The organism is Streptomyces montanus, assembly GCF_005786655.1.
GTDB classification, from domain to species: domain Bacteria; phylum Actinomycetota; class Actinomycetes; order Streptomycetales; family Streptomycetaceae; genus Streptomyces; species Streptomyces sporangiiformans.
On sequence record NZ_VBZC01000044.1, the window covers coordinates 1 to 56,472 of the forward strand.

At 70.2% G+C, this 56,472-nt stretch carries 52 protein-coding genes and 1 tRNA gene; 31 read left to right on the forward strand and 22 right to left on the reverse strand.

Features of this window, described 5'->3' with window-relative positions:
- Nucleotides 1-499, reverse strand: a 499-nt coding sequence (locus FE633_RS32045) for a DUF3662 domain-containing protein (RefSeq protein ID WP_138048683.1), incomplete at its 3' end; no start/stop codon positions are given.
- A gap of 491 nt (nt 500-990) precedes the next feature.
- Between FE633_RS32045 and FE633_RS32050 the strand changes: the two genes are divergently transcribed.
- Nucleotides 991-1,077: transfer RNA gene (locus tag FE633_RS32050), tRNA-Leu, on the forward strand.
- A gap of 84 nt (nt 1,078-1,161) precedes the next feature.
- On the opposite strand, the gene FE633_RS48780 is transcribed toward FE633_RS32050, so the two are convergent.
- Nucleotides 1,162-1,473 carry a hypothetical protein gene (locus FE633_RS48780; protein ID WP_246113930.1) on the reverse strand — a complete coding sequence of 104 codons (312 nt, stop codon included), beginning with the start codon at nt 1,471-1,473 and terminating at the stop codon, nt 1,162-1,164.
- Between the two features lie 113 nt (nt 1,474-1,586).
- Nucleotides 1,587-2,198, reverse strand: coding sequence for a TetR/AcrR family transcriptional regulator (locus FE633_RS32060; RefSeq protein WP_212747307.1), 612 nt, complete (start codon nt 2,196-2,198; stop codon nt 1,587-1,589).
- A 48-nt stretch (nt 2,199-2,246) separates the two neighbouring features.
- Between FE633_RS32060 and FE633_RS32065 the strand changes: the two genes are divergently transcribed.
- Both FE633_RS32065 and FE633_RS32070 read left to right on the forward strand, forming a co-directional pair.
- Nucleotides 2,247-3,791, forward strand: a complete 1,545-nt coding sequence (locus FE633_RS32065; protein ID WP_246113937.1) for an APC family permease — start codon at nt 2,247-2,249, stop codon at nt 3,789-3,791.
- On the forward strand, nt 3,788-5,401 hold the full coding sequence (locus FE633_RS32070; RefSeq protein WP_212747308.1) for an amidohydrolase: 1,614 nt from the start codon (nt 3,788-3,790) through the stop codon (nt 5,399-5,401). Before FE633_RS32065 ends, FE633_RS32070 begins: the two co-directional genes overlap by 4 nt.
- Nucleotides 5,402-5,752: 351 nt before the next feature.
- Here the strand turns inward: FE633_RS32070 and FE633_RS32075 are convergent, their stop codons facing one another.
- Complete coding sequence (locus FE633_RS32075) at nt 5,753-8,776, reverse strand: aminotransferase (RefSeq protein WP_138048685.1); 3,024 nt, start codon at nt 8,774-8,776, stop codon at nt 5,753-5,755.
- A 97-nt stretch (nt 8,777-8,873) separates the two neighbouring features.
- Nucleotides 8,874-9,470 carry a TetR/AcrR family transcriptional regulator gene (locus FE633_RS32080; protein WP_138048686.1) on the reverse strand — a complete coding sequence of 199 codons (597 nt, stop codon included), beginning with the start codon at nt 9,468-9,470 and terminating at the stop codon, nt 8,874-8,876.
- 328 nt (nt 9,471-9,798) lie between these two features.
- On the opposite strand from FE633_RS32080, the gene FE633_RS32085 reads away from it, so the two are divergent.
- The 5 genes from FE633_RS32085 to FE633_RS32105 all read left to right on the forward strand — a co-directional run bounded on the left by FE633_RS32085 (nt 9,799) and on the right by FE633_RS32105 (nt 14,091).
- Nucleotides 9,799-10,185 (forward strand): hypothetical protein, encoded by a 387-nt coding sequence (locus FE633_RS32085; RefSeq protein ID WP_138048687.1) that lies wholly within the window; start codon nt 9,799-9,801, stop codon nt 10,183-10,185.
- 128 nt (nt 10,186-10,313) lie between these two features.
- Complete coding sequence (locus FE633_RS32090) at nt 10,314-10,523, forward strand: DUF2180 family protein (RefSeq protein WP_138048688.1); 210 nt, start codon at nt 10,314-10,316, stop codon at nt 10,521-10,523.
- A gap of 562 nt (nt 10,524-11,085) precedes the next feature.
- Nucleotides 11,086-12,510, forward strand: a complete 1,425-nt coding sequence (locus FE633_RS32095; RefSeq protein WP_138048689.1) for a DUF2252 domain-containing protein — start codon at nt 11,086-11,088, stop codon at nt 12,508-12,510.
- Between the two features lie 467 nt (nt 12,511-12,977).
- Nucleotides 12,978-13,733 carry a J domain-containing protein gene (locus FE633_RS32100; protein WP_171060200.1) on the forward strand — a complete coding sequence of 252 codons (756 nt, stop codon included), beginning with the start codon at nt 12,978-12,980 and terminating at the stop codon, nt 13,731-13,733.
- 28 nt (nt 13,734-13,761) lie between these two features.
- Nucleotides 13,762-14,091 (forward strand): rhodanese-like domain-containing protein, encoded by a 330-nt coding sequence (locus FE633_RS32105; protein ID WP_138048750.1) that lies wholly within the window; start codon nt 13,762-13,764, stop codon nt 14,089-14,091.
- A gap of 79 nt (nt 14,092-14,170) precedes the next feature.
- Here the strand turns inward: FE633_RS32105 and FE633_RS32110 are convergent, their stop codons facing one another.
- The 6 genes from FE633_RS32110 to paaA form a co-directional block, all read right to left on the reverse strand.
- Complete coding sequence (locus FE633_RS32110) at nt 14,171-15,307, reverse strand: acyl-CoA dehydrogenase family protein (RefSeq protein ID WP_138048691.1); 1,137 nt, start codon at nt 15,305-15,307, stop codon at nt 14,171-14,173.
- Between the two features lie 182 nt (nt 15,308-15,489).
- A complete protein-coding gene (locus FE633_RS32115) occupies nt 15,490-16,563 on the reverse strand; it encodes a 2Fe-2S iron-sulfur cluster-binding protein (protein WP_138048692.1) in 1,074 nt (357 codons plus the stop codon).
- On the reverse strand, nt 16,563-17,150 hold the full coding sequence (gene paaD / locus FE633_RS32120) for a 1,2-phenylacetyl-CoA epoxidase subunit PaaD (RefSeq protein WP_138048693.1): 588 nt from the start codon (nt 17,148-17,150) through the stop codon (nt 16,563-16,565). The genes FE633_RS32115 and paaD overlap by 1 nt, the downstream gene beginning before the upstream one ends.
- The gene (paaC, locus tag FE633_RS32125; RefSeq protein ID WP_138048694.1) at nt 17,144-17,863 is read right to left on the reverse strand and encodes a 1,2-phenylacetyl-CoA epoxidase subunit PaaC; all 720 of its coding nucleotides are present in this window, start codon (nt 17,861-17,863) and stop codon (nt 17,144-17,146) included. The genes paaD and paaC overlap by 7 nt, the downstream gene beginning before the upstream one ends.
- On the reverse strand, nt 17,860-18,147 hold the full coding sequence (paaB, locus tag FE633_RS32130; RefSeq protein ID WP_138048695.1) for a 1,2-phenylacetyl-CoA epoxidase subunit PaaB: 288 nt from the start codon (nt 18,145-18,147) through the stop codon (nt 17,860-17,862). Before paaB ends, paaC begins: the two co-directional genes overlap by 4 nt.
- A complete protein-coding gene (gene paaA / locus FE633_RS32135) occupies nt 18,144-19,151 on the reverse strand; it encodes a 1,2-phenylacetyl-CoA epoxidase subunit PaaA (protein ID WP_138048696.1) in 1,008 nt (335 codons plus the stop codon). The genes paaB and paaA overlap by 4 nt, the downstream gene beginning before the upstream one ends.
- Nucleotides 19,152-19,403: 252 nt before the next feature.
- Between paaA and FE633_RS32140 the strand changes: the two genes are divergently transcribed.
- Genes FE633_RS32140 through FE633_RS32150 form a run of 3 tightly spaced genes read left to right on the forward strand, consistent with a single transcriptional unit; the run spans nt 19,404 to nt 22,470 of the window.
- Entirely contained in the window at nt 19,404-20,411 is a 1,008-nt protein-coding gene (locus FE633_RS32140; protein ID WP_138048697.1) for a DUF5819 family protein, read from the forward strand.
- Entirely contained in the window at nt 20,408-21,709 is a 1,302-nt protein-coding gene (locus FE633_RS32145; protein WP_138048698.1) for an HTTM domain-containing protein, read from the forward strand. The genes FE633_RS32140 and FE633_RS32145 overlap by 4 nt, the downstream gene beginning before the upstream one ends.
- On the forward strand, nt 21,706-22,470 hold the full coding sequence (locus FE633_RS32150) for a TrmH family RNA methyltransferase (RefSeq protein WP_138048699.1): 765 nt from the start codon (nt 21,706-21,708) through the stop codon (nt 22,468-22,470). The genes FE633_RS32145 and FE633_RS32150 overlap by 4 nt, the downstream gene beginning before the upstream one ends.
- Before the next feature lie 61 nt (nt 22,471-22,531).
- On the opposite strand, the gene paaN is transcribed toward FE633_RS32150, so the two are convergent.
- A complete protein-coding gene (gene paaN / locus FE633_RS32155) occupies nt 22,532-24,241 on the reverse strand; it encodes a phenylacetic acid degradation protein PaaN (protein WP_138048700.1) in 1,710 nt (569 codons plus the stop codon).
- A 169-nt stretch (nt 24,242-24,410) separates the two neighbouring features.
- Between paaN and FE633_RS32160 the strand changes: the two genes are divergently transcribed.
- Nucleotides 24,411-25,925, forward strand: coding sequence for a 3-hydroxyacyl-CoA dehydrogenase (locus FE633_RS32160; RefSeq protein ID WP_138048701.1), 1,515 nt, complete (start codon nt 24,411-24,413; stop codon nt 25,923-25,925).
- A complete protein-coding gene (locus FE633_RS32165) occupies nt 25,922-26,512 on the forward strand; it encodes a TetR/AcrR family transcriptional regulator (RefSeq protein WP_138048702.1) in 591 nt (196 codons plus the stop codon). Before FE633_RS32160 ends, FE633_RS32165 begins: the two co-directional genes overlap by 4 nt.
- A 94-nt stretch (nt 26,513-26,606) precedes the next feature.
- Here the strand turns inward: FE633_RS32165 and FE633_RS32170 are convergent, their stop codons facing one another.
- Nucleotides 26,607-27,107, reverse strand: coding sequence for an Lrp/AsnC family transcriptional regulator (locus FE633_RS32170; RefSeq protein WP_171060197.1), 501 nt, complete (start codon nt 27,105-27,107; stop codon nt 26,607-26,609).
- Nucleotides 27,108-27,280: 173 nt separating this feature from the next.
- Between FE633_RS32170 and pdhA (FE633_RS32175) the strand changes: the two genes are divergently transcribed.
- Genes pdhA (FE633_RS32175) through FE633_RS32205 form a run of 7 tightly spaced genes read left to right on the forward strand, consistent with a single transcriptional unit; the run spans nt 27,281 to nt 35,417 of the window.
- Nucleotides 27,281-28,432 (forward strand): pyruvate dehydrogenase (acetyl-transferring) E1 component subunit alpha, encoded by a 1,152-nt coding sequence (pdhA, locus tag FE633_RS32175; RefSeq protein ID WP_138048703.1) that lies wholly within the window; start codon nt 27,281-27,283, stop codon nt 28,430-28,432.
- On the forward strand, nt 28,429-29,433 hold the full coding sequence (locus FE633_RS32180; protein WP_138048704.1) for an alpha-ketoacid dehydrogenase subunit beta: 1,005 nt from the start codon (nt 28,429-28,431) through the stop codon (nt 29,431-29,433). Before pdhA (FE633_RS32175) ends, FE633_RS32180 begins: the two co-directional genes overlap by 4 nt.
- On the forward strand, nt 29,433-30,905 hold the full coding sequence (locus tag FE633_RS32185) for a dihydrolipoamide acetyltransferase family protein (protein ID WP_138048705.1): 1,473 nt from the start codon (nt 29,433-29,435) through the stop codon (nt 30,903-30,905). Before FE633_RS32180 ends, FE633_RS32185 begins: the two co-directional genes overlap by 1 nt.
- 25 nt (nt 30,906-30,930) lie before the next feature.
- Complete coding sequence (locus FE633_RS32190; protein WP_138048706.1) at nt 30,931-31,896, forward strand: NTP transferase domain-containing protein; 966 nt, start codon at nt 30,931-30,933, stop codon at nt 31,894-31,896.
- Nucleotides 31,893-33,275 carry a molybdopterin molybdotransferase MoeA gene (locus FE633_RS32195; RefSeq protein WP_138048707.1) on the forward strand — a complete coding sequence of 461 codons (1,383 nt, stop codon included), beginning with the start codon at nt 31,893-31,895 and terminating at the stop codon, nt 33,273-33,275. Before FE633_RS32190 ends, FE633_RS32195 begins: the two co-directional genes overlap by 4 nt.
- A 13-nt stretch (nt 33,276-33,288) precedes the next feature.
- Nucleotides 33,289-34,398 carry a potassium channel family protein gene (locus tag FE633_RS32200; protein ID WP_171060198.1) on the forward strand — a complete coding sequence of 370 codons (1,110 nt, stop codon included), beginning with the start codon at nt 33,289-33,291 and terminating at the stop codon, nt 34,396-34,398.
- 38 nt (nt 34,399-34,436) lie between these two features.
- A complete protein-coding gene (locus FE633_RS32205; protein ID WP_138048709.1) occupies nt 34,437-35,417 on the forward strand; it encodes an NAD(P)H-quinone oxidoreductase in 981 nt (326 codons plus the stop codon).
- 59 nt (nt 35,418-35,476) lie between these two features.
- On the opposite strand, the gene FE633_RS32210 is transcribed toward FE633_RS32205, so the two are convergent.
- The gene (locus FE633_RS32210) at nt 35,477-35,992 is read right to left on the reverse strand and encodes a hypothetical protein (RefSeq protein WP_138048710.1); all 516 of its coding nucleotides are present in this window, start codon (nt 35,990-35,992) and stop codon (nt 35,477-35,479) included.
- Between the two features lie 153 nt (nt 35,993-36,145).
- Here FE633_RS32210 and FE633_RS32215 point away from each other — a divergent pair, with 153 nt between their 5' ends.
- Together FE633_RS32215 and FE633_RS32220 are read left to right on the forward strand one after the other, a co-directional pair.
- Nucleotides 36,146-36,706 (forward strand): PadR family transcriptional regulator, encoded by a 561-nt coding sequence (locus tag FE633_RS32215; RefSeq protein ID WP_138048711.1) that lies wholly within the window; start codon nt 36,146-36,148, stop codon nt 36,704-36,706.
- A gap of 32 nt (nt 36,707-36,738) precedes the next feature.
- Nucleotides 36,739-37,278, forward strand: coding sequence for a bacterial proteasome activator family protein (locus tag FE633_RS32220; RefSeq protein WP_138048712.1), 540 nt, complete (start codon nt 36,739-36,741; stop codon nt 37,276-37,278).
- A gap of 128 nt (nt 37,279-37,406) precedes the next feature.
- On the opposite strand, the gene FE633_RS32225 is transcribed toward FE633_RS32220, so the two are convergent.
- Nucleotides 37,407-39,038 carry a protein kinase domain-containing protein gene (locus FE633_RS32225; RefSeq protein ID WP_138048713.1) on the reverse strand — a complete coding sequence of 544 codons (1,632 nt, stop codon included), beginning with the start codon at nt 39,036-39,038 and terminating at the stop codon, nt 37,407-37,409.
- A 325-nt stretch (nt 39,039-39,363) separates the two neighbouring features.
- Between FE633_RS32225 and FE633_RS32230 the strand changes: the two genes are divergently transcribed.
- Nucleotides 39,364-40,905, forward strand: a complete 1,542-nt coding sequence (locus FE633_RS32230) for a protein kinase domain-containing protein (RefSeq protein ID WP_425473254.1) — start codon at nt 39,364-39,366, stop codon at nt 40,903-40,905.
- A 93-nt stretch (nt 40,906-40,998) separates the two neighbouring features.
- Here the strand turns inward: FE633_RS32230 and FE633_RS32235 are convergent, their stop codons facing one another.
- On the reverse strand, nt 40,999-42,024 hold the full coding sequence (locus FE633_RS32235) for a phosphotransferase (protein ID WP_138048715.1): 1,026 nt from the start codon (nt 42,022-42,024) through the stop codon (nt 40,999-41,001).
- A gap of 453 nt (nt 42,025-42,477) precedes the next feature.
- Here FE633_RS32235 and pdhA (FE633_RS32240) point away from each other — a divergent pair, with 453 nt between their 5' ends.
- From pdhA (FE633_RS32240) to FE633_RS32250, 3 genes are read left to right on the forward strand one after another with little or no spacing between them, the layout of a single operon-like run.
- On the forward strand, nt 42,478-43,653 hold the full coding sequence (gene pdhA, locus FE633_RS32240) for a pyruvate dehydrogenase (acetyl-transferring) E1 component subunit alpha (RefSeq protein WP_138048716.1): 1,176 nt from the start codon (nt 42,478-42,480) through the stop codon (nt 43,651-43,653).
- 2 nt (nt 43,654-43,655) lie between these two features.
- Complete coding sequence (locus FE633_RS32245; protein ID WP_138048717.1) at nt 43,656-44,636, forward strand: alpha-ketoacid dehydrogenase subunit beta; 981 nt, start codon at nt 43,656-43,658, stop codon at nt 44,634-44,636.
- 10 nt (nt 44,637-44,646) lie between these two features.
- Nucleotides 44,647-46,083, forward strand: a complete 1,437-nt coding sequence (locus tag FE633_RS32250) for a dihydrolipoamide acetyltransferase family protein (RefSeq protein ID WP_138048718.1) — start codon at nt 44,647-44,649, stop codon at nt 46,081-46,083.
- 106 nt (nt 46,084-46,189) lie between these two features.
- On the opposite strand, the gene FE633_RS32255 is transcribed toward FE633_RS32250, so the two are convergent.
- Both FE633_RS32255 and FE633_RS32260 read right to left on the reverse strand, forming a co-directional pair.
- Nucleotides 46,190-47,188, reverse strand: coding sequence for a BRO-N domain-containing protein (locus FE633_RS32255; protein ID WP_138048719.1), 999 nt, complete (start codon nt 47,186-47,188; stop codon nt 46,190-46,192).
- A gap of 124 nt (nt 47,189-47,312) precedes the next feature.
- Nucleotides 47,313-48,572, reverse strand: coding sequence for an MFS transporter (locus FE633_RS32260; protein ID WP_138048720.1), 1,260 nt, complete (start codon nt 48,570-48,572; stop codon nt 47,313-47,315).
- A gap of 73 nt (nt 48,573-48,645) precedes the next feature.
- Between FE633_RS32260 and FE633_RS32265 the strand changes: the two genes are divergently transcribed.
- Complete coding sequence (locus FE633_RS32265) at nt 48,646-49,134, forward strand: helix-turn-helix domain-containing protein (RefSeq protein WP_281291301.1); 489 nt, start codon at nt 48,646-48,648, stop codon at nt 49,132-49,134.
- 76 nt (nt 49,135-49,210) lie between these two features.
- On the opposite strand, the gene FE633_RS32270 is transcribed toward FE633_RS32265, so the two are convergent.
- Nucleotides 49,211-50,110, reverse strand: a complete 900-nt coding sequence (locus FE633_RS32270; RefSeq protein ID WP_138048722.1) for a D-alanyl-D-alanine carboxypeptidase family protein — start codon at nt 50,108-50,110, stop codon at nt 49,211-49,213.
- Between the two features lie 197 nt (nt 50,111-50,307).
- Here FE633_RS32270 and FE633_RS32275 point away from each other — a divergent pair, with 197 nt between their 5' ends.
- Together FE633_RS32275 and FE633_RS32280 are read left to right on the forward strand one after the other, a co-directional pair.
- Nucleotides 50,308-51,027, forward strand: a complete 720-nt coding sequence (locus FE633_RS32275) for a GntR family transcriptional regulator (RefSeq protein WP_246113932.1) — start codon at nt 50,308-50,310, stop codon at nt 51,025-51,027.
- On the forward strand, nt 51,024-52,316 hold the full coding sequence (locus FE633_RS32280; RefSeq protein ID WP_138048724.1) for an MFS transporter: 1,293 nt from the start codon (nt 51,024-51,026) through the stop codon (nt 52,314-52,316). The genes FE633_RS32275 and FE633_RS32280 overlap by 4 nt, the downstream gene beginning before the upstream one ends.
- Nucleotides 52,317-52,380: 64 nt before the next feature.
- On the opposite strand, the gene FE633_RS32285 is transcribed toward FE633_RS32280, so the two are convergent.
- Nucleotides 52,381-53,205, reverse strand: a complete 825-nt coding sequence (locus FE633_RS32285) for a maleylpyruvate isomerase family mycothiol-dependent enzyme (RefSeq protein WP_138048725.1) — start codon at nt 53,203-53,205, stop codon at nt 52,381-52,383.
- A 139-nt stretch (nt 53,206-53,344) separates the two neighbouring features.
- Here FE633_RS32285 and FE633_RS32290 point away from each other — a divergent pair, with 139 nt between their 5' ends.
- On the forward strand, nt 53,345-54,139 hold the full coding sequence (locus FE633_RS32290) for a carbon-nitrogen family hydrolase (RefSeq protein ID WP_138048726.1): 795 nt from the start codon (nt 53,345-53,347) through the stop codon (nt 54,137-54,139).
- 59 nt (nt 54,140-54,198) lie between these two features.
- Here the strand turns inward: FE633_RS32290 and FE633_RS32295 are convergent, their stop codons facing one another.
- Nucleotides 54,199-54,693, reverse strand: a complete 495-nt coding sequence (locus tag FE633_RS32295) for an LURP-one-related/scramblase family protein (RefSeq protein WP_138048727.1) — start codon at nt 54,691-54,693, stop codon at nt 54,199-54,201.
- A gap of 217 nt (nt 54,694-54,910) precedes the next feature.
- Here FE633_RS32295 and FE633_RS32300 point away from each other — a divergent pair, with 217 nt between their 5' ends.
- Nucleotides 54,911-56,200, forward strand: a complete 1,290-nt coding sequence (locus FE633_RS32300) for an RNA-guided endonuclease InsQ/TnpB family protein (protein WP_138048728.1) — start codon at nt 54,911-54,913, stop codon at nt 56,198-56,200.
- Here the strand turns inward: FE633_RS32300 and FE633_RS32305 are convergent.
- The gene (locus FE633_RS32305; RefSeq protein WP_138048729.1) at nt 56,164-56,418 is read right to left on the reverse strand and encodes a DUF6458 family protein; all 255 of its coding nucleotides are present in this window, start codon (nt 56,416-56,418) and stop codon (nt 56,164-56,166) included. The genes FE633_RS32300 and FE633_RS32305 overlap by 37 nt on opposite strands.
- Nucleotides 56,419-56,472 lie beyond the last annotated feature (54 nt).

A 56,472-nucleotide genomic window follows, 5' to 3' on the forward strand; every position in this document is an offset into this window, starting at 1 on the left:
CGGGCGGCGGCGCGGCCGGCATGGGGGGCGCGCCCGACGGCTGGGCCGCGGGCGGGTACCCGTAGCCTCCGGGGCGGCCGGCCGGGCCTCCCGCGGGAGCGCGCTGCGGAGCCTGCTGGTCGGAGGACGAGGCGAGCGTACGGCTGCGGACCCGGTACAGACCGGTGTCGAGGTCGTCCGCCTTCTCCAGGTGGACCTTGATGGGGCCCATGAAGGTGTAGCGCTGCTGCTTCGCGTAGTCGCGCACCATGCTCGCGAGTTCGTCGCCGAGCTGGCCGGAGTAGGGGCTGAGGCGCTCGAAGTCCGGCGTGCTCAGCTCCACGATGAAGTCGTTGGGGACGACGGTCCGGTCACGGTTCCAGATCGTCGCGTTGTTGTCGCACTCCCGCTGGAGTGCTCCTGCGATCTCGACGGGCTGGACCTCGGACTTGAACACCTTGGCGAAGGTGCCGTTGACCAGGCCTTCGAGACGTTGCTCGAACTTCTTCAGGACTCCCATGGGGCACCTCCTCCTTCGTCATCGTCCTGGTACTGCTTACTGATCGTATCCACGCGCAGGGAAATCGGCTGGTTCCCCCTGTCGGCCCGGTCGACAGGTGTCGAGGCCCACTGAAGTCCCCTCCCGAAGTTCCCTTCGGAGCTGCTCTTCGAACTCCTCCTGCGCACTCCCATGAGAAGGATCGTAGAGGCGGCTTCACCACAGTGTCCCGCACCTGACTGTGGACCTTGTCCGCCTCCTGGGGAGATGGCCGGGACCGGTACGAGGTTGATACGTGAACAGGTTCTGGCCGATACGTGCGGGGTGGGATCTGCGGGGCCCGAGGTGCCGTCCGGGGCGGCTGCGCAGGTGATGCCGGGGGTCGGCCGTCGTGCCGGTGCCCGGTGTCCCGCCCCGGAAAGGGATGTGAATCCACCCTTCGCAGCGTGCTAATCTTCTGGATGTCGGCAGGCGCTCGCACCCCTTGGGGAGAGACGGACGACACACCCAATGCGCGGGTGGCGGAATAGGCAGACGCGCTGGATTCAGGTTCCAGTGCCCGCAAGGGCGTGGGGGTTCAACTCCCCCCTCGCGCACCAGGAGAAACCGACGGAACGGGTCTCTGCAGGTGACGGAAGTCATCGCAGGGGCCCGTTTCTCGTTCCCATGATCGTTGTGAGGCATTACACAGCCTGGTCAGGGCGCCCAACAGGCCCCGACGCGTGAGCTATCTCACGGGTGGGGCCTGTCTTCGTTGTGCTTCGGTGGCCGGGAGTGGATTGATCTATGCCGTTGGCGTAGCCGTTGTAGCCCTCGACGCTGTTGCGGAGCCGGAAGTAGACCTTCTGCCCTTCCGGGCTGCCGTAGTCCAGGGCTTGCCACTGCTTGGGGCCGACTTCGGGGCTGACGGTGATCGTGCGCTCGCGGCAGACCTTGAGTGGACCGGCCGGGCTGGGTTCCGGGGCGATGAGGGGCAGGTGGATGCCGCGACCCATGGTGTAGGGCTTGATGAACCGCCCGGGAGTGCCCGGAGTTGCTCTGCGCCTTCGGGGGCTCACGGCGCTGGCAGGCCTATGTCGCCAACAACGCGCCTGGGCTGCGGCAGGGGCTAGCCCTCATCGGCCAAGTTCGCGATGCCCGCGATGAGGATGTCCAGGGCGAGGTCGAACGCCCGGTCGGACCGTTGGCGTCCGGAGCCGGCCTGCTGGATCGCCGCAATCAGCGCGGGGCTGCGGGCCTGGTCCACTGCCCAGACCTCGGCGGGCGCTGCGAGGTCGAGGGCAGCACCGAGGACGACGCTGTCGCACATTGTGATCACGTCGAGCAGCTGCCCGTTCTGCACGCCGGCGGCGCTCAAGGTCTCGGCGAGCTCCTCGTACATGCCCATGACTTCCGGCGACGATACGGTGTACGCGGTCACCAGCGGAATGAGGCGCGGGTGGCGGGCGAAGCACTCGCGATACCGGCGGAGCAGCGCGCGCACGGTCTGGTCCCACGTCCCCGAGTCGCCGGCCTCGAAGCCCCCCTCGCGGAACACGAAGGAGCGCATCGCCTCGACGATCTCGTCCTTGCTGGAGAGGTGGTTGTACAGCGACGACGGTCGCACTCCGAGCGCGGCCGCGACCTGGGCGATCGTGAACCCGCCCGTGCGGTCGACCAGGTGGAGCGCGGCCATCGCGATGGCGTCCCTGGACAGCAACGGCGTACTGGGCCTACCCACGATTTCCTCTCTTGCCCGACGAATCTTCGACGGATCCCTTGCCATGTGATGCAGATCGCAACGATATTAAAACGAATCGCATTCGTTTACCTCATCGAGGTCGCCATGTCTGCACTCCCTGCCAGCTCCACCTCCTCGGTCCCGGAACCATCCTCGTCCACGTCGGTCTCGACGACGCTCCGCCCGGACTCCATCGGTACCGTCGGCGTGACAGCGACGGTCATCTCGGCGGCCGCGCCCCTCACGGTCATGGCCGGCGTCGCCCCGATCGCGCTGGCCATCGGCGGTGTCGGCGTGCCGGGCGCCTACCTGCTGGCCGGCGCAGTGCTGGCCGTCTTCGCGATCGGCTTCACCGCGATGGCGGCGCAGATCAGGCGGACCGGCGGGTTCTTCGTCTACATCGGGCACGCGTTCGGCGGCACCGCCGGGTTCGCCGCCGCCGTGCTCGCGATCGTGTCCTACAACCTGCTCCAGATCGGGGTCTACGGTCTTTTCGGGATCCAGACTCGCGCGGCGCTCGACGACCTCTTCGGTGTGACCGCTCCGTGGTGGGTGATCTCGGCAATCGCGGTCGTGGTCGTGTTCATCCTGGGAGCGCTCGGGATCGATGTCGGTGCGAAGGTGCTCGTCGTGCTGATCACCCTCGAGTCCGCGATCCTGGCGATCATGGGTATTGCCATCGTCGTCCAGGGTGGCGCTGAGGGGCTCGGGGCCGCGTCGTTCGACCCGAGCAACGTCTTCCAGAGCGGCGTGCTGGCGGTCCTCGGGATCTGCTTCGCCGCGTTCATGGGCTTCGAGTCGACGGCGTTGTACCGTGCGGAGGCGCGCGACCCCGCGCGCACGATCCCGCGGGCGACGTACGCCGCGGTCGGGTTCATGGCGCTGTTCTACTGCTTCATCACCTGGACCGTGGTGCAGGCGCTCGGAGAGGCCGGCGTCCAGGGCGGCGCGGGGAAGCAGGGAGCGGCTCTCTTCTTCGCCACCATCCATCAGTACGTCGGCGCCTGGGCCGAGCACGCGATGTACGTCCTCATCGTGACCAGCGTCTACGCCTCGCAGCTTGCCTTCCACAACGCGATCAACCGCTACGTCTTCGGGATGGCGGAGAGCGGCGCGCTGCCGCGCGTGTTCGCCCGCACCAACCGCGCCGGCAGCCCGGCGTTCGCGGGTGCGGTGCAGAGCCTGCTCGCCATCACCGTCGTGCTCGTCTTCGGACTGGCGGGCCTCGACCCGTTCCAGGACCTGGTCATCAAGGTGAACACCCCCGGCGTCATCGGCGTCATCCTGTTGCAGGCGCTCGTCGCAGCCGCGGCGGTGGCGTTCTTCCTGCGCCGACGCGGCATGCCCCGACGGGTGTTCCTCACCTCGAGCTCGGTGGTCGCGGCCGGCCTGATGGCGTGGGTCATCTATGTCGTGGTCAAGCACATCGAGGTGCTCACGGGCGCGCCCAAGGCAATCAACGACGTACTGGTCGCGATCGTCCCCGCCACGCTCCTCCTCGGTGTCGTCGGTGGCCTCGTGCTGCGGCGCGTCCGCCCGGAGACCATTGCGTTGCTCGCCCGCGACGATGCCGGAACGGAGCTGCCCGAATGATGGACCTCGTCGTCACCGCCGACCGGGTCAGGACCCTGGCCGACGCCGACAACGGCGTGACCGCAGTGGCGATCCGCGCAGGCCGGATCGCCGCCGTCGGCACCCGTGACGACGTGGCCGCGTGGCGTGGACCTGCGACCCGCGTCATCGACCTTGGCGCAGCGACGGTCACGCCGGGTTTCATCGACGCGCATGTCCACCCCGTGCTGGGCGCCCAGCTAACCCGGGGAGTCGGGCTCCTCGGCCTCGACCTCGAGGGCGTACGCCGGGCGCTGGCGGCGCACGCCGCCACCCTCGAACCGGGCGCGTGGGTGCTCGGCTGGGGTCTCGACCCGAACGTGGTGCACGGCCGGAGCCTGACCGCCGCGGACATCGACGACGTCCTCGGTGGGCGGCCCGCTCTCGTCAGGCTCTTCGATGGCCACTCGGCGCTCGCGTCCAGTGGAGCGCTCCGGGTCACGGGTGTCGACGGTCCTGTGGCGTTCGACCAGCGGTCGGAGGTCGTGTGCGAGGCCGACGGCACGCCGACCGGGCTGCTGCTGGAGGCGGCCGCGATCGCGCTCGTGGACAGCGCGGTCCCCACGCCCACGGTCGAGGAGCTCGCGGTACGCACCCACGAGGCGCTGTCCCGGATGGCCGCGCTCGGGATCACTGCGGCCCACGCGCTCGAGCACGCGCCGCAGGCGTCCGCGGTCTACGACCTCATCGAGGCCGAGCACGAGCTGCCGGTGCGGTTGCGCTGCTCGCCCTGGGTCCAACCCGGCACCACCGAGCGTGACTGGGCGGCGGTCGCAGCGCTGCAGGCAACCGGTGGCCGGCGCTGGCAGGTGCGGGGCGCGAAGCTGTTCATCGACGGCACGGTCGACAACGGCACCGCATGGCTCGCCGACCCGGACAGTCTGGGGCAGTCGACGTCGCCGTACTGGCCCGATCCGGCGGAGTACTCCCGCGCGATCGCCTGGTTCGACGCCCACGACGTACCGACGGCGACGCACGCGATCGGTGACGAGGGCGTGCGGCACGCGCTGCGCGCCCTCGCGCGAGCCGGGGGCCGGGTGCCGCACCGGATCGAGCACATCGAGACGATCCCGGACGACCTGGTCGATGCGTTCGCGAGGCTGCCGGTCACCGCCAGCATGCAGCCCACGCACTGCACCGAGTACACCGCGCCCGACCAGAGCGACAACTGGTCGAGCCGGCTCGGTCCGACCCGGGCGAGCCGTGGCTGGCGGATCCGCGACCTGCGCGAGGCCGGCGCTCGCGTCGCCCTCGGGTCCGACTGGCCGATCGCGGACTTCGATCCGCGCGGCATTCTCGCGGCCGCCCGGCTGCGTCGGCGGGGCGGTGCGCCCGAGCGCGCGCCGATCCAGCCGGACCAGGCGATCACGGCGCTGATGGCGCTAGAGGGGTACACCACCCACGCCGCCTGGTCCGTGGGTGAGCAGGCCGAGGCCGGCACGATCGAGGTCGGGAAGCGGGCGGACCTGACGGCGTTCGCCGTGGACCCGATGCTTGCGCCCCCGGACGAGCTGGTCGACGCTTCGATCATGCTCACGGTGTCCGAGGGTGCGATCACCCACGAGTCATTGGTCGGTGCGGCAGGGAGCTGATCACCGCGGCCGCGCTCGCCTCGCCTGCCCGGGGCGACGCGCCGGTCCGGTCGACGGTGCGGGTCGGTGTGGTCCAGCACGCGTGGCGCGCGGACGCCGTCGAACTCACCGAGGTGCTCGACGATGCCCGTCGGGCCGGCCGCGGAGGCTGGGGCGACGCCGGCAGGAACGAACTCGTTCGGATCAGGCTTTGGGCCGCCTGGGACTCTCGAGGTGTCGCCGCACCAACGCCCTTCAGCTGGACGTCGCGCAACGGCTCTCCGCGTGGGTGGTAAGGCGATACCCGAACGCTCCCCGCTCGGTGACGTCCAGCTGAAGGGCGCTGGTCCGCTGTGCGGAACTTACAACGCGTCAGTGCCCCAGCTCGTCGAGTGCGCGATCGAGCGCGGCTACGAAGAACTCCGCCGACTCCCGGTCGATGCAGAGCGGCGGCTTGACCTTGAGCACGTTCAGGTGGTCGCCCGTGGGCTGCATGACGACGCCGAGCTCCAGGAGTCGGTCGCAGATCGCAGCGGTCTCCTGCGTCGCCGGCTCCAGCGTCGCCCGGTCGCGTACGAACTCGACGCCAAGGTACAGCCCCGTGCCGTGGACGGCAGCGAGCAGCGGATGGCGCTTGCCGAGACCGTTGAGCAACCGCTTGAGATGCCCGCCCACCTCGCGCGCATTCTCCTGCAACCGCTCGTCGCGGATCACGTCGAGGACGGTGAGCCCCACGACGCTCGAGAGGGGACTCCCGCCCGTCGAGGAGAAGAAGTACCCCTGGGTGCGATAGGTGTCGGCGACGGACCGCGAGGTGATGACGGCGCCGAGCGGATGCCCGTTGCCCATCGCCTTCGCCACCGTGACAATGTCGGGCACGACGCCCTGCTGCTCGAAACCCCAGAACCACTCGCCGAGCCGGCCGTAGCCGACCTGGACTTCGTCAGCGATCGCGAGACCGCCCGCGGCGCGCACGGCATCGTAGACGGTGTCGAGGTAGCCGTCGGGCAGTGCGATCCCGCCGGCATTGCCGTAGAAGGACTCGGCCAGGAAGGCCGCGGGCGGGCGTCCCGCCGCGACGAGCCCGGCGATGACGGATGCGGCTTCCGGCGCGTAGCGCGCGGCGTCCGCCCCCCGGTGGCGCCCTCGGAAGGAGTTCGGCGCGTCGACCTGGTGCACCCAGTCCGGCCGCGTCTGAAGCGCGTTCGGGTTGTCGGTGATCGAGGTCGACACCGCGTCGCTGGCGTAGGTCCACCCGTGATAGGCCTCTCGGACCGACACGACGTCGCGCCGTCCGGTAGCCGCCATCGAGAGGCGCAGGGCGAGGTCGACAGCTTCCGAGCCGGAGTTGACGAGGAAGACCGTGTCGAGCGGTTCGGGCAGCGTCGCCGCGAGGCGCTCCGAAAACTCGACGATCGCGCCATAGTGAAAGCGCGAGTTGGTGTTCAGCCGGCGCACCTGACGGGATACCGCCGAAGCGATCCGCGGGTGCGCGTGGCCGAGGGCGGTCACGTTGTTGACCATGTCGAGGTAGGCGCGCCCGTCGACGTCGACGAGGTGCTGCCGCCAGCCGCGCTCGATACGCGGCGGACGGGCGTAGTAGTGCTCCTGCACCTCGGCGACGGAGTGAGTGCGTCGCTCCAGGAGGGACGCTGCCGAGCTCGGGCGGTCGGTTGCGCTCCCCGGCATCGTTCCGAGGTCGAGGTCTGGGGCCAGGCCTGGGTCCAGACCGGATCCGGGATCGGAACCAATCAAGGGCGAGGGGTCGGTGACGTGGGCGAGCCAGCCGGCGGCGTACTCCGGACGGACGAGCGCGGGAACCTCCGGCGCACCGGCTGCCCGCAGTTGGACGCGCAGCCGATCGGCGATTCCGAGCTCCGCGCCCGCGGCGACCAGGTCCCCGCTGGCGAGGCGGCTGTGGAGGCCGTCGAGCACGAGCTCACCGCCGCCGTGGCGGATGACGATCGTCGTGCCGGTCGCCGTGACGAGGCCCTCCACGGGGCAGGTGAGGGTAGTGGGCGTAACGAACCACACGTCGATGCCCGTCGCGACCGTCGCGGGGGACACCGGTGAGAGGGCGCGTGTGGCATCGACACGGGCGGCACCGAAACGGGTAACGACCGCGGCAGCTCCATCCACGAGACGAGCGCGGGCGGCCCTCTCGGCGAGGCCCTCCTCGAGCCAGGCTCCGTTGTCTGCGGCATCCGCGACGACGGAGAGGTCAAGTGTCTCGACACGACCGTCGAAGTCTGGAACAAGGGAACCGAGGCTGAAGGTGTCATCGGCCCGGGCAGGCGCGGCATCTGCCCCGGACTCGTCGAGACCGAGTGCGTCGCAGAGGAGCGCGGTCATGACCGGGACCGGGATCGAGGTCGCTTGCTCGAAAACGCGCCACTCGCGTTCGATTCCCGCCGCCACATAGTCGTTGTCGCCATCGACGGCGAGCTGGTGCTCTCCGCTCACGACGAGCACGGCACCGCGCAGCACCACGAGGGGCCAGAGCGCGCGTGCCTCGGCGACGGACAGCGGGCGCCTCTGGTGGAAGGCACGGACTGCGGGCAGCACCGTGTGCGGCTCGCTGCCGGCGTGGTGCAGCACGGAGGAGATCGTGACCGCGATCTCGGCCACCGCCCAGGAGCGCGAGATGTCGCCGAAGTCGATGAGGCCGTCGGGCAGCCCCGTCTCCGGGTCGCACACCACGTTGTCATCGGTGATGTCGAAGTGCCCTGGCTGCACCGGCAGCTCGCCGGCGACGGCCGCCACGGCCACCCACGCCGCGCTCGCGGCATCCCTTACTCGCTCGCGCCGTCCGGCGTCGGGGTGGTGACAGGCGAGGAGGTCGACGACGCGCTTGGCGTGGAGGAGGTTCCACTGGAGCACGCGGTCGAGTCCAGGGTGGTCGAAGCTTCGCAGCGCGATGCTCGTCGCCGCCGCAAGCTCGCCCATGCGGGCCACCGCGACGGGAGAGAGGTACGCGCTGCCCGTGAGCGTGCCGCCCGGCAGGAACCTGAGGAGGCGGAGCTTCAGCCGACCTTGGCTCGTCGGCAGCGTACGGGCAAGGGGCGCCCCCGCAGCGTCCCGAAGCACGGTCGCGGCGCGAAGGCCGGGCTCGGCGGCCGCGACTGCCTCGGCCGCCTCGTCCTGCCCGGCGGTCTCGGCATCACTGAAGGCGGGGTTGGAAATCTTCAGGATCGCAATCTCAGCGTCGGCATGGTCGCGCACGATGAAGTTCTGGTCCTGGTGACTGCCGATCTGCTCGACGCGGGCGTCGAGCGCGAAGTGCTCGGCGAGGAGGTCGACGACCTCGCTCGCACCGAGGGTTGGACCGACAAGCTCGCCGGCCTCGAAGAAGTCGAAGCCGGGTCGTGCACCTTTCGGACGCGCGCCGTCGCTCATCGTCGGGAAACCTCTCGTGCGGGGTCGTCTTGCGGGCTCGACGCATGTCCGTGTCGCCCTCGGAGACGACGGAACCTAGCGTTGACTGAAAATTCAGTCAAGAGTGTTGTCGTTGGGGAGGGGCGTTGAAGTCGAGGAGCCGCTCGGCAAACGACCGGAGGAGACCGAGCACCTCCTCGGTGCTTCGGTCGCCCGAGAGCCACCGCCCGTCGAGCCCCTCCATGAAAATCGTGAGGGCGAGTGCCACCTCGTCGGCGTCCAGACTTGCCGCAACCTCCCCGGCCTCCTGTGCGCGGCGGATGCTCGCTGCGATGTCGGCGTGCCACATCCGCGTCGCCTCGATCATGGGCTCACGCAGGGCCTCCTCGTAGATGGCCGAGGCGCGGAGCTCGTGCCAGGCGCGCGCGTTCTCGACAATGTCGGGCTCGTCGTAAAACTCGATGAGCAACTGGTTGACGAGCCTGTCCCGCTCCGTTTCGCCGGGAACGTCGGCGCGCATTCGGGAGGCGATCGCCCGGTCGTTGACGTAGAAGAGCGCCGCGCGGAGCAGGCCGTCGCGGTCGGTGAAGTGGTAGTAGAGGAGGCTCGTCGACACCCCCGCATAGTCGGCGACATCGTTGACCCGCAGCCCCCGCACTCCGCGCTCGGCGATCGCCTTCGCACTGGCCTCGAGAATCGCATCCCGCTTGCTCATGGGCCCTCCTGACTGGAATGTCAGTCGAGCCTATGAGGTCGGGGGCGAGGTGAGGGGTGAGGGTCCGTAAGGCTTTCATCCTCCGGGACGTCGGTCGCGAGACGCCCCGGTGCGGCCTGGCCCGGCCCCTGGCTTCGGCCCCCTGGGCGAAGCGCTGGTATGCGGTCGGCCAGGCCGGAGAACGCCTCACCTCCCTCGGCGCACCAGAACTGTCTTGCGCCGCTCAACGAGCTCATAGGCCATGCGAAGCGAGGTCTGAGCGGCGCGTCCTACTTGAAGGTCGGGGTAAGTCAGCCGCCGCCGCCGCCGCGAGGAGCATGCGTAACCGTTGGTCGACACGGCTCCTGAAGCCGCGGGCGACGCGTCGGTGAAGCTCGATGAAGCCGTTGACGGCGGCTTTGGTGTCGGCGCGGCCGGTCTCGCGGTAGGCCAGGAACGTCTCGCGGCACTGCTGCAGGGTCTCGCCGAGTCGCCTGATCTCGGGGATCGGCCGGCGACTCGTCGGCCCTCAACGCTCCTGGTAGACGGGTCGGAGTTGCACCCCGGCGGCGCCGTCCGCACCGTGCCGACGTTCAACGGCGACTCTGCCTGGAGCGCGGGTCGCGAGGCGCGGGGACACGGACCGCGCCGCTGTACCTCTGGACGGCGAACACTGACTGACAGTCAGGTCAAGCTGCTTCACTGCATCGCGCACTGGCCATACGATCGCGATTGAGTCTTACTCTTGACAAAGTCTAAACTGGGGCCTACTTTTCAAGCTCCTTGAGTAGGTGTGTGCGGCTTGGGTGGGTTTGTTGGTGTTGGTTGGCCGCCACACCCGGCCTACTGAAATCGGAGTTGGACATGAGGTGCTACGACTGCCTCCAGGAGGCGCGCAGCGACACCACCGGCATCGGTGTGTGCTCGCGCTGCGGCTTGGCCGCCTGCGAGAACCACGCCCGCATACGTCAGGTACAGGTCACCCGCCAGATCGGCATGGGCGCTTCGCACGGCCGTATCCCGGCACGCAGGGTGGTATGCCACACCTGCGACATGGCCGAGACGGCGCACTGACCCGCATGGTGTGCTTATCAAAAAACGGCATCACCGGTCGCCGAATGCGCGCTGTCCGTCCGAGCACGCGTTCTTGGCCTGCCCGGACGCCGTCCCGGATCACTGGCGCGGCGTCCGGGCCTCAGCCGTGGCCACGGCTCGGTGCGCCATGCTGGAGGCGCAACCGCGGACGACAAGATGTCGTAGGAGCAGGGCGATGACGGATCAGTCGCCGGGTGTCCAGGACGTCGACTGCAGCGTGGGTGGGGCTCTCCGGCAGAGACCTCCACCAGTAAAGCCCCGCAGGTCTTGGACCTGCGGGGCTTTCGCGTTGTGCAGGACGTCGTCCGGGCGCTGTCACGGGAAGTGCGCATGACGATGCTCACATGCCTCGTGCCGTGCGGCTTTCCCACGTGGAGACGGCTTTCCCGGGTGAGGACAATCACACGGGACGAAAGCTGTGGGGTGACCCTGCCCGGGGGTTTTCCACAGGCCCGGAGTTGTCCACAGGGGCTCACGCCGATCGACGCTCGACGGTACCTTCGTGGCCGGTTGATGTTCGTGCGCGGGGGAGGCGGTCGGTGTGAGCGAGCTCGGTGGCGCGGTGGCGGCGCGGGACGCGGGTCCCAGGGTTTCTCGGGTGGGTGGCTTCGCGGAGTGGCCCGCGAAGGGGTCGCCCAAGGAGGAGGGCAAGGCGTTGCGGGGCCGGGTGCCGCGTGACGCGCACGCGTTCTTGGACGTGAACGGTGACCGGCCGGACGCCGTGAGAGCCGTCGAGGAGTCCAACCGCGGCCGCATCTCCGAGCTCACGGCGATACGGGTCGGCAGGATGGCGGCGACGCCCTTCGCGTTCCTGCGCGGTTCGGCCGGGCTTATGGGGTACGACCTGGCGCGTACGCCCACGACGGGCATCGGCGCGCAGATCTGCGGGGACGCGCACGCGGGGAACTTCGGTCTGTACGCGGACGCGCGCGGCGGCCTCGTCATCGATCTGAACGACTTCGACGAGACGGTGCACGGACCGTGGGAGTGGGACCTCAAGCGGCTAGCTGCCTCACTGGTGCTCGCAGGCCGGGAGGCCGGAGCGGACGAGGACACCTGCCGCAAGGCGGCGCGGTACGCGGCGGGGTCCTATCGGCGCACCATGCGGCTGCTCGCCAAACTCCCCGTCCTCGAGGCCTGGAACGCTATCGCAGACGAGGAGCTCGTTTCGCACACCGACGCCCACGATCTGCTGGGCACACTGGAGCGGGTCTCGGAGAAGGCGCGGGGCAACACCAGCGGTCGCTTCGCCGCGAGGTCGACGGAGGCGGTCGAGGGCGGCGGGCGCCGCTTCGTCGATGCGCCGCCGGTGCTGCGGCGCATCCCCGACGCGGAGGCCGCCGTGGTCTCGGCGTCACTCCAGGAGTACCTGACCACGCTCTCCGAGGACCGGCTCCCGCTCCTCGCGCGGTACGCGGTGCACGACGTCGCGTTCCGGATCGTCGGCACGGGCAGCGTGGGCCTGCGCTCGTACGTGGTGCTGCTGCTCGATCACCGTGGTGAAGCTCTCGTCCTGCAGGTGAAGGAGGCCCGCTCCTCCGTCCTGTTGCCGCACCTGGAGACGGTGGGTCTGACGGTGCCGGAGCTCGGGCACGAGGGCCGCCGTGTCGTCCTCGGCCAGAAGCGCATGCAGGTCGTCAGCGACATTCTGCTGGGCTGGACCTCGGTCGACGGACGGCCCTTCCAGGTACGCCAGTTCCGCAACCGCAAGGGCAGCGTCGATCCCGCGGCACTGGCCGCCGACCAGATCGACGACTACGCCCGTATGACGGGGGCATTGCTGGCGCGGGCGCACGCCCACAGTGCCGATCCGCGACTGGTCGCGGGGTACTGCGGCAAGAGCGAGGAACTGGACGAGGCGATCGCCTCGTTCTCCGTGGCCTACGCGGACCGGACCGAGCAGGACCATGCTGCGCTGGTGGCGGCTGTGCGGTCGGGGAGGGTCGCGGGGGAGATGGGAGTGTGACCGCGAGGGGAGAGACCGGAGGGAACGCGGCCGGGCTGTGAGGCAGGCGGCGGCTGAGGAGTGGATCCGCGTGGAGGGCTTGAACCGTGGCCTAGGCTGGACAAGTGACGACCCCGGAAGCTGAGCAGTCCCAGCCCGAGCAGCCCGAGCCGCCCGTTGAGGAGGAGGCTCCCGTGCCGTCGGCGCACGAGGTCCCGCCGACCTCGGACGAGGGCGCGGCCAGTGAGGGTTCCGTTGGGGAGAGTTCTCGTGGCGAGAGGGCCGACGAGACCGAGGTCACCAGTGAGACCGGTGAGGTCTCTGGTGAGTCCGGTGAGATCTCCGGTGAGAGCGGTCAGGTCTCTGGCGAGACCGATGAGACTGGTGAGATCTCTGGTGAGACCGGGGAGGCCTCCGGTGAGACCGGCGAGGTCCCCGCTGAGGGCGGCGAGGCTTCCGGTGAGGAGCCGGATCGGCCCGAGGCGCGGCTGGAGCGGGCCGTGCGTGCGGCCGAGCAGGCGCTGATCGAGTACGAGATCGCCGTGGAGACCTTCCGGGTCGAGGTGGAGAACTTCTCCCGGCTGCACCATCAGAAGCTCGGGCCGATGTACGCGCGGCTCGACGAGCTGGAGGCACAGATCGCCGAGGCCCGCGCCGAGCGGACCCGCGACCCGGAGGATGTGCGCAAGGCGCAGGAGGCGCGGGCCCGGGTCATGCCGATGCCGGGGGTCGAGGAGTTGTTCCACGACTGGCTCGACTCCGACGGGCTGTCCCCGGAGGCCTCGGCCATGCTCACCGAGCAGCCCGTACGGCCACCGCAGCGCGTGCGGCCGAGCGAGGAGGCCCGCAAGCTCTACCGCGAACTGGCCCGCAAGGCTCACCCCGACCTGGCGCAGGACGAGGCGGAGCGCAAGCAGCGCGACGAGTTCATCGCCCGGGTCAACGCCGCGTACGGCCGCGGGGACGAAGCCCTGCTCCGGGAGCTGGCCGAGGAGTGGGCCGCCGGCCCCGTCCCCGAGGAGTGGCGCCCGAGCCGCAGCGAGGAGCTCTACGCCCGCCTCGAATGGCTCGCCCAGCGCAAGGAACTGCTCACGGTCGTGGCCCGTGACCTGGAGGAGAGCGCGATCGGCGCGATGCTGAAGATCGCGCCGGACGATCCCGACCGTCTCCTGGAGGAGATCGCCGAGCAGCTCCTGGCACAGGTGAGCGAGCGTGAGGCGGAACTGGCGTCGCTGCTCGGGTAGCGTCGGGGGTATGCAATTCGGAGCTGGTGTGCCCACGGTCGAGGTCGGAGATCTCGCGGACGGAGCTTTTCTGCTGGACGTCCGGGAGGACGACGAGTGGCAGGCGGGTCACGCGGAGGGGGCGCTGCACATCCCCATGAGTGAGTTCGTCGCGCGCTACGGCGAGCTGACCGGTGCGGCACCGCAGGAGGGCAGGGTCCACGTGATCTGCCGCTCGGGCGGCCGCTCAGCACAGGTCGCGATGTACCTGGTCCAGCAGGGCATCGACGCGGTGAACGTCGACGGCGGCATGCAGGTCTGGGCAGCCACCGGCCGCCCCGTCGTGGACGACAAGGGGCAGTCGGGCTTCGTCCTCTAGCGAGAGCGCCGCAGCGAGGTGCCGGGCTGCTTGTGAGCGGCCCGCTTCCAAGAGCCTCCAAGGGCCTCCAAGGAGACGGTCACCCCAACGTGTGCGCCGCCAGCAGATCCCCGAGTGCCTCCTCGTGTGCCGCCGCCGGGCCGAGTGAGAGCTCCAGTTGCTTGGCCCAGGCGTGGTAGCGGTGCAGGGGGTAGTCGGTGTCGGCGCCGAAGCCGCCGTGCAGATGCTGCGCGGTCTGCACGACCCGTCGTACGCCCTCGGAGGCCCAGATCTTCGCCACCGCGACGTCGCCGGACGGGGGCAGCGCCCCGCCCGCCCCTGTGCTGATCCGCCACGCGGCCTGCCAGAGTGTCGCTTCCATCGCGCGCAGGTCGATATAGCGGTCGGCGGCCTGCACGGCCACCGCCTGGAACGTGGCGACCGGGAACCCGAACTGCTCCCGCTTGCTGGTGTATTCACTCGTCATCCCGAGCACGCCCTCCCCCAGTCCGAGCGCCAGCGCACACGTTCCGGTGGCGAGCAGCTCCCGCAGCGACTCCCAGGCGCCGTCGGCATCGATGACGTCACGGGCGGCGAGACGTACGGAGTCCAGCCTGAGTTCACCGAGCCGTTCACCGGTCGTGGAGAACTGATCGGCGAGTTCGGCTCCTTCGTGGACGCGGGGCACGAGGGCGAGTACGGCGCCGCCGGAGCTGGTGCTCAGGGCGGGCACGACGACGAAGTCCGCGTTGTGCGCCCAGGGGACGGCCGTCTGTATGCCGTCCAGTACCCACTCGTGGCCCTCGCGCCGTGCGGTCACGGCGAGTTCGGCGCCGTCATGTCCGGTCCGGCCGTTCGCGGCGACGGTCAGTACCAGTTCGCCCCGGCCGGCTCGCGCGAGCAGCCCCGCCTTCAACTCCTCGGCGCCGTACGTCTGCACGGCCAGGGCCGCCGCACTGCTCTCCAGCAGCGGCACCCGTGCGAGCACTTTCGCCGACTCGCGCAGCACCAGGCACAGCGCGATGGCGTCGAGGCCCGCCCCGCCGTAGTTCTCGTCCAGGAGCAGGCTCAGCAGATCCGCGTCGGCGAGCCGGGCCCACAGCGCCCGGTCGAAGTCGTCCGCGACGGCGCCGGTGGTGAGCGCGGGGGAGGGAACCCCGTCCGGTGCGACGCCGGCGAACACCGCCTTCGCCGCCTCCACGGCCGCCTGCTGCTCCTCGGTGAAGGTGAAGTCCACAGCCCTGTCCTCCCACGTGCCGACCCATCGGGCGGATCTGACGGAGCGTCAAGGTAGAACAGGTTCTATGAAAAGGGAACGGCACGACGAGAAGGGAACGGTACGGAAGAGAAGGAAGAGACAGGAACGGTACGAAGGGAAGGGAACTGCGCGACAGGAAGGGCGCAGCCGATGAGCCGGGCTCACCGGTCGAAGTCCAACTCCACTTTCTCCGTGGCCGGATGGGACTGGCAGGCCAGCACATACCCCGCTTCCGTCTCCTCCGGCTCCAGCGCGAAGTTGCGGTCCATCCGCACTTCACCGGAGACCAGGAACGCCCGGCACGTCCCGCACACCCCGCCCCTGCAGGCGTACGGCGCGTCGGGTCGGTTGCGCAGGACCGTCTCCAGAAGCGGCTCGCCGTCCCGCACCGGCCAGGTACCCGCGCGCCCGTCGAGCCGCGCGGTCACCGTGCTGTGCGCGGGAGCCGGTACGGCGGCGGGCGGCGCGACCCCGGCGTCCACGTGGAAGATCTCCTCGTGGATACGGCTGCGCTGCACCCCGAGACCGCGCAGCGCCCGCTCTGCCCCCTGCACCAGCCCGAACGGCCCGCACAGGAACCAGCCCGTGACCGCTTCGACCGGCAGCAGCGCCGGAAGCAGCCCCATGAGCCGCTCCCGGTCGAGCCGCCCTGACGGCAGACCCGCCTGCTGCTCCTCCCGCGAGAGCACCGTCACCAGCTGAAACCGCTCCGGATAGCGGTCCTTCAGGTCGGCGACCTCTTCCAGGAACATCGTCGAGGCGGACGTACGGTCGCTGCGGATGAGGCAGAACCGCGCCTCCGGCTCCCGCGCCAGCAGCGTCGTGACGATCGACAGCACCGGCGTGATGCCGCTCCCGCCGACCACGGCCGCGTACAGCCCGGGCGCCGGTTCGAGCGTGAACCGGCCGGCCGGCGTCATCACCTCCAGCTCGGCGCCGGCACCGATCTCCTTGAGCGCGTACGTGGAGAAGGCCCCCTCCTCGACCAGCCGGACCCCGACTCGCAGCGTCCGGGGCCCGCCGCCGTCCGGGGACGTGGGGTCGGGCGCGGGCGAGCAGATCGAGTACGTTCGCCGTATCTCCACGCCGTCGACCGTGCGCCGCAGGGCCAGGTGCTGGCCCGGCGTGTACCGGTACTCCTCGCGCAACTCCGGCGGCACCGCGAAGGTCAGGGCCACGGAGTCGTCGGTGAGCCGGTCGACCGCGGCCACCGGGAGCGTGTGGAAGCGTGCCATCACAACTCCTTGAAGTGGTCGAACGGTTCACGGCAGGACAGGCAGCGCCGCAGCGCCTTGCACGCGGTGGACGAGAAGCGGCTGAGCAGTTCGGTGTCGGCCGAGCCGCAGTGCGGACAGCGCACGGGGTCCGCCTCCGGTTCCTCCGGCGCCTGCGCGGTCGTACGCGTGGGGCCGAGAGACACGGGGACCGGCTCCGTCGTCCGCTGCGCACGCGGTGGCGCTATCCCGAACTCCCGCAGCTTGCGGCGTCCTTCCTCCGAGATGTCGTTCGTCGTCCAGGCCGGGGAGAGGACAGTCTGGACGGTCACCTCCGCCATACCGTGCTCGTGCAGCACTCGCTCGATGTCCGACGACATCGCCTCGATGGCCGGGCAACCGGTGTACGTGGGCGTCAGCTCGACCTCGACCGAGCCGGCGCCACGGACATGGACCGCGCGCAGCACGCCCAGCTCCTCAAGGGTGAGCACGGGCAGTTCGGGGTCGGGCACGGACCCGGCGAGTCTGCGCAGCTCCTCTTCGAGGGTGGTCGTCTCCTCATCGAGGAGAGGCGTGTCCTCATCGAAGTGGGTCGTCCTGGTCACCATGACGCCCCCGGGTGGCTGCGGTGCAGATGCTGCATCTCGGCGAGCATGCGTCCGAACGGTTCCGTGTGCAGCCCCTGCCGTCCGGCGCCCGCGCTCCATGCCCCGGTCCGGGGCCCCTCCGGTGTGTCGAGGGTCGCCCTGCGCAGGACGGCGGAGACGGACGCGAGCCAATGGCCCTGCAGGGCGGGCCAGTCGACGTCCACCCCTTCGACCGGCTGGAACATCTCACCCGTGTACCGCCACAGTGCCTCGCACGCACGCCGCATCCGCTCATGGCTCTCGGCCGTGCCGTCGCCCAGCCGCAGCGTCCAGTGCTCGGCGTGGTCCTGGTGGTAGGCGACCTCCTTGACGGCCTTGGCCGCGAGCGGGGCGAACTCGCCGTCCCCGGCGGCCAGTTCCGCGTACAGCAGTCGCTGGTAGGTGGAGAAGTACAGTTGGCGGGCGATCGTGTGGGCGAAGTCGCCGTTCGGCTGCTCGACCAGCTGGAGGTTGCGGAAGGCGCGTTCCTCGCGGAGATACGCCAGCTCGTCCTCGTCGCCGGCCATCGACAGGAGCACCCGCGCCTGGCCGAGCAGATCGAGGGCGATGTTGGCGAGCGCCACGTCCTCTTCGAGTACGGGCGCCCTGCCCGCCCACTCCCCCAGGCGGTGCGAGAGCACCAGCGCGTCGTCGCCGAGGGCGAGGGCGGCCGGGGAACCGGCGGTGACCGTCACAGGTGCTTCACCCCTTCCGGGATCTCGTAGAACGTCGGGTGCCGGTACGGCTTGTCGCCGGCCGGTTCGAAGAAGGGGTCCTTCTCGTCCGGCGAGGACGCGGTGATCGCGGTGGACGGGACGACCCATATCGAGACGCCCTCGCCGCGCCGGGTGTAGAGATCGCGGGCATTGCGCAGGGCCATCTCGGCGTCCGGTGCGTGCAGGCTGCCGGCGTGGGTGTGCGACAGTCCGCGGCGCGAGCGCACGAAGACCTCCCACAGGGGCCAGTCGTTGGTGGTCATGCTCGCGCCTTTCCGGTCGCCTGCTTGTCGGCGTACGCCGCGGCCGCCTCGCGTACCCAGGCACCTTCTTCGTGTGCCTGCCTCCGCTGGGTCATCCGCTGTTCGTTGCACGGTCCGTTGCCCTTGAGGACCTCCCAGAACTCCGTCCAGTCGATCGCCCCGAAGTCGTGGTGCCCCCGCTCCTCGTTCCACCGCAACTCCGGGTCGGGCAGGGTCAGTCCGAGGGACTCGGCCTGCGGGACACAGATGTCCACGAAACGCTGGCGCAGCTCGTCGTTCGAGTGCCGCTTGATCTTCCAGGCCATGGACTGCGCGGAGTGCGCGGACTCGTCGTCGGGCGGGCCGAACATCATCAGCGACGGCCACCACCAGCGGTTCACGGCGTCCTGCGCCATCTCGTGCTGCTCCGGGGTGCCGCGGCTGAGGGCCAGCAGCGACTCGTACCCCTGGCGTTGGTGGAACGACTCCTCCTTGCAGACGCGGACCATCGCACGCGCGTACGGACCGTACGAGCAGCGGCACAGAGGCACCTGGTTGGTGATCGCGGCGCCGTCCACCAGCCAGCCGATCGCGCCGACGTCCGCCCAGGTCAGCGTGGGGTAGTTGAAGATCGACGAGTACTTCTGGCGGCCGTTGTGCAGCTTGTCGAGCAGCTCGTCGCGGCTGGTGCCGAGGGTTTCCGCCGCACTGTAGAGATACAGCCCGTGCCCGGCCTCGTCCTGGACCTTGGCCATCAGGATCGCCTTGCGGCGCAACGACGGCGCGCGCGTGATCCAGTTGGCCTCCGGCTGCATGCCGATGATCTCGGAGTGGGCGTGCTGCGCTATCTGCCGGACCAGCGTCGAGCGGTAGGCGTCGGGCATCCAGTCGCGCGGTTCGATGCGCTCGTCGGCTGCCACGGCGGCGTCGAAGACAGCCTCGTACGCCGCCGCTGTCCGCGCGGCTTCGTCCGCCGTCCCGTCCGCGTCTGCGCGGGCCGTCTGGTGCGCGGCTGCTGTCGCCATGCGGTTCCCCTCGACCTTGAGTGAGCTCCCGACCGATCGTTCGGTTCGTTCGATTCAATGGTGGGACGAGGGCCGTAAGGTGTCAACCGCTGTGGATAACCTCGTGATCGCTGTGTCTCCCGGGGCTGTGCCGGGCGGGCGGGCCTGAGTACCGTTCCGGTGCGACGGTCGCGGGGCGGCGCCGCAAGGGCGGTACGGCGGCACCCCGCGCGCCGGCGACCGGAATCTGACCGACACCGGGAACGGGGCGGAATGGACGCGTACGACGAGGGCTCGAACGCCCGGCACGAGCCGCCGAGCGAGCCCGCGGCCACCGCCCCCGCCGCGTCCGCGCCGGAGCCGGACAACGCAGGCCCCGCCGACTCCCCGCCCGACGACCGCGCAGCTTCCGCCGGGCCGGCGCCGAACAACCGCGCAGTTCCCGCCGGGCCCGCGCCGAACAACCGCGCAGTTCCTGCGGCCTCCGCGGCTCCCGCGGCTCCGGCTTCCGCAGCCCCTGCGGCTCCCGCGGCTCCCGCTCCCGCAGATCCCGCCCCGCCACCGCAGGATGCCCCCGCGCCCCCGCTCCTGCCCCCGCCTCCGCCCCCGCCCGGCATAGCGGCCCTCTCCCCCCGCTACCAGGTCGTCGCCGCTCTCGCCTTCGCGGTCGTCGCGGTCGCCGCCTGTGTGCACCTCGGCACGGCGTTCCTGCACGTCGCGCCCTCGAACACGGTCACGAAGCAGCACGGGCGGGCGATCGACGAGTGGGTCTACCCCGAGTTCGAGCAGAACTGGAAGCTCTTCGCGCCCAACCCGCTGCAGCAGAACATCGCGGTCCAGGTCCGCGCCGAGGTGCGCGCCACGGACGGCGGCGTCAGGACGACCCGCTGGTACGACCTCTCCGCCCTGGACGGCGCGGCCATCGACGGCAATCTGCTGCCCAGCCACACCCAGCAGAACGAACTGCGCCGGGCCTGGGACTTCTACGTGGCCACGCACGACAGCGAGAACCGTCCGGCCGGCCTGCGCGGCGCCCTCTCCGAGCGCTATCTGCGCCGCATCGTGGTGCTGCGCCTGGACCGGGAGCAGGCGGGCGGCCGTGGCGCGGTCGTCCAGCAGGTCCAGGTCCGGTCCCGTACGACCAATGTGCCGCCTCCCGAGTGGAGCCAGGAGCAGGTGTCCGCCAAGCCCGTCATCCGTGAGCTTCCCTGGTGGCTGTTGACCGAGGCTGACCGGGCGGCGGGGACGCGTGCCGTGGAGACGGAGGCGAGGGCCCGATGAGCGGTGGCTACGAGCGCAGGAGCCGCTTCGAGCGCAGGACCCGCCTCGACCGGGGGACCCGCGTCGACGGGGCGCTCGCGCGCGGCATCTCCCGGGTCACCGGTGCGGCCCTGGGCCCGTACCAGACCGCCGTGATCCGCATCGGCTTCGCCGTCACCTGGTTGCTGTTCCTGCTGCGCGAGTTCCCGCACCGGCAGGAGATGTACGGGCCCGACGGCCCGTGGAGCTGGGATCTCGCCCAGCAGCTCATCGCCGACAACGGCGCTTTCACGGCCCTGATGTGGTCCGACAGCCAGGCCTGGTTCGAGATCGTCTACGCGCTGGCCGTGCTGTCGAGCGCCCTGCTGCTGCTCGGCTGGCGCACCCGCACCATGTCCGTGGTCTTCATGTTCGGCGTGCTCTCGCTGCAGAACCGCAGCGTCTTCATGGGGGACGGCGGCGACAACGTCATCCATCTGATGGCGATATACCTGGTGTTCACCCGTTGCGGTCAGGTGTGGTCACTGGACGATCGGCGGGAACGTCGCGCGCGTGAGGCACACGCGCGTGGCGTGTGGCCGGGACCCGACCGGGTCGGTCCCACCCTGTGGGGCGTGCTCGGAGTGACGCTGCTCGCGGCCACGCTCGCGGGCAAGATCACCAGCGGCTGGCTGGGCGGCTGGCTGACGGTCTTCTGGGGGCTCTGGGCCGTGCAGGGCCTGTGGTGGATCGTCGGACGCCGTGCGCGCACCCCGGAGCCGCGGATCCTGCTCGACGTCATCGCGAACCTCGTCCACAACGCCGCCCTGTTCGTGATCATGGCCGAGGCCTGTCTGATCTACGCGACCGCCGGCTGGTACAAGATCCAGGGCTCGCGCTGGCAGGACGGCACCGCCGTCTACTACCCGCTGCACCTCGACTACTTCTCGCCCTGGCCGGCGCTCTCCGACCTGCTGACCGCCAACGGCACGCTGGTGATGCTGGTGACCTACGGGACGGTCATCGTGCAGGTCGCCTTCCCCTTCACGCTGTTCAATCGGCGGGTGAAGAACGTGCTGCTGGCGGTCATGATCACCGAGCATGCCGTGATCGCCGTGGTGCTCGGCCTGCCCTTCTTCTCGCTGGCGATGATCGCGGCGGACGCGGTCTTCCTGCCGACGTCCTTCCTGCGACGCCTCGGCGGCGTGGTGGCACGCGTGCCGAGCCGGTATGGGGGACGGCTGTTTTCGCGCGGCGACCGTGCGCTGCCGGGGCCGCGCGAGGGCGATCCGCGCACCCCGGAAACGGGCGAGCAGCCGCACGTAGGCTTCACGGCATGACGGTCTCCCACGACCCCCTACGCGCCTGGCACCGGCTCGCCGGCACCTCCGTGCTGCTCGACGGCTTCCACGCCCTCAAGCACGCCGTGCGTTTCCAGGCCCGGATCCCGGTCGCCGTCACCACCGACCGGGGGGCTGCCCTCGCGCTGGCCGAGGAGCTGGCCACGGACGTACGGGACGCGCTCGACGAGCTGCTGGTGGAGGTCCCCGAGGCGACGTTCAAGGCACTCGTTCCCCGCCCGCACCCCACCGCGGTCGCCGCCCTGGCGGTACGGCCCTCCCGTGCGGCCAACCTGGAGACGCTGGCCCGCACACCCCGCCCCGCACCCGTCGTCGTCCTCGACAACCCCCGCAACCTGGGCAACGCCGGAGCCGTGATCCGTCTCGCCGCCGGCTTCGGGGTGACCGGTGTGGTCACGACGGGCACACTCGATCCCTGGCATCCCACGGTCGTACGCGGTGGAGCGGGCCTGCACTTCGCCACGGCCGTGGAGCGGCTGGCCGTGGCCGAACTGCCCCCGGGCCCGGTGTTCGCCCTCGACCCGGAGGGCGAGGACATCCGCGGCGTGAAGCTCCCGGACGACGCCGTGCTGGCCTTCGGCTCCGAACGCAGCGGCCTGTCCGCAGAACTGCGCGCCCGCACCGACCACCTGGTGTCCCTGCCGATGCGCCCCCAGGTCTCCAGCTACAACCTCGCGACCAGTGTCGCCATGACGCTGTTCCACTGGAGCGCGACCGGGGGCGGGGCGGCGAGCGCTTAGGGGAGCGGGACCGTGCCGGGCGGCCCTGACATCCGCCCGGCATGACCGTGTGAACGCGGGCTCACGCCTCCCGTCGTACCTCCACCACCCGGAAGCGGTTGGCCACGAAGGCCCCGTCGCACAGCGCCGAGTTCGCCGCCGGGTTGCCGCCCGAGCCGTGGAAGTCGGAGAAGGCTGCCGTCTGGTTGACGTAGACACCGCCGGTCAGGTTCAGCGAGAGCTGGGCGCACTCCTCCAGGCAGGCCTCCTGCACGGCCTGCTCGACCTCCTGTGAGGTCGTGTACGCGCCGACCGTCATCGCGCCCTTGTCGCTGATCGTCCGGCGCAGGAGATCCACGGCGTCAGCGGCCGAGTCGACGGCGACCGCGAAGGAGACCGGCCCGAAGCACTCGCTCGTGTAGGCCGCCTCCGAGTCCGCCCCCTCCCAGTACTTCCGCGCGCCGTCCAGTTTCACGATCACCGGCGTCCGGACGACCGCGTCCGGGAACTCCGGGTTACTGATCTCCCGTGAGGCGAGGGCGACTTCGCCCAGCCCGGACGCGGCCTCCAGGCGGGCCTTCACATCCGGGTTCACGATCGCTCCGAGCAGGGCGCCCGCGCGGGCATCGTCCCCGAGGAGTCCGCCGACCGCCTTCGCCAGGTCGGCCACCACCTCGTCGTACGACTTGGGGCCATCCTCCGTGCGGATGCCGTCGCGGGGGATCAGCAGGTTCTGCGGAGTCGTGCACATCTGGCCGCTGTAGAGGGACAGGGAGAAGGCCAGGTTCGCCAGCATCCCCTTGTAGTTGTCGGTCGACTCCACGATCACCGAGTTGACGCCGGCCTTCTCCGTGTAGACCTGCGCCTGGCGGGCGTTGGTCTCCAGCCAGTCGCCGAACGCCGTCGAGCCCGTGTAGTCGATGATCCGGATCTCCGGGCGTACGGCCAGCGTCTTGGCGATGCCCTCTCCGGGCCGCTCGGCGGCCAGCGCCACCAGGTTCGGGTCGAAGCCCGCTTCGGCGAGCACCTCGCGGGCCGCCTGGACCGTGAGCGCGAGCGGCAGCACCGCGCGCGGGTGGGGTTTCACCAGGACCGCGTTTCCCGTGGCGAGGGAGGCGAACAGGCCCGGGTAGCCGTTCCACGTCGGGAAGGTGTTGCAGCCGATCAGCAGCGCGATGCCGCGCGGTACGGGCGTGAACCGCTTGGTGAGCGCGAGCGGGTCGCGCTTGCCCTGGGGCTTGGTCCACTCGGCGTTCTCCGGGGTACGGACCTGCTCCGCGTACGCGTACGCCACCGCCTCCAGGGCGCGGTCCTGGGCGTGTGGGCCGCCCGCCTGGAACGCCATCATGAAGGCCTGGCCGCTGGTGTGCATGACCGCGTGCGCGAACTCGTGGGTGCGGTCGCTGATCCGCTTGAGGATCTCCAGACAGACCACCGCGCGTGTCTCCGGGCCCGCGTCACGCCATGCGCGCCCGCCCGCGCGCATGGCGGGCAGCAGCACGTCGATGTCCGCGTGCGGATACGTGACCCCCAGCTCGATGCCGTACGGGGAGACCTCGCCGCCCACCCAGTCGTCGGTGCCGGGCTGGCCGAGGTCGAGGCGGCTGCCCAGCAGGGCGTCGAAGGCGGCCTTGCCCTCCGCCATGCCCAGGCTGCCGTTCTCGCCGTATGCCTTCGGGTGCTCGGGGTGCGGTGACCAGTACGCGCGCGTGCGGATCGCTTCCAGCGCCTGATCGAGGGTGGGCCGGTGCTGGGCGATCAGCTGGGGCGCGGTGCGTTCGGCGGCGGCCATCAGGGACCAACTCCTCGTCTCAAGAGCTCTCCATTGAGCTCGCGACCTGGGCAGGATTACTGGTGGTGGGCGACGTATGGGCAGTCAGAGTTAGAGTAACCGAACGATCGGTCGGGACAAGGGGGGTCCGCCGAACCTGTGGAAAACCCCGTGCGGGAGGATCGCGAGCATGACAGCACTCGACCTCGCCGACCCGGTGTCCGTCGTCGGCACCGGCACCATGGGCCAGGGCATAGCTCAGGTCGCGCTGGTCGCGGGCCACCCCGTGCGGCTGTACGACGCCGTGCCGGGCCGCGCCCGGGCCGCGTCGGAAGCCATCGGCGCACGTCTCGACCGGCTCGTCGAAAAGGACCGGCTGAGCGACGCCGACCGGGACGCCGCGCGCGCCCGGCTCCACCCCGCCGAGAACCTGTCCGAACTCGCCGGCTCGGCCCTCGTCGTCGAGGCCGTTCTGGAGCGGCTCGACGTCAAGCAGCAGCTGTTCCGCGAGCTCGAGGAGGTCGTCTCGGCGGACTGTCTGCTCGCCACCAACACCTCCTCCCTGTCGGTGACGGCCGTCGGTGGCGCGCTGCGCCATCCGGGCCGCCTGGTCGGACTGCATTTCTTCAACCCCGCGCCGCTGCTGCCCCTCGTGGAGGTGGTCTCCGGGTTCGCGACCGACGTCACGTCGGCCACGCTCGCGTACGAGACGGCACGCCTGTGGGGGAAGACCCCGGTGGCCTGCGCCGACACCCCCGGCTTCATCGTCAACCGGATCGCGCGGCCCTTCTACGCCGAGGCCTTCGCGGTGTACGAGGCGCAGGCCGCCGACCCGGCGACCATCGATGCCGTCCTGCGCGAATCGGGCGGCTTCAAAATGGGTGCCTTCGAGCTGACGGATCTCATCGGTCAGGACGTCAACGAGTCGGTCACGCGCTCCGTGTGGGAGGCCTTCTTCCAGGACGTGCGTTTCACGCCCTCGCTCGCCCAGCGGCGGCTCGTCGAGTCGGGCCGGCACGGCCGCAAGACGGGACAGGGCTGGTACGCGTACGGCAGCGACGCCGAACGACCCGAGCCGCACACCGCCGAAAAGGCCCGGCCGCCCGCGTACGTCGTCGCCGAGGGCGGTCTGGGCCCCGCGTCCGAGCTGCTCGCGCTGATCCGTGAGGCGGGCATCCAGGTCCGCGAGGACGAGGAGGACCACGGCACGCGTCTGGTGCTGCCGAGCGGCGGTCAGCTGGCCCTCGCGGACGGACAGACCTCCGTGGAGTTCCGTGACGTCGTCTACTTCGATCTGGCGCTCGACTACAGGAAGGCGACCCGGATCGCCCTGTCCGCCTCGCAGGACACCCAGCCACAGACCCTCGCCGAGTCCACCGGACTCTTCCAGGCGCTCGGCAAGGACGTCAGCGTCCTCGGGGACGTCCCGGGGATGATCGTCGCCAGGACCGTGGCGCGGATCGTCGACCTGGCGCACGACGCCGTCTCCAAGGGGGTGGCCACCGAGGAGGACATCGACACCGCGATGCGGCTGGGCGTCAACTACCCGCTCGGGCCCTTCGAATGGAGCCGCAGGCTCGGCAAGACCTGGGCGCACGACCTCCTGGAGGAACTGCATCTGCGCGAACCCTCGGGCCGCTACGCGCCCTCTCTCGCGCTGTACCGCCACGGGCACGCCGCCGACAAGCGGGAGGGCACCTCATGACCACCGCAAAGCGTGACACCTACACCCCGGAGACACTGCTCTCCGTCGCCGTGCGGGTCTTCAACGAGCGCGGCTACGACGGTACGTCCATGGAGCACCTCTCCAAGGCGGCCGGCATCTCCAAGTCGTCGATCTACCACCACGTGGCGGGCAAGGAGGAGCTGCTGCGCCGGGCGGTCAGGCGGGCGCTCGACGGGCTTTTCGGAATCCTCGACGAGGAGCACGCACGCGTGGGGCGTGCCGTGGAGCGGCTGGAGTACGTCACCCGGCGCATGGTCGAGGTGCTGACCGCCGAACTGCCGTATGTGACGCTCCTGCTGAGAGTGCGCGGCAACACCGACACCGAGCGATGGGCCCTGGAGCGGCGCCGGGAGTTCGACCATCGGGTGGCCGAGCTCCTGAAGGCGGCCGCCGCGGACGGAGACGTCCGCGCGGACGTGGAGTTCGGGCTCGCCACCCGGCTGGTCTTCGGGATGATCAACTCGCTCGTCGAGTGGTACCGGCCCGACGGCCGGGGCGCGGGCGAGCGGGAAGTCGCGGACGCGGTCGTGCGGTTGGTCTTCGAGGGGCTGCGCAAGGAGGGCTGAGCCCTCCGGTTCCACGAAACGCTTCAGCCCCTGGCTCCACTAAGGGTTCAGCCCTCGGCTCACGGAGGGCTCAGGCCCCGGCTCCACGGAGGGTTCAGCCTTCCGGCTCCACGTCCTCCTCCTCGAAGACGAGCAGGGTCCGTGTGCTGAGTACTTCGGGGATGGACTGGAGTCGGGTCAGCACCAGTTCGCGCAGATTCCGGTTGTCCGGTGTGTGCACCAGGAGCAGTACGTCGAAGTCGCCGCTGACCAGGGCGATATGGGCCACCTCGGGGAGCGCGCGGAGCTGTGCGCGCACGGTCCGCCAGGAGTTCTGCACGATCTTCAGAGTGATGTACGCGGCGGCACCCTGACCGGCCCGTTCATGGTTGATCCGGGCGCCGAAGCCGCGGATCACGCCGTCCTCGATGAGCCGGTTGATGCGCGCGTACGCGTTGGCCCGTGACACATGGACCCGCTCGGCCACGGAACGTATCGAGGCACGGCCGTCAGAGCGCAGCATCTGCAGGATGTCCTCGTCGATGGCGTCCAGCGGGCGCGGAGGTAGGTCGCCCCGGCCGCTCTCCGATCCGTCGGCCATTTGTTCAGGTGCCATGTCCCCCCGCCTCCCTACCATGGACGTACTGCGTCCATCCCAGGTTGTGGAGAACCGTTTGTCCACAGCCTGGAGGTGCCTGTAGCCAAAATGTGCCGACGACCGAACAATCGGTAGGTGAGGCGCATCACAACCGGTGTGCCGACGAACCACTCCCTCGAGGAGGTGCCGTCATGACGGTCATGGAGCAGCGGGGCGCCTACAGGCCCACCCCGCCGCCTGCCTGGCAGCCCCGCACCGACCCCGCTCCGCTGCTGCCCGACGCGCTGCCGTACCGCGTCCTCGGCACGGACGTGGCGGCCGAGGCCGACCCGGGTCTGCTGCGCCGCCTGTACGGGGAGCTGGTGCGCGGCCGTCGCTACAACGCGCAGGCCACGGCCCTCACCAAGCAGGGCCGACTCGCGGTCTATCCCTCCTCCACCGGCCAGGAGGCCTGCCAGGTCGCCGCCGCGCTCGTCCTCGAAGAGCGCGACTGGCTCTTCCCCAGCTACCGCGACACGCTCGCCGCCGTCGCCCGCGGTCTCGATCCCGTCCAGGCCCTGACCCTCCTGCGCGGCGACTGGCACACCGGATACGACCCCCGCGAGCACCGCATCGCGCCCTTGTGCACGCCCTTGGCGACCCAGCTTCCGCACGCCGTGGGCCTGGCGCACGCCGCGCACCTTCAGGGCGACGACGTGGTCGCGCTCGCCCTGGTCGGCGACGGCGGCACCAGCGAGGGCGACTTCCACGAGGCGCTGAACTTCGCCGCCGTCTGGCAGGCCCCGGTCGTCTTCCTGGTCCAGAACAACGGCTTCGCGATCTCCGTCCCGCTGGCCAAGCAGACCGCCGCGCCCTCCCTCGCCCACAAGGCGGTCGGCTACGGCATGCCGGGACGCCTGGTCGACGGCAACGACGCCGCCGCGGTGCACGAGGTCCTGAGCGAAGCCGTGGCCCACGCGCGCGCGGGAGGCGGTCCGACGCTCGTGGAGGCGGTGACGTACCGCATCGACGCCCACACGAACGCCGACGACGACAAGCGCTACCGGGGCGACTCCGAAGTCGAGGCCTGGCGTGCGCACGACCCGATCGGCCTACTCGAGCACGAGCTGACCGAGCGCGGCCTCCTCGACGAGGCCGGCATACGGGCCGCGCGCGAGAAGGCCGAGGAGATGGCGGCCGACCTGCGCGAGCGCATGAACCGGGACCCGGCGCTCGACCCCATGGACCTGTTCGCCCACGTCTACGCCCAGCCCACGACCCAACTCCTGGAGCAGGAGGCGCAGTTGCGGGCAGAGCTGGACGCCGAGGAGCGGCACCACGAGTCGGAAGGAGCCGCGCGATGACCACTGTGGCGGTGAAGCCGGCCACCATGGCGCAGGCTCTGGGCCGTGCGCTGCGCGACGCGATGGCCGACGACCCGACCGTCCACGTCATGGGCGAGGACGTCGGCACGCTCGGCGGTGTCTTCCGGGTCACCGACGGGCTCGCCAAGGAGTTCGGCGAGGACCGCTGCACGGACACGCCGCTCGCCGAGGCGGGCATCCTGGGGACGGCCGTCGGCATGGCCATGTACGGGCTGCGGCCGGTCGTGGAGATGCAGTTCGACGCCTTCGCGTATCCCTCCTTCGAGCAGCTGATCTCGCACGTGTCGCGGATGCGCAACCGCACGCGGGGCGCCATGCCCCTGCCGCTCACGATCCGTGTCCCCTACGGGGGAGGCATCGGTGGTGTCGAGCACCACAGCGACTCCTCCGAGGCGTACTACATGGCGACTCCGGGGCTCCATGTCGTCACGCCCGCGACGGTCGCCGACGCGTACGGGCTGCTGCGGGCCTCCATCGCCTCCGACGACCCGGTGGTCTTCCTCGAACCCAAGCGCCTGTACTGGTCGAAGGATTCCTGGAACCCCGACGAGCCGTCGGCCGTTGAACCGGTGGGCCGCGCGGTGGTGCGGCGCTCCGGCCGGAGCGCCACGCTCATCACGTACGGTCCGTCCCTGCCCGTCTGCCTGGAAGCGGCCGAGGCGGCACAGGCCGAGGGCTGGGACCTTGAGGTGGTCGATCTGCGCTCCCTGGTGCCGTTCGACGACGAGACGGTCTCCGCGTCCGTACGGCACACGGGGCGGGCCGTCGTGGTGCACGAGTCCGGGAGCTTCGGCGGGCCCGGCGGGGAGATCGCCGCGCGGGTCACCGAGCGGTGTTTCCATTACCTGGAGGCACCGGTGCTGCGCGTGGCCGGGTTCGACATCCCGTACCCGCCGCCCATGCTGGAGCGGCACCATCTGCCCGGCGTCGACCGCATCCTGGACGCGGTGGCGCGTCTGCAGTGGGAGGCGGAGAACTGATGGCCCAAGTCCTCGAATTCAGGCTGCCCGACCTCGGCGAAGGGCTGACCGAAGCCGAGATCGTCCGCTGGCTCGTCCAGGTCGGCGACGTCGTCGCCGTCGACCAGCCGGTCGTCGAGGTCGAGACGGCCAAGGCGCTGGTGGACGTTCCGTGCCCGTACGGCGGCGTGGTCACGGCCCGCTTCGGCGAGGAGGGAACGGAACTGCCCGTCGGAGCGCCGCTGTTGACGGTGGCGGTGGGCGCGTCTGCCTCCGATCACGAGGACGAAGGGTCCGGCAACGTACTGGTGGGGTACGGCACGGGATCGCCTCCGGCGCGGCGCGGGAGGGTGCGGCCGGCCGGCCCCGCGGATTCCCGGCGGCAGCCGCCGGGCGGGCCCCAGGACGAACCCGAGCACGGGCCCAAGGGCGGTCCCACGGATGAGCGCCAGGACGGGCCCGGCAGTGCGGAGGTGCCGTCCCCCGGCAGCGGGGTGGACAGCGGTGCCGACGTCGAGGACCGAAGCCGTATCGACGGTCCCGTGCCGGTGATCTCCCCGCTCGTGCGTCGGCTGGCTCGGGAGTACGGTCTGGATCTGCGGGAGTTGGGGGGATCCGGCCCCGATGGACTGATTCTGCGGGCGGACGTCGAGTACGCGGCACGCGCCGCCGGTGCACGAGGCCGGGCGTCGGAGACCAGGACGGCTCCGTACGCGCCCCTGGCGCCGGAGCCCTCGGCCGCCCCTGACACGCGCGCGGCCGAGGTTCCTGCGGTCGGCGTTCCCGCTGCCGGCGCTGCGGCCCCCGGCACCCGCATCCCCCTGCGGGGCGTCCGCGGTGCCGCCGCCGACAAGCTCGCTCGCAGCCGTCGTGAGATCCCCGACGCGACCTGCTGGGTCGACGCGGACGCGACGGAGCTCATGCATGCGCGCGGGGCGATGAATGAGGCCGCCGGCCCGAAGATCTCGGTCCTCGCGCTGCTGGCCCGGATCTGCACGGCCGCCCTCGCCCGCTTCCCCGAGCTCAACGCGACGGTCGACATGGACGCCCGGGAGCTCGTCCGGCTCGAGGAGGTGCACCTCGGATTCGCGGCGCAGACCGAGCGAGGGCTCGTCGTTCCGGTGGTGAAGGACGCGCATGCCCGCGACGCGGAGTCGCTGAGCGCGGAGTTCGCACGGCTCACGGAGGCCGCGCGGACCGGAACGCTCACGCCCGGTGAACTCACCGGCGGGACATTCACGTTGAACAACTACGGCGTGTTCGGTGTGGACGGATCCACCCCGATCATCAACCACCCCGAGGCAGCCATGCTCGGCGTGGGCCGGATCGTCCCCAAGCCCTGGGTGCACGGGGGTGAGCTGGCCGTGCGGCAGGTCGTGCAGCTCTCGCTCACCTTCGACCACCGGGTGTGCGACGGCGGCACGGCGGGCGGTTTCCTGAGGTATGTGGCGGACTGCGTGGAACAGCCTGTGATGCTCCTGCGTTCCCTGTGATCGCGGTGGCACGCATACTCGGAGGGTGACCGCGTTCGAGCCCCTCGGCGACCCCCGTGCCGACGTCTATGACGCCGTTGTGCTCGCCGGGGGTGCCGCCCGGCGGCTCGGCGGGGCGGACAAACCCGGTCTGCGTGTGGGCGGCCGCCCACTGCTCGACCGGGTCCTGGCCGCCTGCTCCGGTGCCGCCACCACCGTTGTCGTGGCCGGCCGCAGGACCACCGCGCGTCCGGTGGAGTGGGCGCGCGAGGACCCGCCCGGCGCGGGCCCGCTGGCCGCGCTCGACGCCGGGCTGCGGCGGACCACCGCGCAGTATGTCGTGGTGCTCTCGGCCGACCTGCCGTTCATGGACGAGGGGACCGTACGGCGGCTGCTCACGGCCCTTCGGACCAAGGCCACCGAAGGCGTGCTGCTCACCGACCCCGGCGGCCGCGACCAGCCGCTCGTGGCCGCGTACCGGAGCGCAGCGTTGCGCCGCGAGCTGGCCGCGCTCGTGGCCGAGCACGGCGGTCTCGCCGGGCTGCCGCTGCGGCGGCTCACCGGTGCGCTCGACCTCACCCGTATCGCCGACCCTGTCGCGTCCTTCGACTGCGACACCTGGGACGACGTCGCCGTCGCCCGGGCACGTATCAGGGAGCATGGGCACGTGTTGGACGAATGGATTTCCGCAGTCAAGGACGAACTGGGCATCGACCTCGACGTCGACACCGGCGCCCTGCTGGACCTTGCCCGCGACGCCGCCCACGGTGTGGCCCGGCCCGCGGCGCCGCTGACGACGTTCCTCGTCGGGTACGCGGCGGCGCGGGCCGAGGGAGGGCCCGAGGCGGTGGCCGAGGCGGCTCGCAGGGCGACGGCGCTCGCGCTGCGCTGGGCGGCCGAGGATTCCACTGCTCCCGGGGAGACCACTGCGGCCGGGGAGACCACCGCTCCCGACGAGACCACCGCTCCCGGGAACACCACCGCCCCCGATCCCCGACCGGACGCGGGATGACCGCCCGCCGGCAGCACGAGGACGTCGACCTCGACGTCGAGGAGGCCCTCGCCTTGGTCAGGGACGGCGACGCCCAGGTGCCCGACGGCTCCGGGGCCGCAGGCGGTGCCGGTTCCGGACCGCCGCCTTCGTCGAGGTCCGGAGGGCGTGAACACCGGGAGCAGGCGCGCGAGACGCACCGCCACAAGGCCACCCCCTGGCCGGAAGCCCGCGTCATCGCCGAGCGGGCCCCCCGCACAGCGGCCGCCCCCGTGTCCGTCCCCCTGGACGCCGCGCTGGGCCTCGTCCTCGCGGCTCCTCTCACCGCGCTCACGGACCTCCCGGCGTTCGACACGTCCGCGATGGACGGCTGGGCGGTGGCCGGACCCGGCCCGTGGGACGTCCGGCCGGAGGGCGTGCTCGCCGGGCATGCCGAGCCGGAGCGGCTGACCGACGGCGAGGCCGTCCGGATCGCGACCGGCGCGCGCATCCCACAGGACACCACCGCTGTCCTCCGCAGCGAGCACGGCCGCACCGACGACAGGAGCCGGCTGCAGGCGACCCGGGAGGTCGTGCACGGGCAGGACATCCGCCCGCGCGGCCAGGAGTGCCGCTCCGGTGACGCCCTCCTGCTGCCCGGGACGCTGGTCACCCCGGCCGTGCTCGGGCTCGCCGCGGCAGCCGGATACGACACTGTCGCCGCAGTCCCCCGCCCGCGGGTGGAAGTCCTCGTCCTGGGCGACGAGTTGCTCACCGAGGGCCTGCCCCACGAGGGCCTGATCCGGGACGCGCTCGGCCCGATGCTGCCGCCCTGGCTGCGTGCCCTCGGCGCGGACGTCGTCGCGGTGCGCAGGCTCGGCGACGACGCCAGGGCGCTGCACAAGGCGGTTACCGGCTCCGACGCCGACCTCGTCGTCACGACCGGCGGCACCGCCGCGGGCCCCGTCGACCACGTTCACCCCACCCTGCGCCGTATCGGCGCCCAACTGCTGGTGAACGGTGTCAAGGTGCGCCCCGGCCACCCCATGCTCCTGGCCCGCACCAAGGAGAACCAGTATCTCGTCGGCCTGCCCGGTAACCCCCTCGCCGCCGTCTCCGGTCTGCTCACGCTCGCCGAACCTCTGCTGCGTACGCTCGCGGGACGCGCGGCCCCGGAGCGGTACACGTTGCCCGTTCATGAAGCGGTGCAGGGGCACCCGTACGACACCCGGCTGATCCCCGTCGTGCTCCGCGAGGACCGGGCCGTGCCACTGCACTACAACGGCCCGGCCATGCTGCGCGGCATCGCCGTGGCCGACGCGCTCGCGGTCGTCCCGCCCGGCGGCGGGCGCACCGGTCAGGAGCTGGAGATCCTCGACCCGCCATGGGCGACGTCCGGGATCGGGGCATGCCTCACATGAACCGGATCGGGGGGTGTTTCACGTGAAACTTCCGGGCCAGGACGCCATCGCACGCCAGGCAGACGAACGTCTCGTGACCCATCGGGTGAAACTGCCGCGCCGAACAGTGCAGCGCCCCTTGCGTCAGGTCGCCAAACGGGTCGTGATGGCGCTGCTGTGCCTGGTCGCGACCGCCTTCATCGTCTACCTCGACCATGACGGCTACACGGACAATTCCGACGGCGGCGCGGTCGACCTGCTCGACGCCTTCTACTACGCGACCGTCACCCTCTCCACCACCGGATACGGCGACATCACACCGGTCAGTGACGCCGCCCGGCTCACCAATATCTTCGTGATCACGCCGCTGCGCGTGCTCTTCCTGATCATCCTGGTCGGCACCACGCTCGAGGTCCTCACCGAACGGACCCGGGAGGAGTGGCGACTGAACCGCTGGAGGACGGCTTTGAGGGATCACACCGTTGTCATCGGGTTCGGGACGAAGGGCCGGTCGGCGATTCAGACCGTGTGTGCGACGGGGCTGAAAAAGGAGCAGGTCGTTGTCGTCGATCCCAGCACGAAGGTGGTCGACGCGGCGGCGGCGGACGGGTACGCGGGCGTGGTCGGTGACGCCACGCGCAGCGACGTACTGCTCCGGGCCGAGGTGCAGAAGGCACGGCAGATCATCATCGCGACGCAGCGCGACGACACCGCCGTGCTCGTCGCCCTGACGGCCCGGCAGCTCAACCGCGGGGCGAAGATCGTGGCCGCGGTGCGCGAGGAGGAGAACGCTCCGCTGCTGCGCCAGTCCGGCGCCGACGTCGTCATCACCAGCGCGAGCTCGGCCGGACGGCTGCTCGGGCTCTCCGTGCTCAGCCCCAGCGCGGGCATGGTCCTGGAGGACCTCATCCAGCAGGGCAGCGGGCTCGACATCATCGAACGGCCGGTCGTGAAGGCCGAGGTGGGGCTCGGGGTGCGGGAGACGGACGACCTGGTGGTCAGTGTCGTACGAGGGCATCGGGTGCTCGGATACGACGATCCGGCGATAGGGAAGCTCCAGTTGACGGACCGGTTGATCACGATCGTGCGCGTCACACCGAATACGCAGGTCGCGCCGGACACCAAACGCCTTCCCCAGGACTAGGCCCTGACCGACCGAACCCCCGGGAGTAGCCTCGCCGCATGCGTGCGATCACGATTCCTGAACCTGGCGGGCCCGAGGCACTGGTGTGGGACGAGGTCCCGGATCCCGTGCCCGGCGAGGGCGAAGTGCTGGTCGAGGTGGTGGCCGGGGCGGTCAACCGCGCCGATCTGCTTCAGCGGCAGGGGTTTTACGATCCGCCGCCCGGCGCGTCCCCGTATCCCGGACTCGAATGCTCCGGACGGATCGCCGCGGTCGGGTCCGGTGTCTCCGGGTGGGCCGTCGGCGACGAGGTGTGCGCGCTGCTCGCGGGCGGCGGGTACGCCGAGAAGGTCGCCGTACCGGCCGGCCAGCTGCTGCCCGTGCCCAAGGGCATCGAGGTCCACCAGGCTGCCGCGCTGCCCGAGGTGACCTGCACCGTCTGGTCCAACGTCTTCATGATCGCCCACCTTCGCCCCGGTGAGACCCTGCTGGTGCACGGCGGCGCGAGCGGCATCGGGACCATGGCGATCCAGTTGGCGAAGGCGGTCGGCGCGAAGGTCGCGGTCACGGCCGGCAGCAAGGAGAAGCTGGCGTACTGCGCCGAGCTCGGCGCGGAAGTCCTCATCGACTACCGCGAACAGGACTTCGTCGAAGAGATCAGGACCGCCACGGACGGCGCGGGCGCGGACGTCATCCTCGACATCATGGGTGCCAAGTACCTGGACCGGAACATCAAGGCTCTCGCCACCAACGGCCGGCTCGCGATCATCGGTATGCAGGGTGGCGTCAAGGGCGAGCTGAACATCGCCACGCTCCTCGCCAAGCGGGGCGCCGTCACCGCGACCTCACTGCGCGCCCGCCCCGCCACCGAGAAGGCGGCGATCGTCGCGGCCGTACGCGAGCATGTCTGGCCGCTGATCTCCGGCGGCCATGTACGCCCGGTCGTGGACCGTGAGCTGCCGATGACCGAGGCGGCCGCGGCGCATCGTGTGCTGGAGGAGGGCGGGAACATCGGAAAGGTGCTGCTGACGCTCCCGTAGCACCTCCCGCCGGTCCCTTCGTTCCCTTCGTTCCCTTCGGGATTTGCGCCGGACAGGCCTCAGCCGCGCCGCACGCGCCGCACGCGCAGCGCGAGCAACGCGAGCCCGATGCCGAGTCCGATGAGGACCAGCCCGCTGCCCAGGGGCAGAATCCGCAGCATGGGTTCCGTGGAGCCCACGGGGTGGGCCACGGCCGGTTTGTCGGACGCGGAGGGCGACGGCGTGGCGTCCCGCGGCGGCTCGGAGCCGACGTCCGAGCCGGTATCGGAGCCGGTATCGGAGCCGATGTCGGGGTCGGCAGTCGCCTCTGGGCTGTCCGGGGTCACCGGCGCGTCCGGGACGCCGGGGTCGAGCTCCGGGCGGTGCGCGCCGGCGTCCTCGTCCCACCACGGCGCAGCCTCCCGACCCGGCCTCTCCCGCCCCTCACCGGGACGGCTGCCCGCGCGGGAGTCGGCGGGACGGGGCTCGTCCGGTCGGGGCTCGGTGGCGTACGAAGCGTGAGACGGGGCCGTCGCCGTCAGGACCACCACCAGCAGCAGGCCGGCCGCATGCGGCGTGCAGGGCCACGGAGTCACGTCGGTGACCTCCTCCCGGAGCTCGGGCGCCAAGATCGTCGGTGCGACGGGACAAGCGTCACACGCGTTACTGATTCCGGCATCTCGGTCACTCCCGGTGACCCTGGGTGACCCTCTTGGCGCTCACAGGACCACCGAGTACAGATACGGGTTATGTCGATACGCCACGGGCTGCTGGCGCTCCTGGAGCGCGGCCCCCGCTACGGTTCGCGGCTGCGGACCGAGTTCGAGTCGTGCACCGGCTCCACCTGGCCGCTGAACATCGGCCAGGTGTACACGACCCTCGGCCGTCTCGAGCGGGACGGCCTGGTCGTCCAGAAGGGCACGGACGGGTCCGGACACGTGCTGTACACGCTGACGGACGAGGGCCGCGCCGAGCTGCGGGCCTGGTTCACCCGGCCCGTGGAGCGGACGAACGTGCCGCGTGATGAGCTGGCGATCAAGATGGCGATGGCGATGGCCGCGCCCGGATTCGACGTACGGGCGGTCGTCGAGGCCCAGCGGCGGCATCTGACGGAGGCGATGTACGCATACACCCGGCAGCGGGCGCAGGTGCTCGCCGAGACTCCCGAGCACCGCGACGAACTGGTCCGACTCCTTGCACTCGAACAGCTCGTCTTCCGCACGGAGGCCGAGCTCCGCTGGCTCGACCACTGCGAGGCCCGCCTCCTGCGGCTCGCGGACGCGGCGGCCACGGAACCGCCCCCTGCTTGAGGCCTCTCTGTGCGCCGCGAGAGAATGGCGGTATGGAGATGCCGAGGAACGACAGGTCGCCGGAGAACCCTCAGATCCTGGTCGTGGGCCAGGACGGAATGGCTCTCGGCGGTGGAGGAGACGATGACTCCCGCGAGGTCCCGGTGACGGAGATGGTGGAGCAGCCCGCCAAGGTCATGCGTATCGGAAGCATGATCAAGCAGCTGTTGGAGGAGGTGCGCGCGGCTCCTCTCGACGAGGCGAGCCGGGTACGTCTCAAGGAGATCCATGCCAGCTCGGTGAAGGAGCTGGAAGACGGTCTCGCTCCCGATCTCGTCGAGGAACTGGAGCGGCTCTCCCTGCCGTTCACGGAGGACGGGGTCCCCTCCGACGCCGAGCTGCGCATCGCGCAGGCCCAGTTGGTGGGCTGGCTGGAGGGTCTCTTCCACGGGATCCAGACGACGTTGTTCGCCCAGCAGATGGCGGCCCGGGCCCAGTTGGAGCAGATGCGCCGCGCCCTGCCGCCGGGTGTCGGCGGCGAGGGCGACGAGGAGCAGCGGTTGGGCGGCCGCTCGGGCGGGCCGTACCTCTAGGGCCGGAAACCCGTATATCGGGGGCCGTACACCCGTACCTCTCGGGCCGGGCAGACGAAAGGGGCCCGGCACGGATGCCGGGCCCCTGCGCGTATTCGGCGGCGTGTCCAGTCAGCGCGTCCGGAGGATCAGGCGGGGTCGCCCGTCGAGACGTAGAGCTGGATCTTGGGCATCTCCTTGGGGTCGACGTCCGTGTCGGCCGCCGGGATCTGCTGCATGACGGTGTCTTCGCCGTACGTGTTCTCGTTGACGTCCTTCTTCTCGTACTCCCAGCCCGCCGCCTGCAGGCACTTCTTCACCGAGTCGAGGTTCTTGTAGGTGAAGTCCGGGACCTTGATCTTTTCGGGGTCGTTGTACGACTCCTCCGGTTCCGAGCACTCCTCGGCCTCGATCTTCTTCGTCGTGTCCGGCCCCCTGTGCCCGGCCACCTCGGACGCCGACGCGCTGGCGCTCGCGTCGCCGCCACCGCCCTCGTCGCCGCCGCCGTTCAGTGTCAGGGCCGCGATCAGGCCGCCGATGGCGGCGATCGCGACGACGATCGAGCCGATGATCACCGGCGTGTTGCTCTTGCGGCCGCCGCCCGAGGCGGGCGTCGTGGGCTGCGGGGAGATCGTGTACGGCGGCGGGGTCGAGACGCCCTGCTGCGGGGAGTACGCCGCGGTCTGGGGCGGCGTCTGGTAGCCGCCCTGCTGCGGATAGCCGTACGCCGGGGACGGAGGCGGTGTGGACGCCGGCGGGCCGTACGGACCCGGCGTGTACGGCGTCTGCACGTTCCCCGACGGTCCCGGGGGCGTCTGGTCGATCGGCGGGAACACCGCGGAGCCCACGCCGGCGCCGCTCGACGTCTGCGCGCCCGGGACGATGCTCGGCGCGGCCGCATGGAACGACTGGGCCACGCGCAGGCATTCGTCGCGCATCGACTCTGCGCTCGGGAAACGCTCGTTCGGGTTCTTCTTCAGCGCACGGGCCACCAGCGCGTCCACCGCCGGCGGCAGCGACCGGTTGACCGAGGAGGGCGCGACCGGCTCCTCCTGCACATGCGCATAGGCGATCGCGAGCGGCGAATCCGCGTCGAACGGCAGCCGCCCGGTGACCAGTTGGAAGAGCATGATGCCGACGGAGTACAGGTCGGAGCGCGCGTCCACCCCCCTGCCCAGCGCCTGCTCCGGGGAGAGGTACTGCGGTGTGCCGACCACCATGCCGGTCTGCGTCATCGAGGTGACGCCGGACTGCATGGCGCGGGCGATGCCGAAGTCCATCACCTTGACGACGTTCCGCTTCGTCATCATCACGTTGCCCGGCTTGATGTCCCGGTGGACCAGGCCCATCTCGTGGCTGATCTCCAGGGCCGCCAGCACGTCCGCGGTGATCTTCAGGGCCTTGTCGGCGGGCATCGCGCCGTACTGCGCGACGTCCTGGTCGAGGACCGAGCCGAGCGGACGGCCTTCGACGTACTCCATGACAATGTAGGGAGTCGTCTGGCCTTCGAGGTCGTCCTCGCCGGTGTCGAAGACCGAGACGATGTTCGTGTGAGTGAGCTTGGCCACCGCCTGGGCCTCGCGGCGGAAGCGCTCGCGGAAGGCCTGCTCCCGCCCGAGCTCGGTGTGCAGTGTCTTGATCGCGACCTGTCGGTCCAGCACCGAGTCGTACGCCAGATGCACCGACGCCATGCCGCCTTCGCCGAGCAAGTCGCGCAGCTGATAGCGCCCGCCGGCGACCGAACGCCCTGCGTATCGGCCCTGTGCGCCGTCCTGGCTCATGTGTCTGCGTCCCCCATCGGCGCGGGCGAAAGCTGCTGGCGCGCTCGCGCGATCGCTGATCCTTTGACTTATTCCCGGCCAAGTCTGCCCGAGGGCACTGACACGTCAAGCTCGGTGCCCGATCCGTGACCGTACGCGAAAGAAGCGTCGCGGAAGCGTTACAGCCGACGTGCGATCGGCACACATAATTTGCACCCGAAGACCTGCTCCGGGTTTCATGGCCGGTCCATCTCGGACCGGTGCCTCACGCGGAGGCTGTAGCGTGGCCCGACGGAGACCGTAACAACCACCGCGCGGACGCGGGCAGAAACGACGGCGAGGACTGATGGCACAGCAGCGCGCTCAGGGCCCGTCCGACCCCGAGGCGACTGGCGGCGGTATGTCAGACGCGCCGGACATGTGGGGTAACGGCGGACTGGTCGGTGACGGCCGATACCGATTGACCCGCAGACTCGGCAGGGGCGGCATGGCCGAGGTGTTCGCGGCCGAGGACGTCCGTCTCGGACGTACGGTCGCGGTCAAGCTGCTCCGATCCGATCTGGCCGAGGATCCGGTCTCCAAGGCGCGTTTCACGCGCGAGGCCCAGTCGGTCGCGGGCCTCAACCACCATGCCGTGGTGGCGGTCTACGACTCCGGCGAGGACGTGGTCGGTCACCAGACCGTCCCGTACATCGTGATGGAGCTCGTCGAGGGCCGTACGATCCGCGACCTGCTGCTCAACGCCGAGGCCCCCGGGCCGGAGCAGGCGCTGATCATCGTCTCCGGCGTGCTGGAAGCACTCGCGTATTCGCACCAGCACGGCATCGTGCACCGCGACATCAAGCCCGCGAACGTCATCATCACCCAGACCGGCGCGGTGAAGGTGATGGACTTCGGCATCGCGCGCGCCCTGCACGGCGCACAGTCGACGATGACCCAGACCGGCATGGTCATGGGCACGCCGCAGTACCTGTCGCCCGAGCAGGCGCTCGGCAAGGCGGTCGACCACCGCAGCGACCTGTACGCGACGGGCTGTCTGCTCTACGAACTCCTCGCGCTGCGGCCGCCGTTCACGGGCGAGACCCCGTTGTCCGTGGTCTACCAGCACGTTCAGGACATCCCCGTGCCGCCCTCCGAGGCCTCGGACGCGTCGCCGCCGGAGCTGGACGGCCTGGTCATGCGCTCGCTGGCGAAGGAACCGGACGACCGGTTCCAGACCGCCGAGGAGATGCGCGGGCTCGTCCAGTACGGGCTGCAGATGCTGTACGACCAGGGCGGCCACACCGGCACCTGGAACACCGGCCCCGTGGAGATGCACGAGGGCGGGAGCACCCCGGCGATGGGCGTCGCGGGCACCACCGCGCTGCCGCACCCGGGCGACTCCGGCACCACGCAGATCCCGTCACCGATCCTGCCGAACCGCGGCGGTGGGGACGACGGAGGCTTCGACGGCAGCGGAAACCGGGGCAGCGGCCGCGGCAAGCTGTGGATCCTGGCCGTTCTCGCGGTGATCGCCATCGCGGCGGGTGTCGCGCTGGCGCTGCAGGGCAAGGACGACGGCGGCGGTGGGAGCAGTACCACGCAGTCGCCGACGGCCTCGCAGACCGAGAAGGACCCGAAGCCGACCAAGAGCGCCTCGGAGGAGCCGTCGGACGAGGCCACGGACGACGGCACCAGCACGGGCGACGACCCGGACTACTCGCCGTCGTACACGCCGTCGCCGAGCTACACCTCCGAGCCGACGCAACAGCCGACCCAGCCCACGGACCAGCCGACGACTTCGGAGCCCACCGAGACGCAGCCCACGGAGGAGCCGACGGACGAACCGACCGGCGAGACGCCGCCGTTGCCGACTCAGACGAACAACACGGGCGACGAAGAAGGCTGACCGCGACTCACCCACCACACGCGCGTGTGCGGCCCGAAAACGGGCTCCACGCGCGCGTGCTGTTTTGTCGGCCCATGCACGGAGGCGGCGGTGTCACCCCACGAACGCCCGGCACACCGCGCCGTACTGCCGTGTCCACCACACCGCCAGCGCGGAAGCGGCGGGGAACTGCGGGTCGGCGCGGGTGTCCCCGCGCTCGTAGTGCCAGCGCAGTATCCAGAAGTCGTTGAGCCGCTCCCACCACACGCGGTGCACGGCGGCGGCGAGTTCGGCGGGGGTGGCATGCGCGGAACGCCGGTACGCGCGCGCGTAGGCCCGCACTTTCGGCAGGTCCAGTGTGCCCGCGGGACGTACGAAGAAGATCACCGCGGCGCGTACCGCCTCCTCGGCCCGCGGCTGGACGCCGAGGCGGTCCCAGTCGACGATCGCGGCGGGAGCGTCCCCCTTGTAGAGCACGTTGAAGGGATGGAAGTCCCCGTGCACCCAGCCCACCGAGCCGCCCTGCGAGGGCTGCCGGTCGGCGTGCAGCTCCAGGAGGGCACGGCGTTCCAGAAGCCGGTGGTGGGCCAACTCGTCGAAGGCGTCCGGCGGGCGGTGGCGGCGTACCCGGGCGAGCAGGTCGTCGATGAGCGCGAAGGTGTCGGTGGGATCGGCGCTCTCCGCCCGCCCCTCGGACTGCCGTGACGGCATCACCCGCTCCAGGGACGCGTGTACGACGCCCAGGAGCGCCCCGAGGCGCCGGCACTGCCCCGTGGTCAGCTGGGCGCCGCCGCGGTGGCGCCCGTCGATCCACGGGTGCAGCGCGTAGGCGTGACCGCCGATGACAGCGACCGTGCGGCCGTCGGTGCCGGTCAGGGCCGGGGCCACGGGGACGCCGAGATCGGCGAGGCGCTGGGTGGCGTGGTGCTGGCGGGTGATCGCGGCGGGGTCGGCGGTCTCGGGGTCGAAGTGGTGCTTGAGAAAGTACCGGCCGCGGGTCGTGGCGAGCCGGTAGCCGCGGTTGAGCAGCCCCTGGTCGACGGGTTCACAGGCCAGTGGTCTCCCGGCGGCGTACCGCCGCAGGAGAGCGCCCAGAGGGGGCAGGGGGGAGGGGGCGGAGAGTACGGATGAGCGCGGCACGCGCAGATGTTAGGGCAACGGCAACCTTCTTGACCTCGCGCTTGTCACAGACAGTGCGCAAGTGAACGTGTGGGGTATATGGCCGACACTCGTGTGAGCGTGTCGGTCACCGTGCCGACCCTTCCCGTTCCCGGGGTGACCGGGATAACGTGCCGGTGTTCCGGCCCCCTGCGAGGCTGTAACCAGTGCTGTGACCTGGGACTGTTCCCGACTTTCGTGATCTGTTCGGAAATCCGAGTAAAAAATACTTGGATATCCAAGCAAAAACGCAGGTCAGGAGGGGTTTCCCAGAAATGTGGGGCACTGGGTAACGTGCCTACTGCGGGGCGCTCGCCGGGGCACCCACCACGCCTGTTCCCGGCCGAGGGCACCCACCCCGTGCACGGGTACGGATCAGGCGAGCCGCACTGGCCACCCGGCAACCCTGGGGGCCGGACCGACGGAGGAGCACACGTGACCGTGGAGAGCACTGCCGCGCGCAAGCCGCGACGCAGCGCCGGTACGAAGCGCACCAGCGCCAAGAAGTCACCGGGCCAGGACACCGAACTCGTTCAGTTGCTGACGCCGGAGGGCAAGCGCGTCAAGCAGGCCAAATACGCCGAGTACGCGGCGTACGTCGCCGACATCACCCCCGATGAGCTGCGCGGCCTGTACCGCGACATGGTGCTCACCCGCCGCTTCGACGCCGAGGCGACCTCGCTGCAGCGCCAGGGCGAGCTGGGCCTGTGGGCCTCACTGCTCGGCCAGGAGGCCGCCCAGATCGGCTCCGGCCGGGCCACCCGCGAGGACGACTACGTCTTCCCGACCTACCGCGAGCACGGCGTCGCCTGGTGCCGCGGGGTCGACCCGACCAACCTCCTCGGCATGTTCCGCGGCGTGAACAACGGCGGCTGGGACCCGAACAGCAACAACTTCCACCTCTACACGATCGTCATCGGCTCGCAGGCCCTGCACGCCACCGGCTATGCGATGGGCGTGGCCAAGGACGGCGCGGACTCGGCCGTGATCGCGTACTTCGGGGACGGCGCGTCCAGCCAGGGCGACGTCGCCGAAGCCTTCACGTTCTCCGCGGTCTACAACGCTCCCGTGGTGTTCTTCTGCCAGAACAACCAGTGGGCGATCTCCGAACCCACCGAGAAGCAGACGCGCGTTCCGCTCTACCAGCGGGCGCAGGGCTACGGCTTCCCGGGCGTGCGGGTGGACGGCAACGACGTACTGGCGTGCCTGGCTGTCACGAAGTGGGCGCTGGAGCGGGCCCGCCGGGGCGAGGGACCCACGCTCGTCGAGGCGTACACGTACCGCATGGGTGCCCACACCACCTCTGACGACCCCACCCGCTACCGGCACGACGACGAGCGGCTGGCGTGGGAGGCGAAGGACCCGATCCAGCGGCTGCGCACTTATCTCGAGTCCGAAACTGACACGAACGAGGGCTTTTTCGCGGAACTCGAAGCCGAGAGCGAGGCGTTGGGAAGGCGAGTGCGCGAAGTGGTACGAGCCATGCCGGACCCGGACCACTTCGCCATCTTCGAGAACGCGTACGCGGACGGGCACGCGCTCGTCGACGAGGAGCGGGCCCAGTTCGCCGCCTACCAGGCGTCGTTCGCTGAGGAAGGGGAGGGCAAGTAGCGATGGCGGCAGAAAAAATGGCGCTGGCCAAGGCGATCAACGAGTCGCTGCGCACGGCCCTCGAAGCCGACCCCAAGGTCCTGGTCATGGGTGAGGACGTCGGCAAGCTCGGCGGCGTCTTCCGGGTCACGGACGGGCTGCAGAAGGACTTCGGCGAGGGCCGGGTCATCGACACCCCGCTGGCCGAGTCGGGCATCGTCGGCACCGCGATCGGGCTCGCGCTGCGTGGCTACCGCCCGGTGGTGGAGATCCAGTTCGACGGCTTCGTCTTCCCCGCCTACGACCAGATCGTCACGCAGCTCGCGAAGATGCACGCGCGGGCACTCGGCAAGATCAAACTTCCGGTCGTCATCCGTATCCCCTACGGCGGCGGCATCGGCGCGGTCGAGCACCACTCCGAGTCCCCGGAGGCACTGTTCGCGCACGTGGCCGGGCTGAAGGTCGTGTCGCCGTCGAACGCGTCGGACGCGTACTGGATGATGCAGCAGGCCATCCACAGCGACGACCCGGTGATCTTCTTCGAGCCCAAGCGGCGCTACTGGGACAAGGCCGAGGTCGACCCCGAGGCGATCCCCGCCCCGTTGCACAAGGCTCATGTGGTGCGCGCGGGCAGCGATCTGACGCTGGCCGCGTACGGGCCGATGGTGAAGGTCTGCCACGATGTCGCGGCCGCCGCCCAGGAGGAGGGCAGATCCCTCGAGGTCCTGGATCTGCGTTCGCTCTCGCCGATCGACTTCGACACCGTGCAGGCCTCGGTGGAGAAGACCGGCCGGCTGGTGGTGGTGCACGAGGCGCCGGTGTTCTTCGGCTCCGGTGCGGAGATCGCGGCCCGGATCACCGAGCGGTGCTTCTACCACCTGGAGGCGCCCGTGCTGAGGGTGGGCGGCTACCACGCCCCGTATCCGCCGGCGCGCCTGGAGGAGGAGTACCTGCCCGGTCTTGACCGGGTGCTGGACGCCGTCGACCGCGCGCTGGCGTACTGAGGAGAGGGTCGTGACGACTATGACTGAGACTGCCTCCGGCCTTCGCGAGTTCAAGATGCCCGACGTGGGCGAGGGGCTGACCGAGGCGGAGATCCTCAAGTGGTACGTCCAGCCCGGTGACCCGGTCACCGACGGCCAGGTGGTCTGCGAGGTGGAGACCGCCAAGGCGGCCGTCGAACTGCCGATCCCGTACGACGGGGTGGTGCGCGAGCTCCGCTTCCCCGAGGGGACGACGGTCGACGTGGGCACGGCGATCATCACGGTGGATCTCTCGGGAGGCGCCGGCGGGGGCGGTGAGGGCGGTGGGACCGCTCAGGCCGCGGAGCCCGGGACGCCCGCCGAAGCCGAGGCTCAGCCTCAGACCCAGGCGCCGGTTTCGCCGGAGGAGGCGCCCAAGCCCGAGGGCCGCAAGCCGGTCCTCGTCGGGTACGGCGTCGCCGAGGCGTCGACGAAGCGGCGTGCCCGAAAGGGAGTTCCGGCCCCGCAGGCCGAGGCGACGGCCGCGGTCCAGGGCGAGCTGAACGGGCACACGCCTCCGGTATCCCGCCCACTGGCGAAGCCACCGGTGCGCAAACTCGCCAAGGACCTCGGGGTGGACCTGGCGACGGTCACCCCGTCCGGGCCGGACGGGATCATCACGCGCGAGGACGTGCACGCGGCGGTGGCTCCCCCGACACCCGAGGCCGAGCCCGTGGAAGCTCCCGCTGCCGTCCCGGCCCCGGCGCCCGCGGTGTCGTACGACGGCGAACGGGAGACCCGTATCCCCGTCAAGGGCGTCCGCAAGGCGACAGCGGCGGCGATGGTCGGTTCGGCGTTCACGGCGCCGCATGTCACCGAGTTCATCACGCTCGACGTGACGCGCACCATGAAGCTGGTCGAGGAGCTCAAGCAGGACAAGGACCTCGCCGGCCTCCGGGTCAACCCGCTCCTGCTGATCGCCAAGGCGCTGCTGGTGGCCATCAAACGGAACCCCGAGGTGAACGCGTCCTGGGACGAGGCGAACCAGGAGATCGTGGTCAAGCACTACGTGAACCTGGGCATCGCCGCTGCCACCCCGCGCGGCCTGATCGTCCCGAACATCAAGGACGCCCACACCAAGACCCTGCCCGAACTGGCGGCGGCTCTCGGCGAGCTGGTGGCCACGGCCCGCGAGGGCAAGACGTCCCCGGCGGCGATGCAGGGCGGCACGGTCACCATCACCAACGTCGGCGTCTTCGGCGTCGACACCGGTACGCCGATCCTCAACCCCGGCGAGTCCGCGATCCTCGCGGTCGGCGCCATCAAGCTCCAGCCCTGGGTCCACAAGGGCAAGGTCAAGCCCCGTCAGGTCACCACCTTGGCGCTGAGCTTCGACCACCGCTTGGTGGACGGCGAGTTGGGCTCCAAGGTGCTGGCGGATGTGGCGGCGATCCTGGAACAGCCGAAACGGCTGATTACTTGGGCGTAATGCCGTCGGCCGGATAGATTCAACGCGAAGGGGGCGCCGCAAGCTTGGATTGCGGCGCCCCCTTTGTTGCTGTTGCCGGTTCCCGCTGTCGCGGTGTCGGTGTCGGTCAGGACCGGTTGAGCACGTACACCGGTGCTCCGTCCTCCGCTCCGCCCTTGGAGTGGATGCAGGCGTGTTTGCGCAGCAGGCGCAGGCATTCGTTCACCCGGTGCACCGAGAGTCCGGTACGGGCCGCGATCGACTCGAGCGGCTGGCGCAGCTCGCCCTCCTCGACCAGGACCGGGGCGATCACCACCGCCACCGTCCAGACGTCCGCCGTCACGGACAACCGCTGCCGCCAGTCGGCCAGTACGGACTCCGTGGTCGGATGCGCGGACAAGGCGGCGGTGGGCGTCGGACGGTCGAGGGCCAGGACGTCGAGCCGGTTCGCGATGCGTTCCATGGCCTGGGCGATGGCTTGCTGGGCGGTGAGCGTCTCACGCTGCATCGCCAGCATCTCCCGTTGCATCGTCAGCATCTCCCGCTGGGTCTCCACCATCTCCCGCTGCAGAGCGAGCGACTCATGCTGAGCGACGGCGAGTTGCTCATCCGCCTGAAGGTTGCGCTCCTCGAGCCGGACGATGGCCTCGGCGACCTGCTCGGGCATGGCGTACGCGATGGGCGCGGCCGGGTCCGCGGGTTGCACTTCGGCTTCCTCAAGCGTGTAGGAGCCCTCTCGCTGGACGGTCTCGATCACCTCGGCGACCCACTGCTTGAAGGGCGCGCAGGCGGGCTTCGTGCAGCCGTTGACGAGAAGGATCAGGCCCTGGAGATCGATGAGATTCAGATCTCGGCGCCACTCTCTACCAGCAGGAATGCTGAGACAGTGACTTCCAGTCACTGTCTCGAGAAAGTCTCGATGCTCCTCTGGAACATGGTCGAGGAGCGCCTTTCGAGGGGTGGTGTACCCCAAGTGCTTGCACACATCCACCGCCGGGAACCAGTGGGTACCGTCCGGCATGGTCAGCCTGCGGACCCGGGCTCCCGTGGCCGCGTAGACGAAGTCACCGACGTCGATCGCATTGCGCTGCTCAGCCGCGTTGGGCTGCTTACTGGGTTCGATCATCTGAACCACCTCCGCTGCGGAACGTAAAGCGGAGAAGTCCGCATATGCCAGCCAGGGCAACGATGTTCACGATTGCGAGCGAAGAACGCTGATTCGCCTGTGTGCGGGCACCGGTGTGTGTATGTCAGGGGCGGCGGATAGTCCTTCTCGAAATCGAGACGGGTACCGCGAGGAGCGCGAGTGCGCTGATGGCGTTGAGTGCGGGGGTCAGGCCGAGGAGTGCGACCAGTGCCGGTGCGCAGAGCGCGCCGACGACGGCGGCGAGGGAGTCCACGGCGAAGAACAGGGCGCTGACGCGGCCGAGCATGGCGGGTGGGGCGGTGCGTTGGACGTGGGTTTCCACCGAGATGAGCAGGATGCTGCCGGGCAGGCCGAGCAGGGCCGCGGCCGCGATGGCGAGCGGCAGGTTCGGTGCGTTGAACAGGGCGAAGTACGCCGCGCCGTTGGCCAGTTGAGTCGCACCCAGTATGTGCCGGGTGCGGAACCTGGCGAGGATCCGGCGGCTGACCACTGAGCCCGCGACGAAACCGGCGCCCAGCCCCGAGATCAGGTAGCCGACGGCGTATCCGGGCGCATGGAGATGTCCGGTGACGAACGGGACGAGGAGCACGGTCAGGGCCGCGTTCGCGGTCAGGAATACCCCGTTTGCGGCCAGCGGGCCCCGCAGGGCAGGGGTCCGGATGACGTGCGTGAGGCCGGTGCGAAGGTCGGCGCGCACCCCGGCCAGGGTGGCCCGTTCACTCTCGGGCGCTTTGGCCTCGGCCACAGTGGCGCGGCGGCGATGTCCCACCCTGGTGATCAGGACGGCCGACATCAGATAGCTGCCGATGTCGACGAGCAGGACCGAGGTGATGCCGGGACCCGCCAGGAGCAAGGCGCCGAGCGGAGGTACGGCCAGGCGGAGCACGCTGCCGGTGAGTGCGGTGAGGGAGTTCGCCGCGACGAGCTCGGGCCCGGTGCCGAGGACGGCCGGTGTCAGCGCACGGGCGGCGGGCCGGAAGACCGTGGTGGCCAGGTTCTCGCCGAGTACGGCCACATAGATCAGCCAGACGTCTGCCGCGCTGTCGGCCAGGAGGATCAGGGCCACGGCGGCCGCGCTCGCGAGGTCGGCCAGCCACATGGCGCGGGTCAGGTCCCAGCGGTCGAGCAGAGCGCCGATCCAGGGGCCGATCAGCAGTGCGGGCAGTGCCTCCAGGGCCAGGGTGAGTCCTGTCGCGGCCGGTGAACCGGTGAGCTGGAAGACGTGGAAGGGGAGGGCGACCACGAGCAGCCAGGAGCCGAGCCCGGAGATGGTGCTTCCGGCCCACAGGAGGCGGAAGCTGCTGTTTCTCAGCGCGGGTGTGGGGTGGGGTGTGGAAGCGGGCGTGGAGGTGGGCGTGGCCATGCCGAGCAATGTATTCCTGTAGAATAACGAACGGCAATAGTGTTCTGTTGAGATAGTTCAGGCGGTTGGTGGGGTGGTCGGGTTGGACAAGGCCGAACTCGGGCGGACGCTCCGAACCCGACGGCAGGAGGCCGGGCGGACGATCGCGTCCGTGGCCGTGGACGCCGGCTTGTCGGTGCCCTACATCGCGAATCTGGAGAACGGCCGGGGCAATCCGACGGTCGCCGCACTGCAACAGCTGGCGGCCGCGCTCGGCTTTCGACTGGAGATCGGTCTGCGCGGCGAGGACGAGGGTGAGGGCGAGGGCGCGGCGGAGCCCGAAGTGCCGGACGCGGTGCGCCGGCTCATGGCCTCACCGCGCGTGCGCGCGGTGGCTCGGCGGCTGGCCCAGGATCGTCGGGCGCATGTGTCGCTCGTGACGGAGCGTCTGCAGGACGCGCTGCTCGCACTCGGTGCGGTGACCGGTCGGGAGGTCGGTGAGCGCGACCTGGAGCGGCTCCTGGACCTGCTTCTGCTGTCCGGGGCGGCGGGGCTCGAGGAGCAGGCGAGGGGTGAGAGCTGAAGCGGAAACGAAACAGGAGCAACGAAAGGGAGTTGGACGGGGATGGCAGTCCCGTCCAACTCCCTTGGACCTACGCCTACTTCTTGAAGCCGTAGTCCATCAGTTTCTTCGCGTCCGTCGCGCGCTGGGCCGTGGACGTGGACGCCAGGACCGTACCGATCACGGTCTTGCCGTTGCGGGTCGCGGCGAAGACCAGGCAGTACTTGGCCTCCGGACCGGAGCCGGTCTTCACGCCTATGGCGCCGCTGTAGGTGCCGAGCAGCGTGTTCGTGTTCTCCCACGGCGCCATCGTCCGGGTGCCGCCGGACTTCGTGGTGGTCTTCGCCGTGTACTTCTTCGTCTTGACGATCGTGCGGAACGTGGAGTTCTTCATCGCGCTGCTGGCGATTTTCGTCAGGTCGCGCGGCGTCGAGTAGTTGGCGCCCTTGCCGATGCCGTCGAACGAGTCGAAGTGGGTGTTCGTCAGGCCGAGGTCCTTGGCCTGCTTGTTCATCTTGCCGATGAACGACTTCACGCGCGCCGCCCGCGTCGAGCCCGAGCCGAACTTGTCGGCGAGCGCGTACGCGGCGTCGCAGCCGGACGGCAGCATCAGGCCGTACAGCAGCTGGCGGACGGTGACCTTGTCGCCGACGATCAACTTGGCGTTCGACGCCCAGTTGTTGTCGACGATGTAGTCGCTGTACGCCTTCTGGATGGTGACCTTGGCGTCCAGGTTGAGGTTCGGCTGGGACAGCACCACCTTCGCGGTCATGATCTTGGTGGTCGAACCGGTCGAGCGCCGCGTGTCCGCGGCCTTGGTGTAGAGGGTCTTGCCGGTTCCGTTGTTCATCACGTAGCCGCCCTTGGCGGCGATCGTGGGCTTCGTGAGCGCCTGCGCGGGCGCAGCGGTGAGGGCCCCGGTCGCGAGCACGGCTCCGGTGGTGATGACCACTGCGGCAGCTCTGCGAACCCGGAAGCGCTTAATGCCGGTTATCAAGTCGAGTACCCCGATTACGTTAAATGCCCCTGGGGGGTGGCCGCTTGAGAGAGCGGCCAACTCATGAGACATGTGGATAGCACATAGGGATGTGCTGTTGCGCGGCGGGGTGCTCCTGGTGTCACGCGTCTGGCGTCACGCGTCCGCATCCTGGATGGTCCGTGCCCATGCGTACGTGTTGTATCTATGGTGTGCGCATGGCTTCCGCTCCATCTCCGTCCCCGTCCCCGACCTCGGCCTCAGTTCCGCCCGCGACTCCGGCGCCCGCACCCGAACACGTGAAACAACCCCCCGCTGCCGAGCGCGTCTACGCCCACGTCAAGCAGGGAGTGCTGGAGCGCCGTTACGAGGGCGGGACGCTGCTCACCGAGGGCGAGCTGGCCGAGGCGGTCGGGGTCTCGCGCACCCCCGTACGCGAGGCGCTGCTGAAGCTCGAGGTCGAGGGGCTGATCAAGCTCTACCCGAAGAAGGGCGCGCTCGTCCTGCCCGTCTCCGCACAGGAGATCGCGGACGTCGTGGAGACCCGGCAGCTCGTCGAGGAGCACGCGATCCGCAAGGCGGTGCCGGCCTCCCCGCACCTCATCGCGCGCCTCACCGAGCTCCTGGAGAAGCAGAAGGAGCAGGCCGCGGCCGGAGATCTGGCGGGGGCCGCCGTCACCGACCGCTGCTTCCACGCCGAGATCGTGCGCAGCGGCGGCAACGAGATTCTCTCCCGCCTCTACGACCAGCTCCGCGACCGCCAACTCCGGATGGGCGTCGCCGTGATGCACGCCCACCCCGACCGGATCACCAAGACGCTCACCGAGCACCGGGAGATCCTCGAGGCGCTGCGCTCCGGGGACGCGGAGGCGGCCGTCGCGCTGGTCCACGGGCATGTCAGCTGGTTCTCCGCCCTGGCGCGGGGTGACGTCCGATGACCGCGTCGCTCCCGGGCGATCCGCCGGGCGGCCGCCGGGCCGTCGTCGTCTGGTCCGTCGGCGTCGCCGTCTACTTCGTGGCCGTCATCTTCCGTACATCGCTGGGGGTGGCCGGACTCGACGCCGCCGACCGCTTCCACGTGGGCGCCTCGGCCCTCTCGACCTTCTCGATCCTCCAGCTCCTCGTTTACGCGGGCATGCAGATACCCGTAGGCCTGATGGTCGACCGGCTCGGCACCAAGAAGGTGCTGACCATCGGCGTGCTCCTCTTCACGGCGGGGCAGTTGGGCTTCGCGTTCTCCCCCTCGTACGGGATGGCGCTGGCGTCGCGCGCGCTGCTCGGATGCGGTGATGCGATGACCTTCATCAGCGTGCTGCGGTTGGGCACGCGCTGGTTCCCGGCCCGGCGCGGGCCGATGGTCGCGCAGTTCGCGGGCCTGGTGGGCATGGCGGGCAACCTCGTCTCGACGCTCGTCATCGCCCGGCTGCTGCACGGCGTCGGCTGGACAGCGGCCTTCGCGGGCAGCGCGCTCGCGGGTGTCGTCGTCCTCGTCCTGATGCTGCTGTTCCTGAAGGACCACCCCGAGGGACACGAGCCGGAGCCGTTCCCGCACCAGGGCGCCGCGTATGTGCGCCGCCAGATCGTCGCGTCCTGGCGGGAGCCCGGGACACGGCTCGGGCTGTGGGTGCACTTCACCACGCAGTTCCCGGCGATGGTGTTCCTGCTGCTGTGGGGCCTGCCGTTCCTCGTCGAGGCGCAGGGGCTCTCGCGGGCGACGGCCGGCGAGCTGCTGACCCTGGTGGTGCTCTCCAACATGACCGTCGGCCTGGTGTACGGGCAGATCGTCGCCCGGCACCACGCGGCGCGGCTTCCGCTGGCGCTCGGCACGGTGCTGTCGACGGCGGTCGTCTGGGGCGCCACGCTCGCGTACCCCGCCGATCACGCGCCGATGTGGCTGTTGATCGTGCTCTGTGCGGTGCTCGGGGCCTGTGGACCCGCTTCGATGATCGGCTTCGACTTCGCTCGCCCCGCGAACCCGCCCGAGCGTCAGGGCACGGCCTCCGGAATCACGAACATGGGGGGTTTTGTCGCCTCGATGACGACGCTGTTCGCGATCGGGGTGCTGCTGGACGCCACCGGGGACGACTACGGTGTCGCGTTCTCCGCGGTGTTCGTGCTCCAGGCACTCGGCCTCAGCCAGATCCTCCGCCTCCGCCGCCAGGCGGCCCGCCGCGAACGCGAACGGCTCGTGGCCAGCAGGGTGGAGACGGTGCACGTACCGGCGTGACGGACGGCCGACGGCGGCAGGGAAGGGCGGTGGGGCAAGGGCCTTTCGGCTTACGTCTTACGGCTTACGGCGTGACGACGAACGACCTCAGGATCGCCGCCGCCAGCTCGTGGTCGCCGTCCGTCTTGATGCGGTCCGCCGCGGCCGCCGTCGACACGCGCCCGCATGCCAGCCGTACGAACGTCTCCCAGTCCGTGCTGAGCGAGACGAGCGGCCCCAGCGACGGCGAACCGTCCACCGTCCCGCGTCCCTCGGCGTCCACCCGCACCGTGCGCAGGAACTCGACCGGCCCGTGCACGTCGATGACGATGGCCGAATTCGCGGGGGCCTGGGCGTCCTTGGCGACGATCTTCGGCAGGACGTCCAGCAGCATGTCGCGCGTGACGTACGCGCCGGGGGAGTCCAGGTTCCCCGGCTTGTTCAGGGCGGTCCGCAGATCCTGTTCGTGCACCCAGATGTCGAACGCCCGCCTGCGCATGGCGTATTCGAGGGTCTCCTCGATGCCGCGCGGGCCGCGCACGATCGTGTCGGGGGCGCGGGTCTCGTTCCGCAGCTGCCGGGAACGGCGGATGATCGTGTACTCCAGCTCGGAGACCATCTCGGGTCCCGTGTGGTGGCGGCGTACGTCGACCTGAATCTCCTGGTAGCGCTGGGCCTCGGTCTTCACGTGGTACAGGTCGCGCGGCAGCGTGTGGATCGGGCGCGGATCGCCCAGCATCTCGCAGTCCATGCCGATGACATGGGAGACGATGTCGCGCACCGACCAATAGGGGCAGGGTGTCGGGCGGTTCCACTCCCCCTCCACGAGCGGTTGCACCAGCTCGGCTATCGCTTCGACGGAGTGGGTCCAGGCGTCGGCGGAGGTTTGCAGGCTGGGATGGAGACTCACGGGACCCCTCGGGCGGTTCGTGCGCGGGCATGGGTGTCTTGGAGCGCTAAGTTACGCTGCTCCAAGGCACCCCGGCAGTGCTTTCGTGTGACGATCGTAGGCCCGTCCGCGGCGGGTCGAATGCCAGGACGGTGGTAGTGTGCGCGCCTCCCTCATCCAGATCGGTGTAGACGAGGACGAATCGGTCGAAGCGCGCCGACGGCGTGTGGCGTCCCTGGTCCGCGAGCAGGCAGGTGCCGATCTTGTCGTCCTGCCCGAACTGTGGACGACGGGCGCGTTCGCGTACGAGTCCTTCGAGGCGGAGGCCGAGCCGCTCGAAGGGCCGACGTACGAGGCGATGGCCAAGGCGGCGAGCGACGCGGGCGTGTGGCTGCACGCGGGCTCCATTCCCGAACGCACCGCATCCGACAGGGGCTCCGCTGCGGGGGCCGGCCTCTACAACACCTCGCTGCTCTTCTCACCCTCCGGTGAGCTGGCCGCCGCGTATCGCAAGATCCACCGCTTCGGCTTCGACAAGGGCGAGGCGGTGCTGATGAGCGCGGGCACCGAAGTCGTCACCGCACGGCTGCCGTCGACCACGCTCGGCCTCGCGACGTGCTACGACCTTCGCTTCCCCGAGCTGTTCCGGCGGCTGGTCGACGCGGGCGCCGAGATCTTCGTCGTCCCGGCCGGCTGGCCCGAGCGCCGCCGCGCCCACTGGACGCTGCTCGCCCGGGCCCGGGCCGTCGAGAACCAGTCGTACGTCGTCGCCTGCGGGACCGCCGGTACGCATGCGCGCGTCCCGCAGGCCGGGCACTCGATCGTGGTGGATCCGTGGGGCGAGGTGCTCGCGGAGGCGGGCGCGGACGAGGAGATCCTGACCGTCGACCTCGACCCCGCGAAGGTGGCGACGACGCGGGAACAGTTCCCGGCGCTGAAGGACCGAGTGCTCTGAGCCTGAGTGCTCTGAACCTGCTCCGAATCCGAATGCTCCGAACGGGCGGGAGCGACGGCTCAGTCCTCCCCCCGCTCCTTCTCCGCCAGGTGAATGACGCACACCGCCACGGCGATCAGGAGCGCCGGATCCGCGTCCTCCCGTACGACCTCCACGCCGTACGTGTCCCGCAGACGCAGCCAGCGCCGTGAGATGTGGGCCAGCATCTCCCCGTCGTACTCGACGACGAACTCACGGTCGAGGATCTTGCCGCTGACGTCGAGTTCGCTGCTGTCGGCGAGGGTCACTTTGTAGTGGTCGCGCAGGAGCGACAGGCGTTTGCGCCGGACGGTGGCCAGCGGCTCGTCGTCCCGCTCGATCACCATCGCCTCCCGCAGGGCGAACATCTTCTGGCGGATGTCGATCAGGACGCGCCCCTGCGGGTCCTTCAGCTCGAAGGTGTCCCGCAGGCGCATCGCCTTGCCGTCGACGAGGAAGGCCTTGCGGCCGTGCTCGTCCTCGATCCAGTAGTCGTCGCCGATGCCCAGGATCCGGTCGCGTACGAGGAATTTCATGCCCTTAGCGGTTCCCCGGCCTCCGGTCCGAAACGCCGCCAGTAGGCCGATGGGCTGAGCCTCGCGCGTAGCGGGCGGCTGTCCCGCTGCTCCCGGTTCGGCTCCAGGCTGAGTGCCGCAGGTGTGAGCGAACGCGTGAGCGATGGATTCGCTCGGTGTGATGAACGGCTGCGAACGTGCGGGGGTGTCTCGTACGGGAGTTGTACGGTCGGGGACCGTGAAGCTGGTGGTGCAGGTCAAGCTGCTGCCGACGCCCGGGCAGGCGGCGGCTCTTGAGGCGACCCTGCGCGCCTGCAACGAAGCCGCCACCTGGGTGAGCGAGGTCGCCTTCGAGCGCAGGGAGTTCAAGAACTTCGCGCTCCGCAAGCACACCTACGACACGGTGAAGTCCCGCTGGCAGCTGGGGGCGCAGGCCGCTCAGCATGTGATCAAGAAGACCAGCGACGCGTACGCCACGCTGAAGGCGAACCTCAGGGCGGGAACCTTCGGAAGGCCCAGCTCGCACCGCTACCGGAAGGCTGCCGGGAAGCCGGTCGCCTTCCGCCCCGCGGGTGCCCAGCCCTTTGACGACCGGATGCTCTCGTGGCAGATCCCTGGGCACACGGTGTCGATCTGGACCACCGGCGGCCGGATGAAACAGGTGGCGTTCACCGCTGCGCCCGAACAACTTGCCACGCTCGCGCTGTACCGCAAGGGCGAATCGGACCTGCTATATCGAGACGGCATGTGGTTCCTGAACGCCACCTGCGAGGTTCCCGAGCAGGAACTCAACACCGATCCGGTGGACTTCCTCGGGATCGATCTGGGCATCGTGAACATCGCCACCACCTCGGACGGCGAGATCATGGCCGGACGCGAGCTCAACCGGATCCGGCTCCGTGAGCGTGGCTTGCGGCAGAAACTGCAGAAGAAGAGCACCCCGTCGGCGAAGCGTCGGCTGAAGAAGCGCCGCCGCAAGGAGGCGCGGCGAGCGAAGGACATCAACCACAAGATCGCGAAGCATGTGGTGGCCGAGGCGGAACGCACCGGTCGCGGAATCGCCCTGGAGGATTTGACGGGCATCCGCGAGCGGGTACGGCTGAGGAAGCCCCAACGGGCCACCCACTCGAGCTGGGCGTTCGCCCAGCTGGGGCAGTTCATCGCGTACAAGGCCCGCCGGGCCGGTGTGCCGGTGGTGTACGTCGATCCGGCGTACACCTCCCGTACCTGCGCCGAATGCGGGCACATCGACAAGGCGAACCGGGTCTCACAAGCTTGGTTCGCGTGCCGGTCCTGCGGATTCGTTGATCACGCAGACCGCAACGGCTCCCGCAACATCCGCGCCCGCGCGTGGCAGTTGTGGCGACGCGGGGCGCCGTCAACGGCCCCTGCCCCACCACCGCGCCAGCGGGATGGGGCTGGACGCAAACGCAGCATCACAGCCAGTGATGCCCGTTGTGCAAGCTCAGGACTTCAGTCCCGGGTCGTTGGCTACTCGCCGTATCCCTCGCGGTACCCGCTCCCGTGATGGTGATGGTGGCGCTCCTCGTCTATCACCGGTGTCGCGGGCGGCACTACCACGCGCCTGCGCTTGGCGATGCTGCTGAACGTCGCGACGCCGATCAGTCCTACGGCCATCAGAATGATCCCGACCAGGTCGAGGTTGACTCCCTTCATGTCCCAGTCGGTCGCGAACGTGAGGATGGCTCCCGCCGCGATGAGAATGATGCATCCACCCAGACCCATGAGTCTGGCCTCCCTGTCCTGTCCGTCTGCACGGCTGTTGCGGACCCGGGCCGA

Coding starts and splice junctions, on each gene's coding strand:
- FE633_RS48780 (WP_246113930.1), bottom strand. CDS start 1,473: ATGGGTCGCGGCATCCACCTGCCCCTCATCGCCCCGGAACCCAGCCCG.
- FE633_RS32065 (WP_246113937.1), top strand. CDS start 2,247: ATGCAGATCGCAACGATATTAAAACGAATCGCATTCGTTTACCTCATC.
- FE633_RS32070 (WP_212747308.1), top strand. CDS start 3,788: ATGATGGACCTCGTCGTCACCGCCGACCGGGTCAGGACCCTGGCCGAC.
- FE633_RS32075 (WP_138048685.1), bottom strand. CDS start 8,776: ATGAGCGACGGCGCGCGTCCGAAAGGTGCACGACCCGGCTTCGACTTC.
- FE633_RS32080 (WP_138048686.1), bottom strand. CDS start 9,470: ATGAGCAAGCGGGATGCGATTCTCGAGGCCAGTGCGAAGGCGATCGCC.
- FE633_RS32090 (WP_138048688.1), top strand. CDS start 10,314: ATGAGGTGCTACGACTGCCTCCAGGAGGCGCGCAGCGACACCACCGGC.
- FE633_RS32115 (WP_138048692.1), bottom strand. CDS start 16,563: ATGGCACGCTTCCACACGCTCCCGGTGGCCGCGGTCGACCGGCTCACC.
- paaD (WP_138048693.1), bottom strand. CDS start 17,150: ATGGTGACCAGGACGACCCACTTCGATGAGGACACGCCTCTCCTCGAT.
- paaB (WP_138048695.1), bottom strand. CDS start 18,147: ATGACCACCAACGACTGGCCCCTGTGGGAGGTCTTCGTGCGCTCGCGC.
- paaA (WP_138048696.1), bottom strand. CDS start 19,151: ATGGCGACAGCAGCCGCGCACCAGACGGCCCGCGCAGACGCGGACGGG.
- FE633_RS32140 (WP_138048697.1), top strand. CDS start 19,404: ATGGACGCGTACGACGAGGGCTCGAACGCCCGGCACGAGCCGCCGAGC.
- FE633_RS32145 (WP_138048698.1), top strand. CDS start 20,408: ATGAGCGGTGGCTACGAGCGCAGGAGCCGCTTCGAGCGCAGGACCCGC.
- FE633_RS32150 (WP_138048699.1), top strand. CDS start 21,706: ATGACGGTCTCCCACGACCCCCTACGCGCCTGGCACCGGCTCGCCGGC.
- paaN (WP_138048700.1), bottom strand. CDS start 24,241: ATGGCCGCCGCCGAACGCACCGCGCCCCAGCTGATCGCCCAGCACCGG.
- FE633_RS32160 (WP_138048701.1), top strand. CDS start 24,411: ATGACAGCACTCGACCTCGCCGACCCGGTGTCCGTCGTCGGCACCGGC.
- FE633_RS32165 (WP_138048702.1), top strand. CDS start 25,922: ATGACCACCGCAAAGCGTGACACCTACACCCCGGAGACACTGCTCTCC.
- FE633_RS32170 (WP_171060197.1), bottom strand. CDS start 27,107: ATGGCACCTGAACAAATGGCCGACGGATCGGAGAGCGGCCGGGGCGAC.
- pdhA (WP_138048703.1), top strand. CDS start 27,281: ATGACGGTCATGGAGCAGCGGGGCGCCTACAGGCCCACCCCGCCGCCT.
- FE633_RS32180 (WP_138048704.1), top strand. CDS start 28,429: ATGACCACTGTGGCGGTGAAGCCGGCCACCATGGCGCAGGCTCTGGGC.
- FE633_RS32185 (WP_138048705.1), top strand. CDS start 29,433: ATGGCCCAAGTCCTCGAATTCAGGCTGCCCGACCTCGGCGAAGGGCTG.
- FE633_RS32195 (WP_138048707.1), top strand. CDS start 31,893: ATGACCGCCCGCCGGCAGCACGAGGACGTCGACCTCGACGTCGAGGAG.
- FE633_RS32205 (WP_138048709.1), top strand. CDS start 34,437: ATGCGTGCGATCACGATTCCTGAACCTGGCGGGCCCGAGGCACTGGTG.
- FE633_RS32215 (WP_138048711.1), top strand. CDS start 36,146: ATGTCGATACGCCACGGGCTGCTGGCGCTCCTGGAGCGCGGCCCCCGC.
- FE633_RS32220 (WP_138048712.1), top strand. CDS start 36,739: ATGGAGATGCCGAGGAACGACAGGTCGCCGGAGAACCCTCAGATCCTG.
- FE633_RS32225 (WP_138048713.1), bottom strand. CDS start 39,038: ATGAGCCAGGACGGCGCACAGGGCCGATACGCAGGGCGTTCGGTCGCC.
- FE633_RS32230 (WP_425473254.1), top strand. CDS start 39,364: ATGGCACAGCAGCGCGCTCAGGGCCCGTCCGACCCCGAGGCGACTGGC.
- FE633_RS32245 (WP_138048717.1), top strand. CDS start 43,656: ATGGCGGCAGAAAAAATGGCGCTGGCCAAGGCGATCAACGAGTCGCTG.
- FE633_RS32255 (WP_138048719.1), bottom strand. CDS start 47,188: ATGATCGAACCCAGTAAGCAGCCCAACGCGGCTGAGCAGCGCAATGCG.
- FE633_RS32260 (WP_138048720.1), bottom strand. CDS start 48,572: ATGGCCACGCCCACCTCCACGCCCGCTTCCACACCCCACCCCACACCC.
- FE633_RS32275 (WP_246113932.1), top strand. CDS start 50,308: ATGGCTTCCGCTCCATCTCCGTCCCCGTCCCCGACCTCGGCCTCAGTT.
- FE633_RS32280 (WP_138048724.1), top strand. CDS start 51,024: ATGACCGCGTCGCTCCCGGGCGATCCGCCGGGCGGCCGCCGGGCCGTC.
- FE633_RS32295 (WP_138048727.1), bottom strand. CDS start 54,693: ATGAAATTCCTCGTACGCGACCGGATCCTGGGCATCGGCGACGACTAC.
- FE633_RS32305 (WP_138048729.1), bottom strand. CDS start 56,418: ATGGGTCTGGGTGGATGCATCATTCTCATCGCGGCGGGAGCCATCCTC.